This is a genomic window from Comamonas nitrativorans (assembly GCF_042654765.1).
GTDB lineage: Bacteria > Pseudomonadota > Gammaproteobacteria > Burkholderiales > Burkholderiaceae_C > Comamonas > Comamonas nitrativorans.
This window is the reverse complement of sequence record NZ_JBHSEW010000006.1, coordinates 53,227-109,759: the sequence shown is the minus strand read 5'-3', so window position 1 is coordinate 109,759 and position 56,533 is coordinate 53,227. Positions and strand designations below refer to the sequence as shown.

Annotated in this window: 51 protein-coding genes and 7 tRNA genes (2 of these 58 running past the window's edge); 4 read left to right on the top strand and 54 right to left on the bottom strand. The window is 62.7% G+C overall.

Annotated features, from left to right (window positions below; all coding sequences use genetic code 11):
• The 11 genes from ACFO3A_RS08285 to ACFO3A_RS08235 form a co-directional block, all read right to left on the bottom strand.
• Nucleotides 1-1,962 carry the 5' portion of an ABC transporter permease gene (locus ACFO3A_RS08285; protein ID WP_377725743.1) on the bottom strand. It extends 15 nt beyond the left edge of the window, so only the first 1,962 of its 1,977 coding nucleotides appear in the window; its start codon is at nt 1,960-1,962; the stop codon falls past the left edge of the window.
• Nucleotides 1,956-3,116, bottom strand: coding sequence for an efflux RND transporter periplasmic adaptor subunit (locus tag ACFO3A_RS08280; protein WP_377725742.1), 1,161 nt, complete (start codon nt 3,114-3,116; stop codon nt 1,956-1,958). Before ACFO3A_RS08280 ends, ACFO3A_RS08285 begins: the two co-directional genes overlap by 7 nt.
• 32 nt (nt 3,117-3,148) lie before the next feature.
• Complete coding sequence (locus ACFO3A_RS08275) at nt 3,149-3,460, bottom strand: DUF3325 domain-containing protein (RefSeq protein ID WP_377725552.1); 312 nt, start codon at nt 3,458-3,460, stop codon at nt 3,149-3,151.
• Nucleotides 3,453-5,135: a PepSY-associated TM helix domain-containing protein gene (locus ACFO3A_RS08270; RefSeq protein WP_377725550.1), complete on the bottom strand. Its 1,683-nt coding sequence runs from the start codon at nt 5,133-5,135 to the stop codon at nt 3,453-3,455. The genes ACFO3A_RS08275 and ACFO3A_RS08270 overlap by 8 nt, the downstream gene beginning before the upstream one ends.
• 45 nt (nt 5,136-5,180) lie before the next feature.
• Nucleotides 5,181-5,483, bottom strand: a complete 303-nt coding sequence (locus ACFO3A_RS08265; protein WP_377725548.1) for an iron uptake protein — start codon at nt 5,481-5,483, stop codon at nt 5,181-5,183.
• A 308-nt stretch (nt 5,484-5,791) separates the two neighbouring features.
• Nucleotides 5,792-8,188, bottom strand: a complete 2,397-nt coding sequence (locus tag ACFO3A_RS08260) for a TonB-dependent siderophore receptor (protein ID WP_377725547.1) — start codon at nt 8,186-8,188, stop codon at nt 5,792-5,794.
• 196 nt (nt 8,189-8,384) lie between these two features.
• Entirely contained in the window at nt 8,385-9,740 is a 1,356-nt protein-coding gene (locus ACFO3A_RS08255) for a sigma-70 family RNA polymerase sigma factor (protein WP_377725546.1), read from the bottom strand.
• A gap of 127 nt (nt 9,741-9,867) precedes the next feature.
• Nucleotides 9,868-12,402 carry a TonB-dependent siderophore receptor gene (locus ACFO3A_RS08250; RefSeq protein WP_377725544.1) on the bottom strand — a complete coding sequence of 845 codons (2,535 nt, stop codon included), beginning with the start codon at nt 12,400-12,402 and terminating at the stop codon, nt 9,868-9,870.
• A 243-nt stretch (nt 12,403-12,645) separates the two neighbouring features.
• Nucleotides 12,646-13,635, bottom strand: a complete 990-nt coding sequence (locus tag ACFO3A_RS08245; protein WP_377725542.1) for a FecR domain-containing protein — start codon at nt 13,633-13,635, stop codon at nt 12,646-12,648.
• Nucleotides 13,632-14,150 (bottom strand): sigma-70 family RNA polymerase sigma factor, encoded by a 519-nt coding sequence (locus tag ACFO3A_RS08240; protein ID WP_377725541.1) that lies wholly within the window; start codon nt 14,148-14,150, stop codon nt 13,632-13,634. Before ACFO3A_RS08240 ends, ACFO3A_RS08245 begins: the two co-directional genes overlap by 4 nt.
• A 109-nt stretch (nt 14,151-14,259) precedes the next feature.
• The gene (locus tag ACFO3A_RS08235; RefSeq protein WP_377725540.1) at nt 14,260-15,291 is read right to left on the bottom strand and encodes a YeiH family protein; all 1,032 of its coding nucleotides are present in this window, start codon (nt 15,289-15,291) and stop codon (nt 14,260-14,262) included.
• Between the two features lie 87 nt (nt 15,292-15,378).
• Here ACFO3A_RS08235 and ACFO3A_RS08230 point away from each other — a divergent pair, with 87 nt between their 5' ends.
• Nucleotides 15,379-16,281: a LysR substrate-binding domain-containing protein gene (locus ACFO3A_RS08230; RefSeq protein ID WP_377725539.1), complete on the top strand. Its 903-nt coding sequence runs from the start codon at nt 15,379-15,381 to the stop codon at nt 16,279-16,281.
• On the opposite strand, the gene ACFO3A_RS08225 is transcribed toward ACFO3A_RS08230, so the two are convergent.
• From ACFO3A_RS08225 to ACFO3A_RS08015, 43 genes are all read right to left on the bottom strand, one after another.
• A complete protein-coding gene (locus ACFO3A_RS08225) occupies nt 16,282-17,649 on the bottom strand; it encodes a sulfate adenylyltransferase subunit 1 (protein WP_377725538.1) in 1,368 nt (455 codons plus the stop codon).
• Nucleotides 17,650-18,582 carry a sulfate adenylyltransferase subunit CysD gene (gene cysD / locus ACFO3A_RS08220; RefSeq protein ID WP_377725536.1) on the bottom strand — a complete coding sequence of 311 codons (933 nt, stop codon included), beginning with the start codon at nt 18,580-18,582 and terminating at the stop codon, nt 17,650-17,652. It abuts the gene before it with no gap.
• 30 nt (nt 18,583-18,612) lie between these two features.
• The gene (locus tag ACFO3A_RS08215; RefSeq protein ID WP_377725535.1) at nt 18,613-19,245 is read right to left on the bottom strand and encodes a phosphoadenosine phosphosulfate reductase domain-containing protein; all 633 of its coding nucleotides are present in this window, start codon (nt 19,243-19,245) and stop codon (nt 18,613-18,615) included.
• Complete coding sequence (locus ACFO3A_RS08210) at nt 19,242-19,649, bottom strand: DUF934 domain-containing protein (RefSeq protein WP_377725534.1); 408 nt, start codon at nt 19,647-19,649, stop codon at nt 19,242-19,244. Before ACFO3A_RS08210 ends, ACFO3A_RS08215 begins: the two co-directional genes overlap by 4 nt.
• A gap of 18 nt (nt 19,650-19,667) precedes the next feature.
• The gene (locus tag ACFO3A_RS08205) at nt 19,668-21,452 is read right to left on the bottom strand and encodes a nitrite/sulfite reductase (protein ID WP_377725533.1); all 1,785 of its coding nucleotides are present in this window, start codon (nt 21,450-21,452) and stop codon (nt 19,668-19,670) included.
• A 249-nt stretch (nt 21,453-21,701) separates the two neighbouring features.
• Nucleotides 21,702-21,778, bottom strand: a tRNA-Met gene (locus ACFO3A_RS08200).
• A gap of 21 nt (nt 21,779-21,799) precedes the next feature.
• A complete protein-coding gene (rplQ, locus tag ACFO3A_RS08195) occupies nt 21,800-22,189 on the bottom strand; it encodes a 50S ribosomal protein L17 (RefSeq protein ID WP_377725532.1) in 390 nt (129 codons plus the stop codon).
• Nucleotides 22,190-22,316: 127 nt separating this feature from the next.
• Nucleotides 22,317-23,321 carry a DNA-directed RNA polymerase subunit alpha gene (locus ACFO3A_RS08190; protein ID WP_377725530.1) on the bottom strand — a complete coding sequence of 335 codons (1,005 nt, stop codon included), beginning with the start codon at nt 23,319-23,321 and terminating at the stop codon, nt 22,317-22,319.
• Between the two features lie 115 nt (nt 23,322-23,436).
• Nucleotides 23,437-24,060 carry a 30S ribosomal protein S4 gene (gene rpsD, locus ACFO3A_RS08185; protein ID WP_377725529.1) on the bottom strand — a complete coding sequence of 208 codons (624 nt, stop codon included), beginning with the start codon at nt 24,058-24,060 and terminating at the stop codon, nt 23,437-23,439.
• An 88-nt stretch (nt 24,061-24,148) separates the two neighbouring features.
• On the bottom strand, nt 24,149-24,550 hold the full coding sequence (gene rpsK / locus ACFO3A_RS08180) for a 30S ribosomal protein S11 (RefSeq protein WP_377725527.1): 402 nt from the start codon (nt 24,548-24,550) through the stop codon (nt 24,149-24,151).
• 18 nt (nt 24,551-24,568) lie between these two features.
• A complete protein-coding gene (rpsM, locus tag ACFO3A_RS08175) occupies nt 24,569-24,934 on the bottom strand; it encodes a 30S ribosomal protein S13 (RefSeq protein WP_377725525.1) in 366 nt (121 codons plus the stop codon).
• Nucleotides 24,935-24,956: 22 nt separating this feature from the next.
• On the bottom strand, nt 24,957-25,070 hold the full coding sequence (gene rpmJ / locus ACFO3A_RS08170; protein WP_207574359.1) for a 50S ribosomal protein L36: 114 nt from the start codon (nt 25,068-25,070) through the stop codon (nt 24,957-24,959).
• 134 nt (nt 25,071-25,204) lie between these two features.
• Nucleotides 25,205-26,524, bottom strand: a complete 1,320-nt coding sequence (gene secY, locus ACFO3A_RS08165) for a preprotein translocase subunit SecY (protein WP_377725524.1) — start codon at nt 26,522-26,524, stop codon at nt 25,205-25,207.
• Nucleotides 26,525-26,545: 21 nt separating this feature from the next.
• The gene (gene rplO, locus ACFO3A_RS08160) at nt 26,546-26,977 is read right to left on the bottom strand and encodes a 50S ribosomal protein L15 (protein WP_377725740.1); all 432 of its coding nucleotides are present in this window, start codon (nt 26,975-26,977) and stop codon (nt 26,546-26,548) included.
• A 10-nt stretch (nt 26,978-26,987) separates the two neighbouring features.
• Nucleotides 26,988-27,170: a 50S ribosomal protein L30 gene (gene rpmD / locus ACFO3A_RS08155; RefSeq protein WP_054065037.1), complete on the bottom strand. Its 183-nt coding sequence runs from the start codon at nt 27,168-27,170 to the stop codon at nt 26,988-26,990.
• Between the two features lie 13 nt (nt 27,171-27,183).
• Entirely contained in the window at nt 27,184-27,702 is a 519-nt protein-coding gene (rpsE, locus tag ACFO3A_RS08150; protein ID WP_377725522.1) for a 30S ribosomal protein S5, read from the bottom strand.
• 15 nt (nt 27,703-27,717) lie between these two features.
• Nucleotides 27,718-28,083, bottom strand: a complete 366-nt coding sequence (gene rplR, locus ACFO3A_RS08145; protein ID WP_377725739.1) for a 50S ribosomal protein L18 — start codon at nt 28,081-28,083, stop codon at nt 27,718-27,720.
• An 11-nt stretch (nt 28,084-28,094) separates the two neighbouring features.
• Nucleotides 28,095-28,628, bottom strand: a complete 534-nt coding sequence (gene rplF / locus ACFO3A_RS08140) for a 50S ribosomal protein L6 (protein WP_377725521.1) — start codon at nt 28,626-28,628, stop codon at nt 28,095-28,097.
• 25 nt (nt 28,629-28,653) lie between these two features.
• Entirely contained in the window at nt 28,654-29,049 is a 396-nt protein-coding gene (gene rpsH, locus ACFO3A_RS08135; RefSeq protein WP_377725519.1) for a 30S ribosomal protein S8, read from the bottom strand.
• Between the two features lie 18 nt (nt 29,050-29,067).
• On the bottom strand, nt 29,068-29,373 hold the full coding sequence (rpsN, locus tag ACFO3A_RS08130; RefSeq protein ID WP_377725517.1) for a 30S ribosomal protein S14: 306 nt from the start codon (nt 29,371-29,373) through the stop codon (nt 29,068-29,070).
• Between the two features lie 8 nt (nt 29,374-29,381).
• Entirely contained in the window at nt 29,382-29,921 is a 540-nt protein-coding gene (rplE, locus tag ACFO3A_RS08125; RefSeq protein WP_377725514.1) for a 50S ribosomal protein L5, read from the bottom strand.
• A 10-nt stretch (nt 29,922-29,931) separates the two neighbouring features.
• Nucleotides 29,932-30,252, bottom strand: coding sequence for a 50S ribosomal protein L24 (gene rplX, locus ACFO3A_RS08120; RefSeq protein WP_377725513.1), 321 nt, complete (start codon nt 30,250-30,252; stop codon nt 29,932-29,934).
• A 10-nt stretch (nt 30,253-30,262) separates the two neighbouring features.
• The gene (gene rplN / locus ACFO3A_RS08115) at nt 30,263-30,631 is read right to left on the bottom strand and encodes a 50S ribosomal protein L14 (RefSeq protein ID WP_207574351.1); all 369 of its coding nucleotides are present in this window, start codon (nt 30,629-30,631) and stop codon (nt 30,263-30,265) included.
• Between the two features lie 264 nt (nt 30,632-30,895).
• A tRNA-Phe gene (locus ACFO3A_RS08110) sits at nt 30,896-30,971 on the bottom strand.
• Nucleotides 30,972-31,048: 77 nt separating this feature from the next.
• On the bottom strand, nt 31,049-31,711 hold the full coding sequence (locus tag ACFO3A_RS08105) for a response regulator (protein ID WP_377725511.1): 663 nt from the start codon (nt 31,709-31,711) through the stop codon (nt 31,049-31,051).
• Between the two features lie 41 nt (nt 31,712-31,752).
• Nucleotides 31,753-34,068, bottom strand: a complete 2,316-nt coding sequence (locus tag ACFO3A_RS08100; RefSeq protein ID WP_377725509.1) for a sensor histidine kinase — start codon at nt 34,066-34,068, stop codon at nt 31,753-31,755.
• A complete protein-coding gene (locus tag ACFO3A_RS08095; protein WP_377725508.1) occupies nt 34,065-34,775 on the bottom strand; it encodes a DUF4390 domain-containing protein in 711 nt (236 codons plus the stop codon). Before ACFO3A_RS08095 ends, ACFO3A_RS08100 begins: the two co-directional genes overlap by 4 nt.
• Entirely contained in the window at nt 34,735-36,066 is a 1,332-nt protein-coding gene (gene rsmB, locus ACFO3A_RS08090; protein WP_377725507.1) for a 16S rRNA (cytosine(967)-C(5))-methyltransferase RsmB, read from the bottom strand. The genes ACFO3A_RS08095 and rsmB overlap by 41 nt, the downstream gene beginning before the upstream one ends.
• Before the next feature lie 194 nt (nt 36,067-36,260).
• Nucleotides 36,261-40,472 carry a DNA-directed RNA polymerase subunit beta' gene (rpoC, locus tag ACFO3A_RS08085; RefSeq protein ID WP_377725506.1) on the bottom strand — a complete coding sequence of 1,404 codons (4,212 nt, stop codon included), beginning with the start codon at nt 40,470-40,472 and terminating at the stop codon, nt 36,261-36,263.
• A gap of 122 nt (nt 40,473-40,594) precedes the next feature.
• Entirely contained in the window at nt 40,595-44,707 is a 4,113-nt protein-coding gene (gene rpoB, locus ACFO3A_RS08080) for a DNA-directed RNA polymerase subunit beta (RefSeq protein WP_377725504.1), read from the bottom strand.
• Between the two features lie 280 nt (nt 44,708-44,987).
• On the bottom strand, nt 44,988-45,365 hold the full coding sequence (gene rplL, locus ACFO3A_RS08075) for a 50S ribosomal protein L7/L12 (RefSeq protein ID WP_377725503.1): 378 nt from the start codon (nt 45,363-45,365) through the stop codon (nt 44,988-44,990).
• Between the two features lie 46 nt (nt 45,366-45,411).
• Nucleotides 45,412-45,918, bottom strand: a complete 507-nt coding sequence (rplJ, locus tag ACFO3A_RS08070) for a 50S ribosomal protein L10 (protein WP_377725502.1) — start codon at nt 45,916-45,918, stop codon at nt 45,412-45,414.
• Between the two features lie 243 nt (nt 45,919-46,161).
• Nucleotides 46,162-46,857: a 50S ribosomal protein L1 gene (gene rplA / locus ACFO3A_RS08065; protein WP_377725500.1), complete on the bottom strand. Its 696-nt coding sequence runs from the start codon at nt 46,855-46,857 to the stop codon at nt 46,162-46,164.
• 1 nt (nt 46,858) lies between these two features.
• Nucleotides 46,859-47,290, bottom strand: a complete 432-nt coding sequence (gene rplK / locus ACFO3A_RS08060) for a 50S ribosomal protein L11 (protein ID WP_377725498.1) — start codon at nt 47,288-47,290, stop codon at nt 46,859-46,861.
• A gap of 154 nt (nt 47,291-47,444) precedes the next feature.
• The gene (gene nusG / locus ACFO3A_RS08055) at nt 47,445-48,026 is read right to left on the bottom strand and encodes a transcription termination/antitermination protein NusG (protein WP_377725496.1); all 582 of its coding nucleotides are present in this window, start codon (nt 48,024-48,026) and stop codon (nt 47,445-47,447) included.
• Nucleotides 48,026-48,409: a preprotein translocase subunit SecE gene (secE, locus tag ACFO3A_RS08050; RefSeq protein ID WP_377725494.1), complete on the bottom strand. Its 384-nt coding sequence runs from the start codon at nt 48,407-48,409 to the stop codon at nt 48,026-48,028. The genes nusG and secE overlap by 1 nt, the downstream gene beginning before the upstream one ends.
• Before the next feature lie 88 nt (nt 48,410-48,497).
• Nucleotides 48,498-48,573 (bottom strand) — tRNA-Trp (locus ACFO3A_RS08045).
• An 11-nt stretch (nt 48,574-48,584) separates the two neighbouring features.
• Nucleotides 48,585-49,775, bottom strand: a complete 1,191-nt coding sequence (gene tuf, locus ACFO3A_RS08040) for an elongation factor Tu (protein ID WP_377725436.1) — start codon at nt 49,773-49,775, stop codon at nt 48,585-48,587.
• A 67-nt stretch (nt 49,776-49,842) separates the two neighbouring features.
• A tRNA-Thr gene (locus ACFO3A_RS08035) sits at nt 49,843-49,917 on the bottom strand.
• Nucleotides 49,918-49,943: 26 nt separating this feature from the next.
• Nucleotides 49,944-50,017: transfer RNA gene (locus ACFO3A_RS08030), tRNA-Gly, on the bottom strand.
• A gap of 34 nt (nt 50,018-50,051) precedes the next feature.
• Nucleotides 50,052-50,137, bottom strand: a tRNA-Tyr gene (locus ACFO3A_RS08025).
• Between the two features lie 44 nt (nt 50,138-50,181).
• Nucleotides 50,182-50,257, bottom strand: a tRNA-Arg gene (locus tag ACFO3A_RS08020).
• 85 nt (nt 50,258-50,342) lie between these two features.
• The gene (locus ACFO3A_RS08015; protein ID WP_377725492.1) at nt 50,343-50,978 is read right to left on the bottom strand and encodes a TetR family transcriptional regulator; all 636 of its coding nucleotides are present in this window, start codon (nt 50,976-50,978) and stop codon (nt 50,343-50,345) included.
• A 152-nt stretch (nt 50,979-51,130) separates the two neighbouring features.
• Here ACFO3A_RS08015 and ACFO3A_RS08010 point away from each other — a divergent pair, with 152 nt between their 5' ends.
• The 3 genes in view from ACFO3A_RS08010 to ACFO3A_RS08000 are tightly spaced (at most 12 nt apart) and all read left to right on the top strand, a layout consistent with a single transcriptional unit that may run on beyond the window.
• Nucleotides 51,131-52,360, top strand: a complete 1,230-nt coding sequence (locus ACFO3A_RS08010) for an efflux RND transporter periplasmic adaptor subunit (protein ID WP_377725491.1) — start codon at nt 51,131-51,133, stop codon at nt 52,358-52,360.
• Between the two features lie 12 nt (nt 52,361-52,372).
• Nucleotides 52,373-55,537: an efflux RND transporter permease subunit gene (locus tag ACFO3A_RS08005; protein ID WP_377725490.1), complete on the top strand. Its 3,165-nt coding sequence runs from the start codon at nt 52,373-52,375 to the stop codon at nt 55,535-55,537.
• On the top strand, nt 55,530-56,533 hold the 5' portion of the coding sequence (locus ACFO3A_RS08000; RefSeq protein WP_377725489.1) for an efflux transporter outer membrane subunit. 451 nt of this gene lie beyond the right edge of the window; only the first 1,004 of its 1,455 coding nucleotides appear in the window; the start codon lies at nt 55,530-55,532; the stop codon falls past the right edge of the window. The genes ACFO3A_RS08005 and ACFO3A_RS08000 overlap by 8 nt, the downstream gene beginning before the upstream one ends.

The following is a 56,533-nucleotide window of genomic DNA, read 5'->3' as shown; positions in this document are numbered from 1 at the left end:
CGCACGCACCGGGTCGAGCCGCGCCGCCGTCCTGGCCGGCATGTAGCCGAACACCAGCCCGGTGGCCACGGCGCAGGCAAACGCGCCCAGCATGGCCCGCACCGAAAACACCACGGGCACGCCGGCGGCCATCAGCACGGCGCCCACGGTCAGCCCCGCCGCCACCCCGAAGGAGCCGCCGACCAGGGTGACCAGACTGGCCTCGGTCAGGAACTGGCGCAGGATGTCGCTCTGGCGGGCGCCCACGGCCATGCGGATGCCGATCTCGCGCGTGCGCTCACGCACCGTCATCAGCATCACGTTCATCACGCCGATGCCGCCCACCACCAGCGAGACGGCGGCGATCAGGCCCAGCATCACCGCCATGCTCTGGCGCGTGGCCGCTTCGGCCTGGATGCGGGCCGCAGCGTTGCCGATGCCGAAGTCCTCGCGCCCGCCATGGCGGGCCAGCAGGGTGCGACGCATTGCCTGCTCGGCGTCATGCACCGCGTCGGACGAGGCCGCCTCGACGACCACATAGTCCGGCTGGGTCTGCGCCTGGTAGACGCGGGCACGCCCGGACCGGTAGGGGATGAACACCATGTCGTCGTAGTCCTGCGCCCCGGAATCGGCGCCGCGCTCGCTCATCACGCCGATGACCTCGAAGGCCGAGCTGCCGATGATGAGCTGCTGCCCCAGCGGCCGGGGCGCATCGGGAAAGAAGTGGCGCCGCGCCTTGGCGCCCAGCACCACCAGCGGCGCCAGATTGCGGTCTTCCGCTTCGGTGAAGTAACGGCCCAGGGCCAGCGGCCAGTGGTGTACCAGCGGCATCTCCTGGCTGGCGGCAAACACGTACACCTGCTTGTCGGCGCTGCCGTAGCGCACGGTGACGGGGTCGCCAATGACGGGCATGACGCGCCGGATTTCGGGCAGTTCGCGCAGCGCCGCCAGGTCTTCCTCGGTGATCTGGCCCGCCGGCCCGCCCGTGGCCGGTGGCTGGCTGCCCATATACAGGATGGCCGTGCCCATGGTGCCCATCTGCTCGACCACCTTGCGCCGCGCCCCTTCGCCGATGGCCAGCATGACGATGACCGACGCCACACCGATGACGATGCCCAGCAGCGTCAGGCTGGTGCGCACGCGGTTCATGCGCATTCCGCGCCAGGCGCTGCGGGCGGCCTCGGCCAGTTCGGCCAGCCAGGGCGTCGCCGCCGCCCGGCCCGATGCGGGCACCTGCACCGGCAGCACCGCATGGTCGGCCGCCGGCGGCACGGCCTGACGGGCGCTGTCGCTCAGGATGCGCCCGTCATGGATTTCAATCACCCGCTGCGCCTGGGCGGCCACGGCCCGGTCGTGGGTGATGAGGATGATGGTGTGCCCGGCCTGCGCCAGCTCGCGCAGCAGGGCCATGACCTCGGCGCCGCTGCGCGAATCCAGGGCGCCCGTGGGTTCATCGGCCAGGATGATGCGCCCGCCGTTCATCAGCGCCCGCGCAATCGAGACGCGCTGCTGCTGCCCGCCCGAGAGCTGGTGGGGCCGGTTGTCCAGGCGCTCGCCCAGGCCCAGGCGCTGCAACAGCGCCCAGGCGCGGTGCTGGCGCTCGTGCCGGGGCAGGCCGGCATAGATGGCGGGCATCTGCACGTTCTCGCTCGCGCTTTCGCTGGCAATCAGGTGGTAGCCCTGGAACACGAAGCCGAAAGCCTCGCGCCGCAGCCAGGCCAGCGCGTCGGCATCCATCTGCGCCACGTCCCGGCCCTGGAAACGGTAGCTGCCCGCGCCGGGCCGGTCCAGGCAGCCCAGGATGTTCATCAGCGTGGACTTGCCCGAGCCGGAACTGCCCACCACCGCCACGAATTCCCCGGCGCGGATGTCCAGGTCGATGCCATGCAGCACCGTCACCGCAGGCTGCCCGCTGGCATCGCCGCCGTAGTGCTTGCGAATGCCGCGCAGGGAGATCAGCACATCCGGCGCCGCACTCACCATTGCAGCCACCGCAGGCCACCGGCCTGCTCGGTTTCCCCGATCACCACGCGCTCGCCTTCGGCCAGACCGTCCAGCACCTGCACCTGGTGGCGGCTGCGCACGCCCAGCGCCACGCGGCGGGGCTGGGCCCGGCCCTGCGCATCCAGCACGCGCACCTGCGGGCCTGTGCCGACGTCCTCCTGCACCGCCGCCAGCGGCACGGCCAGCGCCTGCAGCGCCTGGGCCGTGACGAAGACCACCTGGGCGGTCATCTGCGGCATGAGTTCCTCATCGGCATTGCCCACATCGAACAGCACCGTGTAGACCACCGTCTTGGTGGCCGGGGCGGCGGCCTGGCTGACGACCGGCGCGGGCAGCACCTGGCGCACCGTACCGCTCCAGCGCCGGGGCCGGGCCTGGCCCGCGCCGCCCAGCGTGGTGAAGTAGACCGCCATGCCGGGCCGGACGCGGCGCACGTCGGCCTCGGACACCTCGGTCCAGACCGTCATGGCCGACAGGTCGGCAATGCGCAGGACGTTGGGCGTCTGGTAGGTGGCGTTCAGCGTCTGCCCCTCCCGTGCCTCCACCGCCACCACCGTGCCGGACATGGGCGCGTAAATGCGCGTATAGCCCAGGCGGGCCTCATCGGCCTGGAGCGTGGCCTGGGTCTGGTCGATCTGCGCCTTGAGGTGGGCCATGCGTGCCAGGGCCACGGCATGGTTGGCCTGCGCGGTCTGCACTGCCTCCTCGGGCGTGGCCCGGTGCAGGATCAATGCCTGCTGGCGTGCCAGCTGCTGTTCGGCCAGCCGGGCCTGGGCCTGCTGCTCGGCCAGCTGGGCACGCAGGCCCGCCAGCGACGCCCGCCCGGCATCCACCGCAGCGCGTTGCACGCTGGGGTCGATCTCGACCAGCAAGTCGCCCTTGGTCACCGGGTCGCCCGGCGCCACCGCCAGCCGCATGATCTGGCCCGAGACCTGGGCGCCCACGTCCACGTAACTGAGCGGCTGCAACGTGCCGATGGCGGTCACCGTGGCCTCGATATCGCTGCGGGCCACGACCTCACTCCGGTAGACCACGGCGGGCCGGGCCTGCTGCCACAGCGCCACCCCGGCCAGGACGGCCACGAGCACGATAACCACCACCGCCGCCCCGGCCCTGCGCACGCCACCCGGCATCGCCCGGCCTTCCCGTTCAGGCACGGCCTGCTTCATCCCGCCACCCAGGCCAGCGCCCGCAGCCAGCGGGGCCGCCAGCTCAGAACCTGGGCAACGGCCAGCGCGGCCGCCGCCAGCGCCATCACCCACACCAGCACCGCCATCGAGGCATGGTCCACCCGCAGGCACAGCGCCAGCCCGACCAGCAGCCCCGTTGCGCCCAGCACGCGCAGGCGCAGCGCCTGGGCACGGCTGGGCGCACTGGCCCGCACCTGCGCCCAATGGTCGTCCATGGCCAGCGCCAGCCAGCCCATGCCTGCCGTGCAGGCCAGCAGGGCCGCCGTCAGCAATACCGCATCACGCATGGGCCACCTCCCCCTGCCGCACGGGTGCGGTCGTATGCTGCCCCAGCCGCCGTGCGGCCCATGCGGCGGCGACGGCACTGGCCAGCAGGGCCAGATCGACCCCGGCCACCGGCCAGTAGGGCGCGGTGAACAGGGTCTTGAACAAATGGTCGCCCGTGGTCAGCCAGTTCAGGCCCACGGCCAGGACGGCCAGGACGGCAATCGCCGCGCACTGCTCGCGCCAGGCCGGGTTGCGCCCGCCCCGGGCCACCGGGGCGCTGCGCCAGAAGGCATGTACCAGCGCCAGCGCCCAGGCGGCCCAGAACAGGTACTGCTCCACATCGCCCCGGTGCTGCAAGGCCTGCGGCCAAGCGGCGGGCAATGTGTCAGGCAATAGCCGATTGGCAATCAGGATGGCCAGCGTGGCGATCACCATGCCGGTGACGGTGGTCACTGCCAGCGCATCCACCACCCGCGCCCCCTGGCTGCCCTGCCGGGCGTGCTGCTTCTTGCGCTTTTCGACGAAGAAGATGAAGCCCGTGGCAATGCACGCGCAGCCCATCAGCCCGCCCAGCACGTACAGCCAGCGCAGCAGCCAGTGGCGAAAGTGCTGCAGGTGCAGCCCGGTCAGGAAGGTGTTGATGCTGTCCACGGCGGTGCGCGGCGGGTCTTCGCGCAGCACCTCGCCGGTGCTGGCCTTGAAGTGGATGCCCTCGCCGGTGAGCGCGATGCGGTCGGTGCCCGCGCGGTAGATGCTGACGTAGCCGTTGGCATCGCCCACGTGCTGCAGCGCGAGAAAGCCCACCTCGCCTGCCATGTCCCTGGCGGCCCAGCGGCGCTGCGCCTCGGCCACCATGGCATCCACCGAGGCCAGCGGCGCGGCCACGCCGGCGCGGTCGTGCGGCAGGCCGGTTTCCTGTGCCTCCATCTGCTCGTGCAGTTCGTGCAGCGGCTCCAGCTGGGTGTGCGACACCGGGAAGTAGATGCCCGCAAAAATCACCAGCCCGGTAAAGGCGAAAAAGAAGTGAAACGGCAGCGCCAGCACGCCGGTCATGTTGTGCAGATCGAGCGTGCTGCGCTGCGTGGCCTTCTTCGGGCGGAAGGTGAAGAACTCGCGAAAAATCTTGCGGTGCATGACCACGCCGCTGACCAGCGCCGCCAGCATCATCAGCCCCGCAAAACCCACGATCCAATAGCCCAGGTCGGCCCAGTGCAGGTTCAGGCTGTAGTGCAGCGGGTAGAAGAACTGGCTGCCGATCTTCAGTTGGTCGTCCGGCAGGGCAGCGCCGCTGCGCGGGTCGATGGTGCGGTTGCCCCAGACGGCTTCCTCGGGGTCCTTGGCGTTGGGCACCTCGTAGCCAGCGAACAGGCCCAGCACCGGGTCGCGGTGCGTGGTGTAGGCGCCCCAGCGGCGCACGGTGTCGAACCGCTCGGGCAGCGCACCCTGCACGCGATCGCGCATGAAATCCAGGCTCTGCCGGCTGGGCTGCATGTCCTCGAACACCGGACGCAGCAGCGTGTCGAACGACGGCATGGGCTGCGGCGCAAAGCGCGACTGGGGGATCGCCCAGCGGTCGATCTCGCGGTCGAACACCGACAAGGCACCGAAGAAGAAGCAGGCCATCAGCACCAGACCCAGCGTCAGGCCGAACCAGGTGTGCAGCCAGGTCATGGCGTGGCGGAACGAGGGGAACATCCGTTTTTCTCCATCAAGGATTCTGAAAGCGACTGACCAAATGGTTCACACCAGCCCCCACTGCACCAGCGAGGCGGCCACGGCCATCAGCGCCCCGCCGCCCGCCAGCACGGCCCACACCCGGCGCAGGCTGCGGGCAGCAATGGCCCACAGGAACACCGCCAGGTACAGCAGCACGCCGAGCATGGCGCTCAGATGCTCGGCATCGTGAAACTCCAGCCCCAGGGCGAACAGGCCCGCCGTACCCAGGGCGATAAAGCCCCAGGTGCAGGCATAGCCGCCCAGCACTGCGGCCAGCACGCGGGACAACACGGAAAGCCCGGAACGGGCGGCGAGGGGACTGGACATGGGACACAAGGTGGAAAGAAAACGATCAGGAAGGTGCGGGACGAAGGACCGCCAGAAACGGCCCTCCTCCCTCTATGACAAACGAAAACCGAAAAAGGGCCACTTTTGTTTTTCCGCCATCGGCAGCAGCCCCGTTCATGGCACTTAGAACCTGTTCACGATCTCGGCGCGAAGGGGTGCGGGATGCGGATCGGGATGGGCTGCCAGGCGCAAACCGCAGCCATAGCGGTGCTATGGCGAGGATTTGCAACGCCGCAGAGCGCCCGATTGCGTGACTGCACACCCGCGCGGAGATCGTGAACAGGTTCTTAAAACTTGTAGGTCAGGCTCACATTGACGCTGCGCGGCTCCCCCCAGGTATAGGTGCTGTACCAGCTGAAGATGGAGTAATACTTCTTGTCCAGCACGTTGTTCACCACCAGCGAGGCCGACAGGTTCTTGTTGAACGCATAGCCCGCCATCAGGTCCATCAGCCAGTAGCTCTTGACCGTGTGCCTGACGGACTGGCCGGACGGCGTGGAGACATCCCCCCAGGTCTTGTCCTGCCAGCGCATGCCGCCGCCCAGCGTCAGCCCCGGCAGGCTGGCGCCGAACTTGTAGCTGGTATACAGGCTGAACTGGCTGACCGGCGTGAGCGTGGACACGCGCTCGCCCTGCTGGCGCGAGACGCTGTGCGAATAACCCGCCTGCAACTGCCAGGCCGGTGTGATCTGCCCGGCCACCTCGATCTCGTAGCCCTTGCTCTTGACGCCCTTGATCGCCCGGTAGGCCGTACCCCCGTTGGGCGTCACGCCCCCGGTTTCGACGCCGAAATTGTCCTGCTCCAGCTGGAACACGGCAGCCGACGCATTCAGGCGCCCGCCCATGAAGCTGGCCTTCATGCCCACCTCGTAGTTCTTGCCCTGCAGCGGGTCGAGCCGGCGGCCCTGCTCGTCCTGCAAGGACTGGGGCGTAAAAATCCCCGTGTAGCTGCCATAGAGGGAGTAGGCGTCGTTCAAGTCCACCACCGTGCCCAGGTAGGGCACGAATACGCCGGACTCGTCCTGCCCGGCCACGCGATTGCGGTAGCTGGACCAGCGCCCGCCGGTGATCAGCTTCCAGTCGTCGCGCAGATTCCAGCGGGCCGTCACGTACAGGCCCCGCTCGCGGGTGGTTTCGTCATTGGTGCCGTCCGGCGCCGGGTTCCAGTTCGGCCTGGGCACCTGGCCGTTCCACCGGTAATAGTCGGCAACGCTCTTGTCATAGCTGCCGGCATCCCACCAACTGCTGTTCTTCCAGCGTCGGTTGGCCATGCTGGCGCCCAGCACCAGCTCATGCTCGCGGCCTGCCAGGCGCAGCGGCCCGCTCAGGTAGACATCGCCGGCCTTGCTGGTGGTGCGCCCGACGTACTGGCCCGCCCACATCGACACGCCCGAGCCATCCACCGGATCGGGGTGGCCGCTGGCCGCAGACCCCAGGTTGGCGTCGTAGCCATTGACCTGGTGGTTGAACTGCGCCTTGACCAACCAGCCGTTGTCGAAGCTGTGTTCCAGCGTGGCAAAGCCGGTGCGCGTGTACTGGTCCCAATGGCTCCAGCTCGCGCCGTTGTTGAACGAGCGCGGCATGGCATTGAACTCCCCCTGCGCATTCAGCACCGGGATGCCGCCCCAGGTGGACGCACGCGGCTTGTTGTGCTGGGCATCCAGCCCCAGGGTCAGCAGGGTGCTGGACGTAAGGTCGGCCTCGACGATGCCGTAGAACACGTCCGTCTTGCGCCGATAGCCATCCTTGTGCGAATGCCGGTCGCTGTACGCAGCCACCCCACGGGCACGCACGCTGCCGCTGGCGTTCAGTGCCCCGCTCAGATCGACTTCGGTGCGGTAGCTGTCCCAGCGGCCCGCGCTGCCGGTGATGTGCCCCTGAAATTCACGCGTCGGCTTTTTGCGCACCAGGTTGATGGTCGCGCCCGGCGTACCCACGCCCGTGAGCAGCCCCGTGGCGCCCTTGAGCACCTCCACCCGGTCGTACATCACCATGTCGGACAGCGTGTTGCCCGCCGAGTAGGACGAGTCGCGCATCATCGGAATGCCGTCGTACTGGAAGTTCTGGATGGCAAACCCGCGTGCGAAGTATTCCGTGCGTTCGCTGTCGTAAGTGACGATGCTCACGCCCGGCGTGTGTTCCATCACCTGGTCGATGCTGGTGAGCTGGAAGTCGTCCATCTTCTGGCGCGTGACCACGCTCACGGACTGCGGCGTCTCGCGTGGCGTCAGCACCAGCCGCGTGGCCGTGGCGATGGTGCCGGGGGTGTAGCTGCCCGTGCCCTCGGTGATCTCGCCGAGCTGGTTCGACACCACCTTCACCTCGGGCAGGCTCTGCTCGCCGGACACGACGGGCTGCACGGTCAGCGTGCCGTCGCGCACCTGGCCATGCAGGCCGCTGCCCTGCAACAGGGCATCCAGCGCCTGGCGCAGCGGCAGCTCGCCGCGCACGGCCGGTGCCTGGCGCTGCGCCGCCAGCCCCGGCTGGAACACCAGTTGCAACCCGGCCTGGCGGGCAAACTGGTCCAGCGCACCGGCCAGCGGCTGCGCGGCGATGTCGAAGCGCACCACCGGCACCGGGGCGCCCGCCTGGGCCATGGCCGCCGGCAGCGGCAAGGCCAGCCCCAGGCACAACGCGGCCCGGGCCAATGGCGTACGGCGGAAGCGGAAAAGAAGCGAAAGCATGAAAGTCGTCCTTGAGTCAGTGATGAAGTCGATCCACAGGGGTCACTGCCTGGACGCTTGCCGGTTGCCAAACCCTGAAAAAAAGTTTGCAAGCTATTGATAAATGAGCTTCTTCCGCGCGAAATACTTTCATTTCAAGAATAAATCACCATGAAATCCAATTAAATATTGCGAAAACAGCTACTTATTTTGATATTCAAGGGGCCGCCGCCACCAGCAGGCCGCCGTCCGGCTGCGCACGCACCTGCACCGGCAAGGCCTGGGGCAGCGCCCTGACCCAGGCATGGGCCTGGGCAATGCGCACCCGCCCGCTGAGCGGCAGGCTGGCCGCCTGCGGCGTGCTGTCCAGCGCGAAAGCGGTGTAACGCGACAGCCGCTGCAAGGCCTCGCCCAACGTGGCATCGGCAAACACCAGCTCGCCATGGCGCCACGGGGCCGCCGTCTCCTGCGCCAGCCGTTGCGGCGCATCCTGGCCGCTGCGCCATTGCAGGCCCTGGCCTGCCGTCAGTTCGTGCGCCACGGCCCAGCCTGCGCCGTTCGCATCGCGCTCGACACGCACGCAGCCCGACTCCACCTGCACGCTGACCTGCGCCGCCCCGCCATCGGGCCGGGGCGTGATCTCCACCCCGAAGCGCGTGCCCAGCACCGTCACCCGCAGCCCGGCAGCCTGCACGGTGAAAGGCCGGGCCGCGTCCCGCGTCACCTCGAAAAACGCCGCCCCCTGCGCCAGTTGCACCGTGCGCCGCGTGGCGAAATATTGCAACCCGGCGCTGCTGAGGGCATCCAGCAACAGGCTGGAACCATCGGGCAGCGCATGGCGCACCTGGCGCCCGTGCGGGCTGCTCCAGCTCGCCTGCCACTGCACATGGTTGTGCCGGTACCACTGCCACTGCTGCCAGCCCACGCTGGCGCCCAGACCCATCCCGGCCACGCCCAGCAACGCCCCCAGGCTGCGGCGGCGGCCCATGCGCTGTCCGCTCGCCGGGCTGTTGCCGCGCCAGCGGTGCAGCGCATCCTCGATGCAGTCATTGGCCTGGAGCAGATCGCGCTCCACAGTGTTCAGCGACACGCCCAGGCGGGCGGCGATCTCGGTCTGCTTTTCGCCATGCACGCGGTGCGCCACAAAGACCGCATGGCAGCGCTCGGGCAGCGCGGCCAGGGCCGACTCCAGCACCGCCAGCGCCTGCCGGTACATGACGGCATCGGCCACGTCGGGCGCATGGCTGGGCGCCAGCTGCTCGCGCACGGCTTCGGCATCCAGGTAGCGCCCCTGGCGCTGGCGGCGGCGGTGCGCATCCAGCGCCAGGTTCTGCGCCATCACGGCCAGATAGGCGGTGGCGTCACGCGGTGCCGGACTGGCCGCGCCCGCGCCAGCGCCCTCGTCCCCCACGGCGGCCTGCGCATGTTCGGCCAGCCGCAGCCAGGTGTCATGCACCAGATCGCCCGCCTCGTCGCGGGAGCCGGTGCTGCGTGCCGCCACGCGCAGCAGATCGGCATAGGCGCGGTCGAACCCGGACAGCAGCGTGCGGGTAAAAGAGGCAGTCAGTTCCATGGGGCGGCATGATAACGATAAAAGAGAGAATCATTCTCAGTAACGTTTTTTGTATCCAACAGCCTTATGCCCTCCCAAAGCTAGGCGTCAAAAACAATATATGCGGGGCTCATCGGCGCCATCTTCCCTAGAACTCGTAGCGTAGATTGGCTCGAAAACTGCGGGGCGTCCCCCAATAAACAGTGTTGTAGTTGCCAATACCCGCGTAGTAATACTTATCGAACAGGTTGTCGATGTTGAACGAGGCGCTGAGATGACTGCTCAACTCGACATTCGCTACCAACCCTGCAACCGCATAACTGGCCTGACCGAACCGGCGATCGACCCCTCCGATGGCCTGGGTGAAATAAGTACCGCTTTGCCACTGCACACTGCCACCAAGGCTCACACGCCGATGCCAGCCTGGCACACGGTACATCGTGGCAAGCTTGAAAGTTTTTTCAGGCTGCGTGGTGCTGACTCGCACACCGTCCACATCCCGCGGCTGGATGTAGGTCATGCCAGCGGCCAGTTGCCAACCTGGCCGTAGTTCACCAAACAACTCCAACTCAAACCCTTTGGTAATAACACCTTGCAGAGCTACATAGGCCGCCCCGCCACCCGGACGCATCGCACCACTCGGGTCGAGGGCTGCGTAATTGTCTTGCTTGAGTTGGAATAACGCTGCGCTGGCATTTAGCTTCCCGCCCAGGTAGCGACCCTTGGCCCCTACTTCGTAACTCTTGCCCGTCAGCGGGGCCAGTTGCCGATCCTGAGCGTCATAGCTGTACGCCTGCGGCTTGAAAACGTCGGTAAAAGAAGCATAGACAGTATGTTGATCATCAACATCGAAGGTCATGCCTACATAAGGAATCACCTTGTGGCGAACCTTGGTAGTGAAATTGCTGCGCACATTGCTGGCAAAGACACCGTCAAGATCCCACGAATAGTTCGTGACGCGAGCGCCCAAGATCACGGACAGCGCATCTGTAGGCTGCAGCACCGTCGCGGCATAGCCCACGTCCTGACGAGCTTTCACATCAAATCGCAATCCCCATGTATAGGCCGTTGGCTGGGTAGCGTTGTTGTCCCAATTGAACGCGTCCGGAATAAGGACATCCGACTGACCAGACCATGAGTTCGAAACTGCCTCCGTGTGTGCGGCGCTCCACCCAAAGGCCAGTTTGTGTTCCTGCCCCAGAAGCGTGTATGTGCCGGACACATGCACATCCAGATTCTTTTCTCGCGTATCTGTATTGAATCGGTTCACGGGCGTGCCATGGGCAAGACTATGCGTGCCTGCATCAATGAGGGAATTACGCATACCCGCGATAAGTTCACGCGACTTGTACTTGCGCTGACCCAAGCTGACTTTCAGAGCCCAGCCACGACCTAAGTCGTGCCCCAGGGTTGCAAACAGATGCTGCGTGGTTTGGTCTCGGTACGCCCAAACGTCGGCAGCGTTGGTAGAACGATCAAAGCGTGCCACAGTACCGTCGGAGAAGAATGCAGGGAGGTGGCCGTTGGTCGTCGCGCGGCCCTTGTTGTCCTGCAGGTTGAGGCCCAACGACAGCGTCGTCGATGGGGCCAGGTCAGCCTCGACAATGCCGTACAAGAGTTGCTGGCGGGTTTTCAGATGATCAATAAAGCTATGACTATCCTGCGCAACGGCAACGAGCCGACCTCGGATTCGCCTATCAGTACTCAATGGGCTGGAAAGGTCGATTTCCGTGCGGTAATCGTCCCAGGAACCAAACCCAACAGATGCATGCCCCTGAAAATTTTCCGTAGGGCGCTTGCGTACCAGATTGATGACCCCCGATGGCTCTCCAACACCATTGACCAAACCTGTCGCCCCTTTGAGAATTTCCACGCGGTCATAGATGGCGGAATCGGTAAGACTGTAGTTGTCCCGCACATTTCCCCCCGCGCTGGACAGGCTAGGAATGCCATCGAACTGAAAATTCTCAACCCGGAAGCCACGAGCATAGAAGCTGTAACCTTCCGTGTTATCACGGTTCACGGCGATACCGGGCGCTTGGCGCAGCACTTCTGCAATCTCTTGCAGTCCCTGATCATCCATCTGCTGGCGCGTGATGATGGTCACGGACTGCGGTGTCTTCTGCAGTTCCAAATCCAGTCGGGTCGTTGAATTGCTGGAAGGTGTGGTGTAGCTGCCCGTACCCTCGGTAACCCCACTAGATTCAGCCAAGGCCGTCACACGCACCTCGGCCAGCGTGGCGCCCGCAGCCGCGTTGCCGACATGCACTTCGGGCACCGCACGCAAAACATATCCGCCCTGCCCCACGGCATCGGCTTGCAGATTCGAGTCTGCAAGCAGCCGCTCCAGCGCCTCGCGCACCGTATAGCGGCCCTGCAGCCCGGCCGTGTGTTTGCCTTGCACCAGTGCGGGCGGAGCGCTGACGCTCACGCCCGCATCGGCGGCAAAAGCGGTCAGCGCGGCCGCCAGCGGCCCGGCCGGTATTTGAAACGGGTGCTGCGCCTCTGCCCGGGCGGCTGGCTGTGCATGGGCGGTACGCGGCAGCGCTGCCGCCGTGGCCAGACTGGTGACCACCACGGCGGCCAGCACGGCCTGGGCAACGGCGTGCAAGGGCTGCAACCTGGGAAGATGTGAAAAGCCAAGCGGTGGCAGGGAGTGCGGGGACGAGGGCTGCAAGGCCATGGGCAGGGTTTCCTTCAGAAAGGTGGGGCGATGAAATGACTTGTCATCGAACAGGACACACACCCATGCCCAAAGGGGCCAACGCCTAAAAAAAATATGCACTTGTCCTTACCCGCCGTCACACCCGCGCAGGCGGGTGTCCAGCAGCAGCGCTGACGATGGACGAAGCAGTAATTCAGGCAAGGCCGCTACTGGATTCCCGCCTGCGCAGGAATGACGGTGGAAAAAAACTTTGAACACGCTCTAAGGCGGCACGGCTGCCGGGGCAATCGTGACCCAATACCGGGTGCGGTAATGCACCTGCACGGGCAGCAGGTGGGCCAGATTGCCCAGTACGGCGTCGGTATCCCCCAGCTGAAAAGCCCCGGTGATGCGCAATCCGGCCACAGCCGGGTCGCAATGCAGCCAGCCCGGCCGGTAGCGCGAGAGTTCCGCGACGAAGTCGCCCAGGGGCATGTCTTCCACAGCCAGCACGCCACGCGCCCACTGGCCCGCACCGGCAGGCGCTGCCTGGGCCGCCCCCGCTTCGTCCTGGCTGAACCAGGCTTGCTGGCCGGCCTCCAGGCGCCGCACGACCTGGCCAGCACGCGGCGTCAGCTCCACGGCCCCTTGCAATACGACCACATGGCTGCGCCCCGCCTCCAGCCGCACGGTAAAACGGGTGCCAATGGCCCGCACCCGTCCCTGCGGGGTTTCGACCAGGAAGGGCCGGGGCGGCGACTGCACATCCGCTGCGGTTTCAATAAAAATACCGCCTGAGCGCATATACAGCAATCGCTGATAGCTATCAAAATCAACATCCACGGCACTGGCCGTATCCAGCACGATGCGTCCACCATCGGCCAACTGCCATGTCCGCTGCTCTCCCGTGGCGGTGGCGTGCGTGGCCTGCCATTGCGGGGCCGCCTGCCAGGCCAGCCAGCCGGCCGGGGCGGCCACCATCAGCAGCGCCAGCGTGCGCACGGCCTCGCGGCGGCCTGCACGGCGCTGCCTGCGGCCCAGCGCGGGGGCCCCCAGGGCCGGCGGCACACTGGCCGCACGCTGGCTGACGGCCAGGGCGCGTTGCCAGGCCAATTCGTGGATACCGGCCCGCAGGCGCCAGGCCTCGAAGGCCTGGTGATCGGCCGCGCTGGCCTCGCCCGAATGCAGCAGCACAAACCATTCGGCCGCCTGCAGCGCCACGGCCCGCGGCAGCGCCCCGGTGGCCGGGGCGGTGGGAACGGCGGGATTCATACGGCCAGCAAAATGCACTCGGCCATAGCCTGGGCCATGTACCGCTTGACGGAACGCAGGCCGATGCCCAGTTCCTCGGCAATGGCGGCATAGGTCAGCCCCTCGATCTGGGACAGGATGAACACCGCCCGCACCTTGGGCGCCAGGGCATCGAGCATGGCATCGATCTCCTGCAGCGCCTGCAGGATCAGCAACTGCTGCTCGGGCGACGGCGCCTGGGGTTCAGGCAAGGCAGCCAGCGCCTGCAGATAGGCCTGCTCCAGCGACTGGCGGCGCAGGTGATTGACCAGCAGCCGCCGCGCCACCGTGGCCAGATAGGCACGCGGCTCGCGCAGCGGCCCACTCAGCGCTTCGTGGGCTGGCGACGTGAGCAGGCGCAAGAACGTATCCTGCGCCAGATCGGCAGCATCGCCTGCATGGCCCAGGCGGCGGCGCAGCCAGCCCTGCAGCCAGCCATGGTGGTCGATGTAGAGGGCAGCGACTTCGCGGTGGGTAACGGTTTCGGCAGCAGGCATGGTGCGCAAGGGCAAGGTGTCGGGGGATGAGAGTGTAATAAATGATAAACATTCGCATCTTTTTTGGCTAAACATCCCCCTCACCCCACCGCCAATGGCACCGCCCCACTTACGCAGGCCACCCCCAGCGGGTCAGCACGGCACCGGCGCCCAGCAACCACAGCCACAGCGCCCCCGCCAGCCACAAGGGCCTGGCCCCGGCACGGCGCAGCGCCTGCCACTGAATACCCATCCCCAGGGCCAGCATGGCCATGGTCAGTAGCCCCTGGTCCAGCACCACCCCCAGGCGCACCAGCGGCTCCGGCAGGCCGGGGTGCAGGAACACCACCGCGACAAACCCCAAAGCAAACCAGGGGATGGTGATGCGCCCGCGCCCACCGTCCGCCCGGGCACCGCGCCCCAGCCACCACGACAGGATGAGCAAAAACGGAGCCAGCAGCAGCACGCGCAGCATTTTGGTAATCACGGCGGTATGTGCCGCCTGCCCCCCGACGGCGCTGGCGGCCACCACCACCTGCGCCACTTCATGCACGGTAGCGCCGACGTACAAGCCATAGCCGGGGCCGGTGTGCGCCGTTCCGGGCCACAGCACCCCGGCCAGCCAGGGGTACAGAAACATGGCCAGCGTGCCGAAGACCACCACCGTGGCCACGGCCACGCCCACATCGCGCTCCCGCGCCTGGGCCACCGGGGCCGTGGCCAGCACGGCCGCCGCACCACAAATGGCACTGCCCGCACCGATGAGCAAAGCACTGCGCGGGTCCAGCTTGAACACATGGCGCCCCAGCCCCCAGGCCAGCGCCACGGTGCTGGTCAGGATGAAAACATCCAGCCCCACAGCGCCCCAGCCCAGGGCGGTGATGTCCTGCACACTCAGGCGCAGCCCGTACAGCACGATACCGGCCCGCAAAACCGGCCCCTTGGCCAGTTGTACCCCTGCCGTCCAGCGGGCCGCGCCTGCGCCTTGCAGCCACGGCACATGCCCCAGCACCATGCCCAGGCCGATCGCCAGGGTCAGCGCCCCCAGGCTCCAGGCCTGCAACAGCGGCAAACGCTCCAGAAACATGCACAGCAGGGCACCCGCCCCCGTCAATACCAGCCCCGGTACGGCCCGAGACCCCAACCCAGTCACAATTTGCATGGGCGCGACTGTAGGGATACGGCCCGCGCTTGCATAACGAATAATTTACGTTGCGCTTAACTAAAAAATCGATAGATAGGATGTGCGATGCTGCCGATGACGCTGCGCCAGATGGAAGTATTTACCGCCGTGGTGCGCCACGGCTCCACCGTTGCGGCAGCCGGGGCGCTGGGGCTGTCGCAATCGGCGACCAGTGCGGCGCTGCAGCAGCTCGAACGCGTGCTGGGCACCACGCTGTTCGAACGCCAGGGCCGCGCCCTGGTACTGAACGCCACGGGCCGCACCCTGCTGCCGCAAGCCCGCAGCCTGCTGGAACAGGCCCAGCACCTGGCACTCAGCGTCGGCGCAGCCGGTACCAGCACCCAGCCGGTGCGCCTGCACCTGGCCGCCAGCAGCACCATCGGCAACCACGTCCTGCCCCTGGTGCTGGCCCGCCTGACGGTCACACACCCGCATATCAGCGTCGATCTGCGCATTGGCAACAGCGAGCAGGTGGAACACGCAGTGCTGGCGCTGGAGGTCGATCTGGGCCTGACCGAAGGCCCCTGCCGCACCCCGGCGCTGCAGCGCCAGCCGTGGTACCGGGACGAGCTGCTGCTCGTCGCCCGCCCAGGCTCGCGCTGGACGCAAGCCCCTTGCGACATGGCCGCGCTGCGCCAGGCCCACTGGCTGCTGCGCGAACCGGGCTCGGGCACCCGCGAGGTGCTGGAACACAGCCTGCTGCCGCTGCTGCAGGAGTGGCCCGCCACCTGCTCGACCCTGGGCAGTTCGGAAGCCATTGCCCGCTGCGCCGCGCTGGGCCTGGGCATTGGCTGCCTGTCCCGTGTCCTGGTGCAACCCTGGCTGGACCGGGGCGAACTGGTCGCCCTGCCCAACCCCCTGCCGCCGTTGCAGCGGGACTTTTCTTTACTGCAACGCCCGGCCCACGCCCCGACGGCCGCGTTGGCGGCCTTTATCGCCGCCTGCCATGCCTATGGGGCGCAGGGTTAGTTACTGCACCAGCACCGCCCCGGCGGTCTTGTGGCTGGCGGTGTCCACCAAAATGAGCGAACCCAGCACCCGCGCCTGGGCGAAGGGGGCGGCGGGCACGGCTTCCTGCAGCAGCAGTTGCACCTGGCCGATGGCATTGGGGGCCAGTTGCGTGGTGTCCTGCTGCTCCAGGGTGTGTACGTCCAGGCTGAACAGCACTTGCTGCACCTTGGCCTTGACCCAGCGGTGGCCGTGCAGCGCCCAGTAGACGCGGCCAATGACCAGGGGTTCATCGTCCATCCAGGCAACGGTGGCGGTGAGCTGCTTGCTGCCGGGCCAGGGACTGATGGCCGCAGGGGCGTCGAAATCATCAAAATCGTCGGCGGCCACCGGGGCTGCCTCGGGGGCGGCCAGCAGCCAGTCGCCGCGCGAAACGTCCACCTCGCGGTCCAGCACCACGCCGGCGCTCAGGCCCGCCGCCACGGCCTGGGGCTGGCGGGTGTGGGTGAGTACCTGGGCCACGGTTGCCAGTTGCCCGCTGGGGAAGACCTGCACCTGCTGGCCCGGCTGCACCTGCCCGGCAGCGACACGCCCCCAGAAGATGCGCCGGCCCTGGCTGGTGTCGGCAGAGGCGGAAAACTTCTCCACCCACTGCACCGGAAAGGCCAGGGGCAGATCGCTGTCTGCCGGGGTCACGGGCAGGTTTTCCAGAATCTGCAACAGACTTGGCCCCTGGTAGTTGCACCAGCCTTCGTGCGGGGTGACGACGTTCCAGCCCAGCAGGGCCGAGATGGGCACGGTGGCGGCCACGGCAATGCCGGCATCCTGGGCGAACCGTTGCAGCGCCCCCTGGATGTGCGCAAAGGCCAGCGCCGGGTCGGCCACGGCGTCGAGCTTGTTCACGGCAAACACCAGCGCGGGCACGCGCAGCAGTTGCACCAGCAGGCTGTGGCGGCGCGTTTGCGCCAGCAGTGGCAGGCCGGGGTTGGCCCAGTCCAGCTTGGTGGCATCAACCAGCACGATGGCGGCATCGGCCTGCGAGGCGGCGGTGACCATGTTGCGCGTGTACTGCTCGTGGCCCGGTGCGTCGCCGATGATGAACTTGCGCTTGTCGGTGGCAAAGTAGCGCCAGGCCACGTCGATGGTGATGCCCTGCTCGCGCTCCGAGGCCAGGCCGTCGGTCAGCTGGGCCAGATCGACTTCGCCGCCTTTGGTCACGCCCGCCACCTGGTCTTGCAGCACGCTGCGGCTATCGACCAGCAGGCGCCCGATCAGGGTGCTTTTGCCGTCGTCCACGCTGCCGCAGGTGATAAAGCGCAGGGCAGAAAAGTTTTCGTCTTTTTGCACGTTCAGGCCCTCCTGTTCTGTGGTGTTAGCTATCGTTGTCATTTAAAAGTAGCCCTCTTTTTTGCGTTTTTCCATCGAGGCGTCGCTGGTCTTGTCGTCCATGCGCGTGGCGCCGCGCTCGCTGACCTGCACGCTCAAGGTCTCCAGCACGATGTCTGCCGGGGTCGCGGCGCTGCTCTCGACGGGGCAGGTGCAGGTGATGTCGCCCAGGGTACGGAAACGCACGGTGCGGGTCTGCACCTGTTCGCCATCCTTGGGCGGGGTCAGGGGCGAGACGGGCACCAGCAGGCCCCGGCGCTCGATCACCTCGCGCTGGTGCGCGTAATACAGCGATGGCAGGCCGACGTTTTCACGGGCGATGTATTGCCACACGTCCAGCTCCGTCCAGTTGCTGATGGGGAAGACGCGGAAATGCTCGCCCGGCGCAATGCGGGTGTTGAACAGCGTCCACAGCTCGGGGCGCTGGTCCTTGGGCTGCCACTGGCCGAAGCTGTCGCGGTGGCTGAAGATACGCTCTTTGGCGCGGGCTTTTTCCTCGTCGCGGCGGGCGCCGCCGATGAGGGCGTCGAAACGGAACTCCTCGATCGCCTCCAGCAGCGTCACCGCCTGGTGCGGGTTGCGCGGCTCGTCCGGGCGCGACAGGCGCACCGTGCCCCGGGCCATGCTGTCTTCCACGTTGCGCACGATCAGCTCGGCCCCCAGTTCCCGGGCACGCTGGTCGCGGTAGGCCAGCATTTCCGGGAAGTTGTGGCCGGTGTCGATCATCAGCAGCGGAAACGGCAGGCGGCCCGCGCCAAAGGCTTTCTCCGCGCACTTGAGCATGACCAGCGAATCCTTGCCGCCCGAGAACAGCAGGGCGGGCCGCTCAAACGCGGCGGCCACTTCGCGCAGGATGAAGATGGTTTCTTCTTCCAGGGCATCGAGGTGCTGGTTGCTCAGGTGCGCTAGCACGGAGGTATCAACGCGGGCGTTCATTGTTTTCTTCCAATTCAGTGATTCGGTGGGTCAGTGCGCCAAGTGCAAACCGCATTCGCGCTGGTCTTCGCCCTTGGTGGGGTCTACGTAGTCAAAGTTGTTGGGCAGGCCGTGCTGCTGGCAGTAGTCGTACAAGTCCTTGGACGACCAGTGCAGCAGCGGGGCCACTTTGATCAGGCCGTCCGGATTGATGCTGACCGGCTCCATCTGGGCACGCACGGCGCTGTCGGTGGCCCGCAGCGCGGTGAACCAGACCTGGGGCGCCGTCTCGCGCAGGGCGCGGGCGAAGGGTTCGAGCTTGACCTCCTGGGTGAAGGCAGCGTGGCCCGGATCGTCCAGCGCGGGGGTGGGGCCATCCACGGCTTCGCGGTGGGCGCGGGAGCGCAGCGGCAGGTAAATCTTCAGATTCAGCCCCAGTTGCCGGGTGACTTCGTCGGCAAAACGGTAGGTGGCTTCGGTGTTGTAGCCGTTGTCCATCCAGATCACCGGCACGTCGGGTTGCGCCTGCGTGACCATGTGCAGGATGACGGATTCAAACGGGCGGAAGTTGGTCGTCACGATCGAGCGCAGCCCCAGGCCAATGGCCCAGCGTACCAGGGCGGGCGCATCGTGCCCCATGTCGGCATTGACGCGGGCGAGGTCGGCAGTGTGCAAGGCGTTCATGCAACCTCCTGAGCAGCCAGACGGGCAAACAGGGGGCGCTGCTCCAGCACGTCGCCCTGGTAGAAGGCAGTGAAACGGTCGAACTGGCGCTGCGCGGCATCGGCATTCACCCCTTCGGCCAGCACGGCGTGGGTAAAGCCGCTGCGGTACATGTGCACCAGCTGGTCGATCAGCACGTCGCCCGTGGCGCAGATGCTGCCCTTGAAGCGGTAGCGCCGGTGCAGCAGCGTGGCCTGGGTGTAGGCGCGGCCATCGGTGAACTTGGGAAAGTTCAGCACCACCAGATCGACCCCCTCCAGAGCGCCGCTGGCTGCCAGGTCGGCCACTTCGACATCGTTGGAAACTTCCAGGACTTTTTGCGCGTTCAGGCTTTCCACGCCAGCGCCATGTGCAATGATTTTCATAGTGCAACGCTCCTACTCTTAAATTGCCGCCGCTTCCACACGGGGGTGGCGGACGGCATTGGCCGCCTGCTTGAACGGGTCGTGACCGATGCGACGCAGCGCGTCGATGAACAGCTCGCCGGGCTGGCGCAGTTCGCGGTAGGTGCGCAGCAGTGCCTCGATCACGTCGGGCACTTCGGCCGCACAGAACGAGGGGCCGACCACCTTGCCGCCAATGGCCGGGCCGGACAGGTCGCTGCCGTCGGCCCCGCCCAGGGTGATCTGGTACCACTCCTTGCCGTCCTTGTCCACGCCCAGGATGCCGATGTGGCCGCTGTGGTGGTGGCCGCAACTGTTGATGCAGCCGCTCATGTGCAGGTCGATGGGGCCGATGTCCAGCACCTCGTCCAGATCCTGGTAACGCTGGGTGATGTGCGCCGCAATGTGCAGCGAACGGGCGTTGGCCAGCGAGCAGAAATCGCCGCCGGGGCAGGCAATCATGTCGGTCAGCAGCCCGATGTTGGGCGTGGCCAGACCCAGCGCATCGGCCACCTGGTACAGGGCCGGCAGGTCGCTTTCGAACACCCAGGGCAGCAGCAGGTTCTGCTCGTGCGTCAGGCGGGCTTCACCGGCGCTGAACTGCTCGGCCACCTGGGCCAGGGCTTCCATGGTGGCGGCATCCGCATCCCCGGGCGCAAAACCGGGGCGCTTGAACGACAGGGTGACGGTTTTCATCCCCGGCAGCTTGTGGCCGCGCACGTTGTGCGTCAGCCAGCGCTGGTACCGCTCGCTGCCGGTATCCGTGGCAGAGGGCAGATTCGCCGGCGCCAGCGCAGGCACGACAAAGTGGCGGCTGACCCGGTCGAACTCGGCCTGGGTGATGGTGTGCGGTGCGCCATCCAGCTCGACGATGGCCTGGAACTCCTTCTCCACCGCATCGATGAAGGCCTGGCCTTCGGCCTTGACCAGCATCTTGATGCGGGCCTTCCACTTGTTGTCACGCCGCCCGTAGCTGTTGTAGACGCGCACGATGGCTTCGATGTAGTTGAGCAGCTGGTTCCACGGCAAGAATTCGCGCACCACGGTGCCGATGACCGGGGTGCGGCCCATGCCGCCGCCCACCTTGACGGTAAAGCCCACCTCGCCCTGCGCGTTTTTCACCCCCAGCAGCCCAATGTCGTACCAGCCCGTAGCCGCGCGGTCTTCCACCGCACCATTGAGGGAAATCTTGAACTTGCGCGGCAGGTAGGTGAACTCGGGGTGCAGCGAACTCCACTGGCGGGTAATTTCGGCAAACGGGCGGCAATCGACGATGCTGTCCTCGGCAATGCCCTCCCAGGCATCGCAGTTGATGTTGCGGATGTCGTTGCCACTGGTCTGGATGCCGTGCATCTGCACGCTGGCCAGCAGCTCCATCACGTCCGCCGCCTTGCTCAGGGGAATCCAGTTGAACTGGCAATTGGTGCGCGTGGTGAAGTGGCCATAGCCGTAGCGCAGCGGCGGCGCAGGCAGGGTAGCGCCGGGCTGCGAATCTTCCAGCGCCTGCTGGGTGGCCTGGGCATGGGCAAACAGCGCGGGATCGGGCTGGTCGTACTCGCGGGCGATGCGGGCCAGCATCCGCAACTGGGTGCTGCTGACCTCCCCGTACGGCACCGCAATACGCGCCATCGGGGCGTAGCGCTGGATGTACCAGCCGTTTTGCAGGCGCAGCGGCAGCAGCTGCTCATCCGTCATCTCGCCGCGCTCCCAGCGCTCTAACTGGTCACGAAACTGCTGGGCCCGCAGGCGGACGAACTGTTGGTCGAATTCTGTGTATTGGTACATGGTGATGCTCTGGCGGTCTAACGCAGGGCGCCACTGTAAGAGGCTTACTTATAAACACAAAATATTATTTAATGCTTCACATATAACTATAAAGTTATAAAGAATAAAAAAGAGAGCTTCTACCGCTTCCCACCATTGGATTTCAACAACAAAACAATCTACAAACAATACATAGCAAGTGGAGAGTGCTCCACTTTTAGAATAAACAAGCATGAAAAAAGGCCTGTGCATTGCACAGGCCTTTCTATCTGGTTGCGAGGGATGGATTTGAACCACCGACCTTTGGGTTATGAGCCCAACGAGCTACCAAGCTGCTCCACCTCGCGATAAGCATTTATTATAACCGATTATTCGGCTGCTTGCTCGGCAGCAGCTTCTTCAGCACGTTCAACCAGCTCCACATAGGCCATCGGGGCGTTGTCGCCCACGCGGAAGCCCATTTTCAGGATGCGGGTGTAGCCGCCGGGACGCTGGGCATTGCGCGGGCCCAGGACGTTGAACAGCTTGGTCACGCTGTCGCGGTCACGCAGGCGGTCGAAAGCCAGACGGCGGTTGGCAACAGTGTCCACCTTGGCCAGGGTGATCATGGGTTCGATCACGCGGCGCAGTTCCTTGGCCTTGGGGACGGTGGTCTTGATGGCCTCATGCTCGATGAGCGAGTTCATCATGTTTTGCAGCATCGCTTTGCGGTGTGCAGAAGTGCGGTTCAGTTTACGCAGGCCGTTGCCGTGACGCATGGTGCTTTCCTTTTCAGATTATTTAACTGGATAGCCGTATCAGGTACTGCCCAGTGCACAGGGTGAAAAACGGTTTCCTGCCCCCAAGGGGATGCAGGAAACCGCGCATTATAGTCAAAGAGGCGGATTAACGCTTTTCCAGACCGGCAGGAGGCCAGTTCTCCAGCTTCATGCCCAAAGTCAGGCCGCGCGAAGCCAGCACTTCCTTGATTTCGTTGAGCGACTTGCGCCCCAGGTTCGGGGTCTTGAGCAGCTCGTTTTCGGTACGCTGGATCAGGTCGCCGATGTAGTAGATGTTTTCCGCTTTCAGGCAGTTGGCCGAACGCACGGTCAATTCCAGCTCATCGACAGGACGCAGCAGGATCGGATCGAAGGTCTGGGCGCTGGCACGGCTGCTGCCGCCAGCCTGGAGCAACAAGCTGCCATCGGCAAACTCGCCATCCAGCTGCGCAAACACGGCCAGTTGTTCCACCAGGATCTTCGCCGAAGCACGCACGGCGTCTTCTGCGTTGATGGCACCGTTGGTTTCGATTTCCAGCACCAGCTTGTCCAGGTCCGTGCGTTGTTCGACGCGGGCATTTTCGACGGCGTAGCTGACACGGCGCACCGGCGAGAACGAGGCGTCCAGAACGATACGGCCAATGGATTTGTTCGGCTCGTCACCGAAGCGGCGCATGTTCCCGGGAACATAGCCCCGGCCTGTTTCCACTTTGATCTGCATGTCCAGCTTGGCACCTTGCGACAAGGTGGCAATCACATGATCGGGATTGATGATTTCCACGTCGTGCGGCGTCTGGATGTCACGTGCCGTAACAACCCCTTCACCGTCCTTGCGCAGACTCAACGTCACCTCGTCACGGCCCTGCAGCTTAAACACCACGCCCTTGAGGTTCAGAAGAATGTTCACCACATCCTCTTGTACCCCATCGATGGACGAGTATTCATGCAACACGCCTGCAATCGTCACTTCCGTTGCCGCATAACCCACCATGGACGACAGCAACACGCGGCGCAAGGCGTTGCCCAGGGTGTGACCATAGCCGCGCTCGAAAGGCTCCAGCGTGACTTTGGCTCGGTTTGCGCCCAGCTGCTCAACATTGATCGTCTTGGGTTTCAGCAGATTTGTTTGCATGCAAAACTTCCTCTCAATACCCCCGGCTCGTTACACCGGTAAGGCTGGTGAAGCACCCAAGCCGCCATGTCTTACGGCTTGGGAACAGGATTAGGCGAAGAATCAACCCGCGAAATTAACGCGAGTACAACTCGACAATCAGCGATTCGTTGATATCGGCACCAAACTGATCGCGATCGGGCACTTGTTTGAAAGTGCCTTCCACCTTGTCCTGGCTGACTTCGACCCATGCGGGGAAGCCCACTTGTGCGGCCAATTGCAGAGCTTCGACGATACGAGCCTGTTTCTTGGACTTTTCGCGCACAGCGACCACGTCGCCCGTCTTCACCAGGTAGGAAGGGATGTTCACGCACTGGCCATTCACGGTGATCGCCTTATGCGACACCAGCTGACGGGCTTCAGCGCGGGTGGAGCCGAACCCCATGCGGTACACCACGTTGTCCAGACGGGTTTCCAGCAGGCCCAGCAGGTTCGCACCGGTGTTGCCACGGCGGCGGTCTGCCTCTTCGAAGTAGCGGCGGAATTGCTTTTCCAGCACGCCGTACATGCGCTTGACCTTCTGCTTTTCGCGCAGTTGCAAACCGTAGTCGGAAGTGCGCTGACCGGAAGTGCGGCCATGCTGACCAGGCTTGGTGTCAAACTTGGCCTTGTCGGCGATCGAGCGACGAGCGCTCTTCAGAAACAGGTCGGTGCCTTCACGGCGGGAGAGTTTGGCCTTGGGGCCGATATAACGTGCCACTTGTGTTCCTTTGTTTAACTGCCGCGTCTGAAACGCGGGAGCCGCCCACGTTGCAAAGCAAACGGGGCGGCGGTGGGCTTACAAAATTTTAGATACGACGACGCTTTTGGGGGCGGCAGCCGTTGTGGGGAACCGGCGTCACGTCGGCGATCGACGTGATACGGATACCCAGAGCACCCAGAGCGCGAACCGAAGATTCACGGCCGGGGCCGGGACCTTTGATTTCCACTTCCAGATTCTTGATACCTTGCTCCATGGCAGCGCGGCCAGCCACTTCGGATGCTACCTGGGCAGCAAACGGGGTGGATTTACGCGAACCCTTGAAGCCCTGACCGCCCGAAGAGGCCCACGACAGAGCGTTGCCCTGGCGGTCAGTGATGGTGATGATGGTGTTGTTGAACGACGCATGCACGTGGGCGATACCGTCCGAAATGTTCTTGCGAACCTTCTTGCGTACGCGGGCTGCTGCGTTGTTGGGAGACTTAGCCATAGTCAGTAACTCTCAATCTTATTTCTTCAGGGTCACGGCGCCTTTGCGCGGACCTTTGCGGGTACGTGCATTGGTGCGAGTGCGCTGACCGCGCATGGGCAGACCACGACGATGACGGAAACCGCGGTAGCAACCAATGTCCATCAAACGCTTGATGTTCATGGTCGTTTCACGACGCAGGTCGCCTTCCAGAGTCATGCCATTGAGCTGGTCGCGGATCTTTTCCAGATCGGCGTCCGTCAAGTCCTTGACTTTCTTGGAGTATTCGATACCGCATGCTTCGCAGATTTTGCGAGCTGTGGGACGACCGATGCCATAAATAGCAGTCAGGCCGATCTCAGCGTGCTTGTGCGGCGGGATGTTAATGCCAGCTATACGAGCCATATATGTCCTCTGATACCTTTAATCAACCTTGGCGCTGCTTATGGCGCTGATCCGTGCAAATCACCCGTACCACACCGTGGCGGCGAATGATCTTGCAGTTACGGCAGATTTTTTTGACCGAAGCCGAAACTTTCATTTCTTTCTCCTAAAACTTTACATCCGGCACAACACTTCCATCGAGACCTACGTCTGCTCTTCAGGAAGCGGTGTCAGCGCTCATCTATCTGTTCATGGCCTCTTGCACCTGTCAACAAAGCAAGAGGGGCTCTCTCAAAGAGCCGTTTTAAAGTTGGCCTTCTTCAGCAAGGATTCGTACTGCTGGCTCATCATGTAGTTCTGCACCTGAGCCATGAAGTCCATCGTCACCACCACAATAATCAGCAGCGATGTCCCCCCGAAGTAGAACGGAACGTTGTACTTGAGGATCAGGAACTCCGGCAACAGACACACAAAGGTGATGTAAACCGCACCAGCCAGTGTCAAACGCACCAGAATCTTGTCAATGTAGCGGGCCGTATTGTCCCCAGGACGAATCCCGGGAATGAAAGCACCGCTCTTCTTCAGATTATCGGCGGTCTCGCGGCTGTTGAACACGAGTGCCGTATAGAAGAAGCAGAAAAAGACGATTGCGGCTGCGTAGAACATCACATAAATCGGCTGACCAGGGGTCAACGTGCTTGCAATGTCCTTCAACGTGCGCGACAACCAGCTTTCACCGGAACCACTGAACCAATTCACCGCTGTAGCAGGCAGCAGGATGATGGAGGAAGCGAAGATGGGAGGGATCACCCCGGCCATGTTCAGCTTCAGCGGCAGATGCGAAGACTGCCCACCATACACTTTGTTGCCGACTTGGCGGCGTGCGTAATTCACCAAAATCTTGCGCTGTCCTCGCTCGACAAACACGACGAAGTACGTCACTGCTGCCACAACAAGAACAATGAAGATGGCGACCGGAATGCCCATGGCGCCGGTACGAACCAGTTCCAGCAATCCACCAATCGAGCTGGGCAGGCCTGCGGCGATACCAGCAAAGATCAAGATGGAAATACCGTTACCCAGACCACGCTCGGTGATCTGCTCGCCCAGCCACATCAGGAACATGGTCCCTGCCGTCAGACTGACCACCGCTGTCATGCGAAAGCCGAATCCCGGAGCGAGTACCAATCCCTGCTGACTTTCCAAAGCAACCGCAATCCCCAACGATTGAAAGAGCGCCAGGCCCAAAGTGCCATAGCGGGTGTACTGGGTCACCTTACGGCGACCTGCCTCACCCTCTTTCTTGAGCTGCTCAAACATCGGTACCACATAGGTCATGAGCTGCATGATGATCGATGCCGAGATGTACGGCATGATCCCCAAAGCAAACACTGTGAAGCGCTCCAGCGCCCCACCCGAGAACATGTTGAACAGGTTGAGAATGCCCTGCTGGCCATTGAACAGCTGCTGCAATTGCGCTGGGTCGATGCCCGGCACGGGGATATGTGCCCCGATGCGGTACACGACCAGCGCAAGCAACAGAAAAACCAAACGACGACGCAAATCGCCAAATTTGTCGGTTTTTGCCATTTGAGCTGCGCTAGTAGCCACGGATGCCTTCTTTCAGTGATATCAGGCGACAGCGCCGCCTGCGGCTTCGATAGCAGCCTTGGCGCCGGCGGTTGCACCGATACCAGACAACTTCACAGCCTTGGTGATTTCGCCACACTTGATAACCTTGACCACCTGGGCCAAGGCCGGTACCAAGCCGGCTTGCTTCAGAGTCGCCACATCCACCTCAGCTGCGCCGAGCTGTTCAAGCGCACGCAGAGTCACCTCGGCATTGAACTTGAGGGAAGCAGACTTGAAGCCACGCTTGGGCAGGCGACGCTGCAAAGGCATTTGACCGCCTTCGAAACCCACCTTGTGGTAGCCACCCGAGCGCGACTTCTGGCCTTTATGGCCACGGCCAGCGGTTTTACCCAGGCCAGAACCGATGCCACGGCCAACGCGACGTTTAGCGTGTTTGGCGCCTTCTGCGGGTTTGATGCTATTGAGTTCCATCATCAATCCTTTACAGAACCTTCACCAAATAGGCGATTTTGTTGATCATGCCGCGCACTGCAGGCGTGTCCTGCAATTCGCTGACGCTATTGAGCTTGCGCAGACCCAGGCCACGAACAGTCGCACGGTGCGACTCTTTGGTACCAATGGGACTCCGAACCAGCTGCACCTTGATGGTTTGTTGTGTAGACATTACGCCACTCCAATCAAGCGAACAGGTCTTCGACCGACTTGCCACGCTTGGCAGCGATCTCAGCCGGTGTATTGCCGTTCTTCAGTGCGTCGAAAGTAGCACGCACCATGTTGTAGGGGTTCGAAGTGCCATGGCTCTTGGCCACGATGTCGGTAATACCAACCACTTCGAAAACGGCACGCATCGGGCCACCAGCGATGATGCCGGTACCCTTGGGAGCGGGGTGCAGTTCCACGCGGGCTGCACCGTGGTGGCCGGTCACGCTGTGGTGGATGGTGCCGTCTTTCAACGACACTTTCACCAGATTGCGACGCGACTCTTCCATGCCTTTTTGCACGGCAGCGGGCACTTCCTTGGATTTGCCTTTGCCCATGCCGACACGGCCATCACCATCGCCAACCACGGTCAACGCAGCAAAGCCGAGGATACGACCGCCTTTGACAACCTTGGTGACGCGATTTACCGCGATCATCTTTTCGCGCAAACCGTCGTCACGACCTTCGTCTTGCACTTTAGGGGAAAATTTTGCCATTTCTATCCGCTCCGCTTAGAACTGCAGACCCGCTTCACGAGCGGCTTCTGCCAGGGCCTTGACGCGGCCGTGGAATGCAAAACCAGCACGATCAAACGCCACCTTCTCGACGCCAGCAGCCTTAGCCTTTTCGGCAATGCGCTTGCCGATCAGGGTTGCAGCAGCCACGTTGCCGCCTTTGCCAGCCGCGCCCAGTTGGGCACGCACTTCGGCTTCGACGGTAGAGGCCGAAGCCAGCACCTTGGTGCCGCAGCCAGAAACAACGCAAGCGTAAATATGCGTATTGGTACGATTGACGCTCAAACGCGCAACCCCTTGCTGGGCAATACGGATGCGGGTTTGGCGAGCACGGCGCAGACGCTGTTCTTTTTTGTTCAACATCATGCAGCTCCTTACTTCTTCTTGGTCTCTTTGATCGTGACCTTCTCACCCGTATAACGGATGCCCTTGCCCTTGTAAGGCTCGGGAGGACGAACGGCACGGATATCAGCGGCCAGTTGACCAACCACCTGACGATCGGCACCCTTGATCACGATTTCAGTCGGCGAAGGGCAGGCCACGGTGACGCCAGCAGGCATCTCAAAATCCACGGGGTGCGAAAAACCCACGTTCAGATTGAGCTTGCTGCCAGAGGCTGCAGCCTTAAAGCCCACGCCAATCAGGGTCAGTTTCTTCTCGAAGCCTTCCGTGACGCCCTTGACCATGTTGTTGACCAACTGGCGGAAAGTACCGGCCAGTGCGTCCGCATCACGGGAATCGTTGGCGGGCACAAAGGACAGCTTGCCGTCGTTGTTGCTGATGTTCACCAAAGGATGCACGGCCAGGGTCAGATCACCGCCCTTGCCTTTGACCTTGATGGAGCCAGCGTTCAGAGCCACTTCCACACCAGCGGGAATGGCGATATTTGCTTTTGCTACGCGAGACATTTCAGTATTACTCCTTCAATGCTCGTTAGGCCACATAGCACAGCACTTCGCCACCGACGCCGGTAGCACGTGCTTTGCGATCAGTCATCACACCCTTGGGGGTGGTGACAATGGCCACGCCCAGGCCGTTCATGACCTGAGGGATTGCGTGACGGCCTTTGTACACGCGCAGGCCAGGACGGCTAACGCGCTCGATACGCTCGATCACAGGGCGACCGGCGTAGTACTTCAGGCTAATCACCAGTTCAGACTTGCCTTCGTCGGTCTTGACTTCAAAACCGTCGATATAGCCTTCATCCTTCAGCACCTGGGCAATGGCCACCTTCACTTTGGAGGCGGGGGCTGCCACAGTGGCTTTCGACACCATTTGGGCGTTGCGGATGCGGGTCAGCAAGTCGGCGATAGGATCACTCATGCTCATCTTATTTCTCCTACTTGCTTACCAGCTGGCTTTGGTAACACCGGGGATGTCACCAGCAAAGGCCAGTTCACGAATCTTGATGCGACCCAGACCGAATTGACGGAAAGTGCCACGAGGACGACCCGTGATTTCGCAACGTGCACGCTGACGCGTCGGATTGGCGTTGCGGGGCAGTTTTTGCAGAGCCAGGCGGGCAGCATCGCGCTCTTCGTCGCTACGCTTGGCATCGCCAGCAGTTGCCTTCAGTTCTGCGTATTTGGCAGCGTATTTGGCAGCCAGTTTTTCGCGCTTGAGTTCGCGCTCGATCAGTGCTTTCTTAGCCATGCGCCACCTCAGTTCTTGAAGGGGAATTTGAATGCGGAGAGCAGTGCCTTGCACTCATCGTCCGTCTTCGCCGTCGTCGTGATGCTGATGTTCAGACCACGCAGAGCATCCACTTTGTCGTATTCGATTTCAGGGAAGATGATCTGTTCTTTGACGCCAACGTTGTAGTTGCCGCGCCCATCGAACGAGCGGCCAGAAATACCACGGAAGTCACGCACGCGGGGCAGGGCCACGGTGACGAAACGATCCAGGAATTCATACATCTGAACACCGCGCAGGGTCACCATGCAGCCAATAGCCTGGCCTTCACGGATTTTGAAACCAGCGATAGCTTTCTTGGCCTTGGTCACCACGGGCTTTTGACCAGCAATTTTGGTCAGGTCAGCCACGGCGTGGTCCAGCACCTTCTTGTCGGCCACGGCTTCGCCCACACCCATGTTCAGGGTGATTTTGCTCAGACGGGGCACTTCCATAGCGGAGGTGTAGCCAAACTTTTCTTTCAGTTCAGCCGCGATTTTTTCGCGATAGAGTTTTTGCAGTCGTGCCATGTGTTGCTCCTTAGGCAGCCTTGATTTCAGCGCCATTGGACTTGAACACGCGAACACGTGTGCCGTCGGCGTTCACCTTGATGCCCACGCGGTCAGCCTTGCCCGTAGCGGCATTGAAGATCGCCACGTTGGATTGGTGGATAGGCATGGCCTTTTCCACGATACCGCCGTTGGTGCCCTTCATGGGGTTGGGCTTGACGTGTTTCTTCACCAGGTTGATGCCTTCCACGACGACGCGGGACTCATCCTTGCGCAGGCTCACAACGCCACGCTTACCTTTGTCACGACCGGTCAACACGATGACTTCGTCGCCTTTGCGAATCTTGTTCATGGTGTTTCCTTTAGAGAACTTCAGGTGCCAGAGACACGATCTTCATGAACTTTTCGGTACGCAGTTCACGTGTCACGGGGCCAAAAATACGGGTACCGATGGGTTCCAGTTTGGCGTTCAACAGCACGGCGGCATTAGAGTCGAACTTGACCAGGGAGCCGTCTGCACGACGGATACCCTTGGCAGTACGAACCACTACAGCGCTGTACACGTCACCTTTTTTGACGCGACCACGCGGAGCGGCTTCCTTGATGCTCACCTTGATGATGTCACCAACACTGGCATAGCGACGATGAGAACCACCCAGCACCTTGATGCACTGGACAGACTTCGCGCCGGTGTTATCGGCAACCTCTAACCGAGATTCTGTTTGGATCATTTCAATATTCCCAACTTGCTCCAGCAGTTACGGACAGCCCCAGAGTCTTCTCAAGGGCTGAACTTGCAGCCGGTCAGTCTTGGGCCCGTCGTCCATCTCCCGGACCATTCCGAAAGACTTCCCGCTGGGCAGATACTTCTTCGCACTTTAGATGCGAAGCCCGTCATTGTGACAACAAGCATTTCACTTGTCAAGTCAATGACCCCATCCTGCATACCAAAGTAAAAAACCCCGCTGCATTTACATGCAACAGGGTTTTGAATCTGGTGGCCTGGGACGGGATCGAACCGCCGACACGCGGATTTTCAATCCGCTGCTCTACCAACTGAGCTACCGGGCCAATACAAGCTTGCACTTGCGTTGAAGCTGGTATTGTAGATCAGATTTTTCACTTTTTTCTCAAAAAGCAGAGTTTTCTTAATTTTTACGCCCTCGTCCCAGATCGACCCCCAGTTGCCGCAGTTTTCGATACAGGTGGGTTCGCTCCAGGCCGGTCTTTTCTGCCACCCGGGTCATGGACCCGCCCTCGCGGGCCAGGTGAAACTCGAAATAAGCCCGTTCAAATCCATCGCGGGCCTCGCGCAGGGGGCGATCCAGATCAAATCCCTGGTGCGCATGGAGCTGGACTTCAGTGAAACTGCCCGAGAACTCTTCGCCGACACCCTTGACGAGAGCCTGAGGAGCATTTCCGCCCGCAGCGCGGGGAGCAGCCTGGGGGCGGCTGGCAAGCCCCTGCTCAACGGCCTTGAGCAGTTTTTGCAGGGTAATGGGCTTTTCCAGAAAGGAGTGAGCGCCAATGCGGGTGGCCTCGACGGCGGTTTCAATGGTGGCATGGCCACTCATCATGATGACGGGCATGGTCAGCAACCCGGACGAGGCCCATTCTTTCAGGAGGGATACGCCATCGGTATCCGGCATCCAGATATCCAGCAACACCAGGTCATACAAATGGGAGGCCCGCGCAGCACGTGCCTGTGTTGCGTTCTCGGCCACGTCTACGCTGTGGCCTTCGTCGTTCAGTATTTCCAGTAACAAGTCTCGGATGCCGAGCTCATCGTCTACCACCAGTATGTTTGCCATGTCTCTAAGAAAATAGTTGTCGCACGCGGTCAGCCGCCCTCTCACGGCTGCCCTGGGCCCTGATCAAGGGCAAATGATAGCGACACTTGCGCCCCTTGCACGACACCGTTTTCGATGCGGTTGGATAAATCGATGCGGGCACCGTGTTCATCGGCGATTTTTTTCACGACGGCCAGCCCCAGCCCGGTTCCTTTGGGTTTGGTCGTGACGTAGGGCTCGAAGGCGCGTTGCAGCAGTGCCTCGGGGAAGCCACAGCCGCCATCGGCAACGGTGATGCGCACCCTGCGCGTGGCAGCGTTCCAATGGGTGCTGAGGATGACAGGCGTGGGGACCAGCCCCTCCATTTGCGCACGCTGCAAGCTGGCGTCCTGGGCGTTTTGCACCAGGTTGTGCAGCACCTGGCGCAGTTGCTGGGCATCGGCGGCGATCAACGGGCATTGCGCATCCAGCTCCTGCTGCACCGGCACCAGCACGCCCTCCTCCTTATAGAGCTGCAAGACATCCTGCACCAGGGCATTGACATCCACCGGCTGCAGCTGGGCCGGCGGCAGGCGGGCGTAATCGCGAAACTCATTGACCAGCCGCAGCATGGCGGCGACCTGATCGACGATGGTCTTGACCGATTTGTGCAGGAGCGCCTCTTCGGTCGGCGGAAGCTTGCCCGCCAGTTTCAGGGCCAGCCGCTCTGCGGAGAGTTGAATCGGAGTCAGGGGATTTTTGATTTCGTGAGCCACGCGCCGGGCCACCTCGGCCCAGGCCTTGGAGCGCTGGGCCGAGACGATTTCCGAAATATCGTCAAACACCACCAGCCGCTGATCGTGGGGCAGCAGCGCCCCGCGCACGACCAGGGTGATTTTGTCCTGCGGCACCTCGCCTGCCGCCTCGGCTGCCAGCGGCTGGGCCAGAAATTCGAATACCTGCTGCCAGCGTGGATGGGCGACGCCCGCCTGGCGGGCTTCCAGAAACTGCGCAAACTGCTCCTCGACCATGGCGGCAAAACCGGCCAGGGCAGGCATCTGCCCCAGCTCCTGGCCGCAATGGGCCGACAGGTTGCAACGCAGGATATGGGCTGCGCCCGGGTTGCCGATGACGATCCGCCACCGGGTGTCCAGCACCAGCACCCCGGCCGTCAGGTTGTCCAGAATGGTCTGCAAATTGGTACGGGCCGCCTGGATTTCCTCCACCCCGCGATCGACGGCGGTACGCGCCTCCAGGAGCTGCTGGGTCATGAGCGCAAAAGAGCGGGTCAGCCCGCCGACCTCGTCCCGCGCCAGGGAGACGGCCTTGGGCGTCAGATCGCCCCGGGCCACGTCCCGCACGCCCTGGGCCAGCAGCAGCAAGGGCTGGGCCAGATGGTTGCCGAACAATACCGCCAGCAGCACGGCGCCAAATACGGCGAGGAAAAGGCTCAGCGTCAGGGTGCCGATGTACATGCGCCGCAGGCCCTGGCGGGCCAGCGAGCGCTCCTGGTATTCGCGGTGGGCTTCCTGCACGGCCAAGGCATTGCTGACCAGAGGGGCGGGCAAGGCAATGGTGGCTTGCAGGAAGCGGTTGTCCGCCAGCAGGCCCAAGCGGGCATTCGGCACGGTGACCAGGACGCGCACCCGCACCTGACTGAGATCGACGGTGCCCCCGACCCCGAAGTCGTCATCCAGGCCTTCGATGGTGGTCACCGGGCGCTGACTGGCCCGCAGGGTGCGCAGCACCTGGGCGCTGGGGCGCTCCGGGGCCAGCTCCAGCAACGACGCACCCGCTGCGGCAACGACCACCCCGGCACTGTTCCAGAGCACCAGATCGGAGGCACCAAGCTGGTCACGCATCCGCTCCAGCACCAGTCCCGCACCGGCGTCCGAGACATCGGCCAGCTGGGCGCTGGCGTTGCGGGTGTTGTTGGCCATGTCGTTGGCCATGGCATCCAGGGTGACGCTGGCCAGATTCACCCCGGCCGTAAGCGCCCCTTCGACCTTGATATCGAACCAGCTTTCGATGGAGCGGGAAACGAACTGGTAGGACACCACGTAAATCAGTGCCCCCGGCAGCACCCCCACCAGAGCAAAGATCGTGGCCAGCTTCAGCAACAGGCGGCTGCCGAACTTGCGCTGGCGCCAGCGCAGCAGCAGCCGCATCGCCATCCACAGCAGCACGGCAAACAGCAAGCCGGCCACCAGCACGTTCAGCCCGAAGAGCCAGACGTAGTAGTCCTCGTAAAGCTGCCGATTATTGGTCGCCAGCGTCAGCAAAAAGAGCAGCACCAGCCCCAGGGCCGCCATCACGGCAGAGCCTATGCCCAGAATCCAGCGGGCGGACTTGCGCAGCCGCTGGGCCCGCCGTTCATCATGCTCCTGCGCTTCGGTCACAACTGCTCCAGGGCAAAGGGCTGCTCCTGCTGCACCAGCAAATTCCAGTCCGAACGGCCAAAAACTCCAATTTGCAGGGGCTTGGGCAGTTGCGACAGGTCGATGCGAAAGCGCAACTGCAAGACCACCGGCCCCTGCGCCGGCAGCGCCTGCCGCGCCCCGATGCGCCAGCGCACCCAGTGCTGCAACGCCTGCACGGCATCTTCCAGACTGGCATACGAACTGCCCAGGGCCTCGGCCCGCAGCCCCAGGCCATTGAACGGATGGCTGCCCTGGTGCAGGCGCCAGCGGTGGGTCAGAACCTGGTAGCTCAGGCGGTAATAGCGGGTGGCGGACAGCAAGAGCTGGTCGCTCCAGTACCAGCGCTTGCGCAGCAGGCGCACATCGGCGATGAAATGCACCGCCACCCCTTTGCGCAGAGCCTGCTCGACGGCCACGGGCAGTTGCCACTGCACGTCGGTACTGAGCAGCAAGTCGCCCGACTCCTGTTGCAGAAGCACGCCGCCGTCCAGGCGCAAGGCTGTTTCAGCCTCCAGCGCGGTGACAGGGATATCGACAGCTTCCTCGGCCTGCGCCATAGGCATCCAGGCCGCCAGGGCGCCCACGCTGCAACACCCCAGCGCCACCAGCAAGCGGCGGCGATGGGGTTGGTGGACGGCGCTGGCGCTAGGCTTTTTTGAGCAGCAGGGCGTAGAAGAATCCATCATGGTCACCGGCCGGATTGTCCGCCACCGTACCGGCGCCGGGCAGCAAATGTCCGGGAGAAGGCTGCCAATCCACCGTTTTGTTGCGTGCAACAAACGCCTCGATTTGTCCCAGCCCTTCTTCATGGAACACCGAGCAGGTGCAATACACCATCCGGCCACCGGGCTTGAGCTGCGCCCACAACACATCCAGCAGCCGCGCCTGCAGGGCCGCCAGTTGCGCAATGTCGCTGTGGCGGCGCAGCCAGCGCACGTCCGGGTGGCGGCGCACGATGCCCGAGGCCGAGCAAGGCGCATCCAGCAGGATGGCATCGAACTGCATCCCCGGGCGGGGCAGCCACCGGGCCGGCTCGGCGGCATCGGCCACGATCACCTGGGCGGACAGGTTCAGCCGCTCCAGCGTCTGGTGGATACGCTGGCTGCGCCGGGCGTCCACCTCCAGCGCCAGCACCTGGGCCTGTCCGGGCGGGAGCAGCTCCAGCAGATGCGCCGTTTTACCGCCCGGGGCGGCGCAGGCATCCAGGATGTTGGCGCCGGGGGGAATCTGCCAGTCCCGCAACAGCAGGGGCGCAGCGAGTTGGGCCGCGCCATCCTGCACCGAGACCAGCCCCTGGGCGAAGCCCGGCAACGCCTGCACCGGCTGCGGCTGGCCCAGTTCGATCCCTTGCGGGCCAAACGGGCGGGCGGCTATCCCGGCCTGCGCCAGCAGGGCCAGATAGTCCGACTGGCTTATCTTTTGTAGCTGCACCCGCAGGGCCATCGGCGCATGGCGGTTGTTTTCATCCAGGATGCGTTCCCAATCGTTCGGGTACTGCTCCTGTAATTTCTTGATCCACCAATGGGGATGGTTGTAGCGGGCCTGCGCATCGGCATCGGTGGCGGCAATCAGGGCGTCCTGCTCGCGCAGAAAGCGGCGCAGGCAGGCGTTGATGAATCCGGCCTGGCGTTCCATCCCGCCCACGCGGGCGGCCTGCACGGTCTGATTGACCAGGGTGAAGGCGGTGTACGGCGCCTGCGCCGCATCCCACAACAGCGCCAGGGCCGTACACAGCAACGCATCGGCCTTGCCCGCTGGCGCCTTGGGCGCCAGTTGCACCCGCAGCGCCTGGGCCCGCCCCAGGGAGCGCAGCACCTGGAACAGCAGCGCCTGCACCCCGGCCCGGGCGGCCGGGGCGGTGTGTTCCAGCACCGTGGTGGTCGATTGCCCGGCCTGCACCTGTTGCAGCGCCTGGGCCACCAGCAGCAGTTGCTGGTGCAAGGCCGGGCCTTTGGCGGGGGGAGAAGAAGGATTCATGAATAAAAATAGCTGCTACCGACGATAAAAAAAGGATTTCAGAATGATTTCTATCTAAAACCTTTTGAATATCAGCGGTACAAGCACCTTATTTGATAGCTTGAAAGCGAACGGCAAAGAAAAAACAAACACCCCCGGCAAGCGCAAACCTACCGGGGGTGCCAAAAGCTGCAATGTAAGCAGCTCAAGCGGGCTTATTCAGCCGCGTCCTGCACATCGTCTGCCGACACGGCAGCAGCCAGTTCGGCCTCCTCGGCTTCGGCGATGGCGCGGCGCTCGGCCTCGTCCATCTGGTCCTTGGCCTTGCGGGCCTGGTGGTAGGCCAGACCCGTACCGGCGGGGATCAGGCGGCCGACGATGACGTTCTCCTTCAGGCCACGCAGCTCGTCGCGCTTGCCCATGATGGCCGCCTCGGTCAGCACGCGGGTGGTTTCCTGGAAGGAAGCGGCCGAGATGAAGCTGTCGGTGGACAGCGACGCCTTGGTAATCCCCAGCAGGATGTTGGAGTAGGTCGCCGGGAGCTTGCCCTCGCGCTGCGCGGCCTCGTTGGTGTTGAGGATTTCCGAACGCTCGACCTGCTCGCCCTGGATGTAGCCGGTTTCGCCCGGGTTCTCCACGATCACGCGGCGCAGCATCTGGCGCACGATCACCTCGATGTGCTTGTCGTTGATCTTCACGCCTTGCAAGCGGTACACGTCCTGCACTTCGTCGACGATGTAGCGGGCCAGTTCCTCGATGCCCAGCAGGCGCAGGATGTCCTGCGGGTCGGCCGGGCCGTCCACCACCAGTTCGCCCTTGTTCACCACCTGGCCTTCGTGCACCAGGATGTTCTTTTCCTTGGGGATCAGCTCTTCCCAGACGTGGCCGTCCGGGTCGGTGATCTGCAGGCGCACCTTGCCCTTGGTTTCCTTGCCGAAGGACACCGTGCCGGTCTGCTCGGCCAGCGTGCCCTTGTCCTTGGGCGTACGGGCTTCGAACAGTTCGGCCACGCGGGGCAGACCGCCGGTAATGTCGCGGGTCTTCTGGCCTTCCACGGGGATACGGGCCAGCACTTCGCCGGGGCCGACTTCCTGGCCGTCGCGCACCTGGATCAGGGCGCCGACCTGAAAGCCGATAGCCACGGGCAGCTCGGTGCCGGGAATCTTCACTTCCTGGCCGTCGGCGTCGATCAGGCGCACCAGCGGACGCACCACCTTGGCCGAGCCACGGCGTTTCGGGTCGATCACCACCAGGGTGGAGAGGCCGGTCACATCGTCCACCTGCTTGGCAACCGTGAGGCCTTCTTCGATGTTCTCGAACTTGGCCGTACCGGCGTACTCGGTGATGATGGGGCGGGTCAGCGGATCCCACTGGGCCAGGATGGTGCCGGCCTTGATGGCCTCGTCGGGCTTGACCGTCAGCACGGCGCCGTAAGGCACCTTGTGGCGTTCGCGCTCGCGGCCATTGTCGGAAATGACGATCTCGCCGGAGCGCGAAATCACCACCAGCTCGCCCTTGGTGTTGGTCACATAGCGCATGGTGGCGTTGAAGCCGATCACGCCGTTGGACTTGGCTTCCACGCTGGAGGCCACGGCCGCACGCGAAGCCGCACCGCCGATGTGGAACGTCCGCATGGTCAGCTGCGTGCCGGGTTCGCCGATGGACTGCGCGGCGATCACGCCCACGGCTTCGCCCAGGTTCACCAGACCGCCACGGCCCAGGTCGCGGCCATAGCACTTGGCGCACAGGCCATAGCGGGTTTCGCAGGTCAGCGCGGTGCGCACCTTGATTTCGTCCACACCCTTGGCTTCCAGCTCGTCGAGGATGAACTCGCTCAGCAGGGTGCCGGCAGGCAGCAGCAGCTCCTGGTTTTCCGGGTGCAGCAGGTCTTCGGCGGTGGTGCGGCCCAGCACGCGGTCGCGCAGGGATTCGATCACCTCGCCGCCCTCGACGATGGCCCGCATCACGGTGCCGTTGGAGGTGCCGCAGTCGTTTTCGGTCACGACCAGATCCTGCGTCACGTCCACCAGACGGCGCGTCAGGTAACCCGAGTTGGCGGTTTTCAACGCCGTGTCGGCCAGACCCTTACGCGCACCGTGGGTGGAGATGAAGTACTGCAACACGTTCAGCCCCTCGCGGAAGTTCGCGGTGATGGGCGTCTCGATGATCGAGCCGTCGGGCTTGGCCATCAGGCCCCGCATACCGGCCAGCTGGCGAATCTGCGCAGCGGAACCCCGGGCGCCCGAGTCGGCCATCATGTAGATGGCGTTGAACGACTCCTGATCGACTTCCTTGCCGTGGCGGTCGGTGGTTTTCTGCACCTTGAGCTGGTCCATCATCACCTTGGACACGTCGTCGCCGGCCTTGCCCCAGATGTCCACCACCTTGTTGTAGCGCTCGCCCGCCGTCACCAGACCCGAGACGTACTGCTGCTCGATCTCTTTGACCTCGGCTTCGGCGCGGGCCAGGATGTCGGTCTTCTGCGGCGGCACCAGCATGTCGTCGATGGCCACGGAGAAACCGGCGCGGGTCGCCAGACGGAAGCCGTTTTGCAGCAGCTTGTCGGCAAACACCACGGTGTCCTTCAGACCGCACTGGCGGAACGAGGCGTTGATGAGCTTGGAGATTTCCTTCTTCTTCAGCGCCTTGTTCAGGTTGCTGAACGCCAGGCCCCTGGGCAGGATTTCCGACAGCAGCGCACGGCCCACGGTGGTCTCGACCAGAGCGGTCTGCGCCACGAACTCGCGCGTGACCTTGTCCTTGACCCACTCGGTCAGGCGCACGCTGATCCGGGTGTGCAGCTCCACCTCGCCCGCATCCAGGGCGCGTTGCACTTCGGCCACGTCGGTGAAGACCATGCCTTCGCCCTTGCCGTTGATCTTGTCGCGGGTGGCGTGGTACAGGCCCAGCACCACGTCCTGCGAGGGCACGATGGAGGGTTCGCCCGAAGCCGGGAACAGCACGTTGTTCGAGGCCAGCATCAGCGCCCGCGCTTCCATCTGCGCTTCCACCGACAGGGGGACGTGGACGGCCATCTGGTCACCGTCGAAGTCGGCGTTGAACGCCGCGCAGACCAGCGGGTGCAGCTGGATGGCCTTGCCTTCGATCAGGATCGGCTCGAACGCCTGGATGCCCAAGCGGTGCAGCGTCGGCGCACGGTTGAGCATGATGGGGTGTTCTTTGATGACCTCTTCCAGGATGTCCCAGACCACCGGCGTGCCGGTTTCCACTTCTTTCTTGGCCGCCTTGATGGTGGTGGCAATGCCGCGCTGCTCCAGCTGGGCGAAGATGAAGGGCTTGAACAGTTCCAGCGCCATCAGCTTGGGCAGGCCGCACTGGTGCAGTTTCAGGTACGGGCCCACGGTAATCACCGAACGGCCCGAGTAGTCCACGCGCTTGCCCAGCAGGTTCTGGCGGAAGCGGCCACCCTTGCCCTTGATCATGTCGGCCAGGGACTTCAGGGCACGCTTGTTCGCGCCCGTCATGGCCTTGCCACGGCGGCCGTTGTCCAGCAGCGAATCGACGGCTTCCTGCAACATGCGCTTTTCGTTGCGGGCGATGATTTCCGGCGCTTTCAGCTCCAGCAGGCGGCGCAGGCGGCTGTTGCGGTTGATGACGCGGCGGTACAGATCGTTCAGGTCGGACGTGGCGAAACGGCCGCCGTCCAGCGGCACCAGCGGGCGCAGGTCGGGCGGCAGCACGGGTAGCACGTCCAGCACCATCCATTCGGGCTTGATGCCGGATTTCTTGAACGCTTCCAGCACTTTCAGGCGCTTGGCGTTTTTCTTGACCTTGGCTTCCGAGCCGGTCAGGTCGCCGCGCAGGCGCTCGATTTCGGAATCCAGGTCGATGCCTTCCAGCAGCTCCTTGATGCCTTCGGCGCCCATCTTGGCGGTGAACTCGTCGTAGCCGAATTCCTCGCACTTGGCGTCGTAGTCGTCCTCGCTCATGATGCTGAATTTTTTCAGCGGGGTCATGCCGGGGTCGGTCACCACGTAGGCTTCAAAGTACAGCACGCGCTCGATGTCGCGCAGCGTCATGTCCAGCACCAGGCCCAGGCGCGAAGGCAGGGATTTCAGGAACCAGATGTGGGCGCAGGGCGCGGCCAGGTCGATGTGGCCCATGCGGTCGCGGCGCACCTTGGTCTGCGTCACTTCCACGCCGCACTTCTCGCAGATCACGCCACGGTGCTTCAGGCGCTTGTACTTGCCGCACAGGCACTCGTAATCCTTGATCGGGCCAAAAATCTTGGCGCAGAACAGGCCGTCGCGTTCGGGCTTGAAGGTGCGGTAGTTGATCGTCTCGGGCTTTTTCACTTCACCGAAAGACCAGGAACGGATTTTCTCGGGCGAAGCCAGGCCGATCTTGATGGCATCGAAATGCTCATCCGGCGTGAATTGCTTGAACAGGTCGAGTAGCGATTTCATAGAACTCTTTCCCTCTTTCAAAAACTATAGTTGCTACCGCTTGATTCATAACGATTTGCGATAGTTTTGTATCGCAAATCGTTTGTTCATCAGCGGAAAACGCTCATCTTTTCAAATAAAACTCAGGAGCGTTCCAGCTCGATGTCCAGGCCCAGGGAACGGATTTCCTTGACCAGCACGTTGAACGACTCCGGCATCCCGGCCTCGATCGAGTGTTCGCCCTTGACGATGGACTCGTACACCTTGGTACGGCCCTGCACGTCGTCGGACTTGACGGTGAGCATTTCCTGCAACACGTAGGCGGCGCCGTAGGCTTCCAGCGCCCACACTTCCATCTCCCCGAAACGCTGGCCGCCGAACTGGGCCTTGCCGCCCAGCGGCTGCTGCGTGACCAGCGAGTACGGGCCGGTAGAGCGGGCGTGCATCTTGTCGTCGACCAGGTGGTGCAGCTTCAGGTAGTGCATGTAGCCGATGGTGGTCGGGCGCTCGAAGCGCTCGCCCGTGCGGCCGTCGAACAGGTAAGCCTGGGTGCGCGAATCGGTCAGGCCCTTGCGCTCTTTCAGGTCGTCCGGGTAGGCAAGTTTCAGCATGTCCTTGATCTCGGCTTCCGAAGCGCCGTCGAACACGGGCGAGGCAAAGGGCACGCCCTCTTTCAGGTTCTGCGCCATGGCCAGCACTTCGCTGTCCGTCATGTCGGCAAAGTCCTGGGCACGGCCCCGGGCGCTGTAGATCTCTTCCATGAACTTGCGCACTTCGGCCGCCTTGGCTTCCTGCTGCAACATGTCGCCGATGCGCTGACCCAGGCCCTTGCCGGCCCAGCCCAGGTGGACTTCCAGCACCTGCCCGATGTTCATCCGCGAGGGCACGCCCAGCGGGTTCAGCACGATGTCGGCCGTGGTGCCGTCGGCCAGGTAAGGCATGTCTTCCACCGGCACGATCTTGGACACCACGCCCTTGTTACCGTGGCGGCCGGCCATCTTGTCGCCGGGCTGCAGGTGGCGCTTGACGGCCAGGTAGACCTTGACCATCTTCAGCACGCCTGCGGGCAGCTCGTCGCCTTGCGTGAGCTTCTTGCGTTTTTCCTCGAAAGCCAGGTCGAAGCTATGGCGCGTCTGCTCCATCGCGTTCTTCATGGATTCGAGTTGCGCGGCCACCACCTCGTCGGCAGGGCGGATGTCGAACCAGTGGAATTTCTCCACACCGGCCAGGTAATCCTTGTCGATGGTCGCACCCTTGGCCAGCTTTTGCGGGCCGCCGTTGGCTTTCTTGCCGGTGAGCAGCTTCTCGATCCGGTCGAAGGCGTCGGCCTCGACGATGCGCAGCTGGTCGTTCAGGTCGAGGCGGAAGCGCTTGAGTTCATCGTCGATGATCTGCTGGGCACGCTTGTCGCGCTGGATGCCTTCGCGGGTGAACACCTGCACGTCGATGACGGTGCCGGACGAACCCTGATCGACACGCAGCGAGGTGTCCTTCACGTCCGAAGCCTTCTCGCCGAAGATGGCACGCAGCAGCTTCTCTTCGGGCGTCAGCGTGGTTTCGCCCTTGGGCGTGACCTTGCCGACCAGCACGTCGCCGGGCTGCACTTCGGCGCCGACGTAGATGATGCCGGACTCGTCCAGGCGGTTGAGCTGGGTTTCGCTCAGGTTCGGGATGTCGCGGGTGATTTCCTCGGCGCCCAGCTTGGTGTCGCGGGCCATCACCACCAGTTCCTCGATGTGGATCGAGGTGTAGCGGTCTTCGGCCACGACCTTCTCGGAGATCAGGATCGAGTCCTCGAAGTTGTAGCCGTTCCAGGGCATGAAGGCGATCAGCATGTTCTGGCCGATGGCGATCTCGCCCAGGTCGGTCGAAGCGCCGTCGGCAATCACGTCCCCCTTGGCCAGCACGTCGCCCTTCTTGACGATGGGACGCTGGTGGATGTTGGTGTTCTGGTTGGAACGCTGGTACTTGATGAGGTTGTAGATGTCCACGCCCACTTCGCCGGCCACGGCTTCGTCGTCATGCACGCGCACCACGATGCGGGTGGCGTCCACATAATCCACCACGCCGCCGCGATTGGCCGTGACCACGGTGCCCGAGTCGATCGCGGCCACGCGCTCGATGCCGGTGCCGACCATCGGTTTTTCCGGACGCAGCACAGGCACGGCCTGGCGCGACATGTTGGCGCCCATCAATGCGCGGTTGGCGTCGTCGTGCTCCAGGAAGGGAATCAGCGAAGCGGCCACCGACACGATCTGCGCCGGCGACACGTCCATGTACTGCACGCGCTCGGGCGACAGCAGGGTGGATTCGCCTTCTTCACGGGCCGACACCAGATCGCCCACCAGACGGCCTTCGGCGTCCAGTTCGGCGTTGGCCTGGGCGATGATGTACTTGCCTTCCTCGATGGCCGACAGGTAATCGATCTCCATCGTCACCTTGCCGTCCACCACGCGGCGGTACGGGGTTTCGATGAAGCCGTACTCGTTCAGGCGGGCGTACAGCGACAGCGAGTTGATCAGGCCGATGTTCGGGCCTTCCGGCGTTTCGATCGGGCAGACGCGGCCATAGTGGGTGACGTGCACGTCACGCACCTCGAAGCCGGCACGCTCGCGCGTCAAACCGCCCGGGCCCAGGGCCGAAACGCGGCGCTTGTGGGTGATTTCGGCCAGCGGGTTGGTCTGGTCCATGAACTGCGACAGCTGCGAAGCGCCGAAGAACTCTTTCAGCGCCGCCGAGATCGGCTTGCTGTTGATGAGGTCGTGCGGCATCAAAGGCTCTTGCTCGGCCTGGCCCAGACGCTCCTTCACGGCCTTCTCGATACGTGCCAGGCCGGTGCGGTACTGGTTCTCGGCCAGTTCGCCCACGCAGCGCACGCGGCGGTTGCCCAGGTGATCGATGTCGTCCACCTGGCCCTTGCCGTTGCGCAGGTCGACCAGAATTTTCACCACGGCCAGGATGTCCTCGTTGGACAGCACCATGGCGCCGGTGGATTCATCGCGGCCCACGCGGGCGTTGAACTTCATGCGGCCCACGCGCGACAGGTCGTAGGTATCCGGGTTGTAGAACAGGCGCTGGAACAGGGCCTGCACGGCGTCCTCGGTGGGCGGCTCGCCGGGGCGCATCATGCGATAGATGGCCACGCGGGCAGCCGTCTCGTCCACGGTTTCGTCGGTGCGCAGAGTCTGCGAGATGTAAGCGCCCTGGTCCAGCTCGTTGGTATGGATGCACTGCACGTCCACGATGTGGGCCGAGCGCATTTTCTTGAGCAGGGTTTCGGTCAGCTCTTCGTTGGCCTTGGCCAGGATTTCGCCGGTATCGGCATCGACCACGTTCTTGGCCAGCACACGGCCCAGCAGGAAGTCCTCCGGCACGCTGATGAACTTGGTGCCGGACTGCTCCAGCTCGCGCGTATGGCGGGCCGTAATGCGCTTGTCCTTGGCAACGACGACCTTGCCGGCCTTGTCGGCGATGTCGAAGCGGGCCACTTCGCCTTTCAGGCGATCGGCGACAAACTCCATTTGGGCGCCCGAATCCATCAGGCGGAAGTTGTCATTGACGAAGAAGTGCGCCAGGATTTGCTCGGGATTCATGCCAATGGCCTTGAGCAAAATCGACACCGGCATCTTGCGGCGACGGTCGACGCGGAAGTAGAGCAGGTCCTTGGGGTCGAACTCGAAGTCCAGCCAGGAGCCGCGGTAGGGAATGATGCGGGCGCTGAACAGCAGCTTGCCCGAGCTGTGGGTCTTGCCCTTGTCATGCTCGAAGAACACGCCGGGCGAACGGTGTAGCTGCGAGACGATCACGCGCTCGGTGCCGTTCACGATGAAAGAACCCTTGTCGGTCATCAGGGGCACTTCGCCCATGTAGACCTCTTGCTCCTTGACCTCTTTGACCACCTTGTTCTGGCTGGTCGACGATTCACGGTCGTAAATGATCAGTTGTACCTTGGCACGCACGGCCGACGAGAAGGTCAAACCACGGGTCTGGCACTCGCGCACGTCAAAAGCGGGTTTGGCGAGGTTGTACTCGACAAACTTCATCTCGACGAAACCATTGTGCGAAACAATGGGGAAAGCCGCATTGAAGGCGGCTTGCAGGCCCTCATCAGCACGTTTTTTGGGGGCTACGTCTTTTTGCAAAAAGGCGGTGTACGCATCTTTTTGCATCTGTAGCAGGTAAGGCACTGCGAGCACGCTATCGCGGCTGCCGAAGCTTTTGCGAATCCGCTTGCGTTCGGTGTAAGAATAGGCCATGAGATCTCCGGGCAAAGACATGAGTCCTGGGTCTAGGGCGACACTGCCCGGCAAAAGTGGACGCTACTTTTGCCGGCTTGGCGGTTGGCCACTACCAACCAATGGCGGACGGCGATGCATTGCACATCGCCCGAGCCAAGGTATCTTCTGCTGTCGGGTTGTCAGAAGACACGAGAAAACCCAGCACGCTGGTTTTTCTGGTGTGCTCTAACGCATATTGCACAGGCACCAAAGGCTGGAGGCCCTTGCGGGCACTCCAGCCTCAGGAGAAAGACCTCAATTACTTGAGTTCAGCCTTGGCACCGGCTTCCACCAGCTTCTTCACAGCGGCTTCGGCGTCAGCCTTGGGAGCGGCTTCCTTCACGGTCTTGGGAGCGCCATCGACCAGATCCTTGGCTTCCTTCAGGCCCAGGCCGGTGATTTCGCGCACGGCCTTAATCACGGCCACCTTGTTGGCGCCGGCTTCTTGCAGCACAACGTCGAACTCGGTCTTCTCTTCAGCGGCAGCAGCGCCAGCACCAGCGCCGGCAGCAGCAGGAGCGGCCATGGCAGCAGCGCTCACGCCGAATTTCTCTTCAATTGCCTTGACCAGGTCGTTCAGTTCCAGAACGGTCATGCCGTCCAGGGCGGTCAAGAATGCGTCTTTATCGAATGCCATTTTGATTTCCTAACAAATAGTGTCGGTATAAGTTGCGCTGCGCCTTTTAAGCAGCAGCCGTTTCGCCTTCGCCCTTTTTGGCCGCCAAAGCGCCCAGCACCACAGCGGTGCGGGAGATGGGGGACATGAGCAGGCCGCACAATTGCGCCAGCAGCACGTCTTTGGAGGGGATGTTTGCCAGCTCTTTCACGCCATTGACGTCCAGGGCCTTGCCTGCAAACGCACCACCGCGAATCACCAGCTTGTCGTTGGTTTTCGCGAAATCGGCCACCACCTTGGCGGCAGCCACTGCGTCTTCAGAGAAGCCATAGACCAGCGGACCGGTCATCTGCTCGGCCACCACGTCAAACTGGCTGCCAGCCACAGCACGGCGGGCCAGGGTGTTTTTCAACACGCTCAGGCTCACACCCTTGCTGCGGGCATCGGCACGCAGTTTGGTCATATCGGCGACCGTGATGCCGCGGTATTCCGCGATCACAAGCGTTTGAGCTTTAGCGGCGAGGCTGGTCACTTCATTGATGACCGCTTCTTTCTCACTGCGATTCAGACTCAAGGTCTACTCCTTCGTATGCGTATTTCCGAAAAATCGTCCATACGCGCTCTTGGGTTTGCAGCGACCAACTGTGGAAGGAAAATTCCATCTGCAGCGGGTTCGCCATCTACGCTGGCGCAAACATTAAGTGCCGGATTGCCCCGGCACACCAGCGGTCTTGGATGGCCTGCGCACCGACTAAAAAGTCAATGCACAGCCCACCACACTCAGCCCTCTTTTCAGAGAACCGAGGATTCTAGCAAATTACGCTGCGATGGTCTGGGCATCCACGCGAACACCCACCCCCATGGTGGAGGAAAGGGCCACCTTGCGCAGGTACAAACCTTTGCTGGTTGCAGGTTTTGCCTTGTTCAGCGCTTCAATCAACGCCACCAAGTTGCCCTGCAGCTTGGCATCGTCGAACGAACGACGGCCAATGGTGCTATGCACAATACCGGCCTTGTCCACGCGGAACTGCACCTGACCCGCCTTGGCGTTCTTCACGGCAGTTGCCACATCGGGCGTCACCGTACCCACCTTGGGGTTGGGCATCAGGCCACGGGGGCCGAGGATCTGGCCCAGGGTACCGACCACGCGCATTGCATCGGGGGCAGCGATCACCACGTCGAAAGGCATGTCGCCTGCCTTGACCATGGCTGCCAGCTCATCCATGCCAACGATGTCGGCACCAGCGGCCTTGGCTTCTTCGGCCTTGGCTCCCTGTGCGAACACGGCAACACGGGTAGTTTTGCCCGTGCCGTTGGGCAGCACCACAGCGCCGCGCACGACCTGATCAGACTTGCGCGAATCCACGCCCAGTTGCACAGCCACGTCGATGGACTCATCGAACTTGGCGGTAGCAGCCTCTTTCACCAAAGCCACGGCTTCGGCGAAGGGGTACAGGCGGGTTGCATCCACTTTACCCTGGAGGGCTTTTTGCTTTTTGGTCAATTTGGCCATGTCACACACCCTCCACAATCACACCCATCGAACGGGCCGAACCTGCCAGCGTACGCACGGCGGCGTCCATGTCGGCAGCGGTCATGTCCTTGAGCTTGGTCTTGGCAATTTCTTCCAACTGCTCGCGGGTCACCTTGCCAACCTTGACCTTCAAGGGATTGGCCGAACCCTTGTCCAGCTTGGCAGCCTTCTTGATCAGCACAGCCGCCGGGGGCGACTTGATGACGAAAGTAAAGCTTTTATCTGCAAAGGCAGTGATCACCACGGGCAGCGGCAGACCGGGTTCGACACCCTGCGTCTGAGCGTTGAACGCCTTGCAGAATTCCATGATGTTCAGACCGCGCTGACCCAGCGCAGGACCGATCGGAGGGGAAGGATTGGCCTTACCAGCTGGCACTTGCAGCTTGATGAAGCCGACGATTTTTTTCGCCATATTAAAGCTCCTTACGGGTTAACGCCCTGGCACACTGTGTGCCAGAAGCTCCCCGGGGTGGGGACTTTTTTTTCAACACGCAAGTCCGAAATACGTGCAAACCAACAGCGCCAAACCGCCCAGCCGGGCAGTCTGGCGCTGAAAGATTCCAGAATCAGGTTTTTTCCACTTGGGCAAATTCCAGCTCAACGGGAGTGGAACGGCCGAAGATCGCCACCGAAACACGCAAGCGGCTTTTCTCGTAATTGACTTCTTCGACAGTGCCATTGAAGTCGGTGAACGGACCTTCCTTGACACGCACCAGCTCCCCGACCATGAATTCGATTTTGTGGCGAGGTTTTTCGGAGCCTTCCTGAACCTGATCAACGATTTTTTGAATCTCTGCTTCCGAGATCGGTGCCGGACGATTCTTGGCACCACCGACAAAACCGGTCACCTTGCTGGTGTGCTTGACCAGGTGCCAGGTATCGTCCTCCATGACCATTTCAACAAAAACATAGCCCGGGAACAAACGGCGCTCTGTCGTTTTGCGCTTGCCGTTGCGCATCTCGACCACTTCTTCGGTAGGCACCAGAATACGGCCAAATTTGCCTTGCATACCGGCCCGCGCAATCCGTTCGGTGATATTGCGCTCGACGGCCTTTTCCATTCCAGAGTAGGCGTGGACGATGTACCAGCGCATATCTGGATTTGCCGGGGTGCCCACCTCTTGGGGCTTTTGAATTACATCCGACATTAGCCTCTCCATCCCAGGATCAGGCCGTACAAGACCCATTCCAACGTTTGATCTGTCAGCCACAGAAACAGCGCCATGACCACGGCAAACGCAAAAACGTAGAGCGTCATCTGCACACTCTCTTTGCGTGTCGGCCAAACAACCTTTTTGACTTCTTTTACCGAATCCTTGGAAAAACCAACCAGCTGCCTGCCAGGCTCGGAAATCAAAAACACTGCAACCGCAGCGGCCACCCCAATCAAAAGCACACCCCACTGCACCAAGGCACCTTGCTTGGAAAGGGTATAGAAACCAGCAATAGCCGCAACCACCAAAAGAATGGCTGCGGCCAGCTTTGCCTTATCTGCGCCGGAGCTTACTGTTTCAACTTGCGATGTAGCCATATTTAACTTTTGCTGCCGCATTCATGCAGCCTATAGACACCGAAGCCCGCCGATTGGGGCGGGCTTGGAGTGCTTACCACTTAAGTGGTGGCAGGGGCAGTAGGAATCGAACCTACAACCTTCGGTTTTGGAGACCGACGCTCTGCCAATTGAGCTATACCCCTAAACCCTGAAATCAAGCAATAACCTTGGCAACCACGCCAGCGCCCACAGTGCGGCCACCCTCGCGGATAGCAAAGCGCAGACCTTCTTCCATAGCGATCGGTGCGATCAGCTTCACGGTGATCGACACGTTGTCGCCAGGCATGACCATTTCCTTGTCAGCAGGCAGTTCGATCGAGCCGGTCACGTCCGTGGTACGGAAGTAGAACTGGGGACGGTAGTTGTTGAAGAACGGAGTGTGACGACCACCTTCGTCCTTGGACAGCACGTACACCTCGGCGGTGAATTCGGTGTGGGGCTTGATGGAGCCGGGTTTGCACAGCACTTGGCCGCGTTCCACGTCTTCACGCTTGGTGCCGCGCAGCAGCAGACCGACGTTGTCGCCAGCCTGGCCTTGATCCAGCAGCTTGCGGAACATTTCCACGCCGGTGACGGTGGTCTTCTGGGTGTCCTTGATACCGACGATTTCGATTTCTTCGCCGACCTTGATGATGCCGCGCTCGACACGACCGGTCACCACGGTGCCACGGCCAGAGATGGAGAACACGTCTTCCACGGGCATGGCGAAAGCACCGTCCACAGCACGCTCGGGCGTGGGGATGTAGGTATCCAGGGCTTCGGCCAGTTTCAGGATGGCGGGCTCGCCCTTGTCGGACTGGTCACCTTCCAGGGCCAGCTTGGCCGAACCACGGATGATGGGGGTGTCGTCACCGGGGAATTCGTATTTGTCCAGCAGTTCGCGGACTTCCATTTCCACCAGTTCCAGCAGCTCTTCGTCGTCCACCATGTCGCACTTGTTCAGGAACACGATGATGTAGGGCACACCCACCTGACGGGCCAGCAGGATGTGCTCGCGGGTCTGGGGCATGGGGCCGTCAGCGGCCGAGCACACCAGGATGGCGCCGTCCATCTGGGCAGCACCGGTAATCATGTTCTTCACATAGTCGGCGTGGCCGGGGCAGTCCACGTGGGCGTAGTGGCGGCCTTCGGTTTCGTACTCGACGTGCGAGGTGTTGATGGTGATGCCACGGGCTTTTTCTTCGGGGGCATTGTCGATTTGCGAGTAGTCTTTCGCTTCGCCGCCGAATTTCTTGGACAGCACCGTTGCCAGAGCAGCCGTCAGCGTGGTCTTGCCGTGGTCCACGTGGCCGATCGTGCCCACGTTGACGTGGGGCTTGGAACGTTCGAACTTCTCTTTTGCCATTTTTTCGACTCCGAAAAAAACTAAATGCCAACCCTAAAGGCGCAGTCTAATACCAGCACCACACTTTTGGTGCCCATGGGCAGGATCGAACTGCCGACCTCTCCCTTACCAAGGGAGTGCTCTACCACTGAGCCACATGGGCGCAACGCTTCAACAGCAGATTGCCACTGGAGCGGGAGACGGGAATCGAACCCGCGTCATCAGCTTGGAAGGCTGGGGTTCTACCATTGAACTACTCCCGCAAAACAAACGCCACATCGTGGCGCTTGTCAAAATTGGTGGAGGAGGCTGGATTCGAACCAGCGTAGGCGTAAGCCAACAGATTTACAGTCTGCCCCCTTTAGCCACTCGGGCACTCCTCCGGAAAGCTTTTCATTGTAGCAGATTTTTCGATAAACCATCTGCTTGGCGCGGCTGGCGGGGATCGAACCCACGACCCTTGGCTTCGGAGGCCAATACTCTATCCACTGAGCTACAGCCGCTTTGACGCCGTTTACGCAAACAAGCAAAAATCTGCAAGCTGGCATTCTAGCGTGAATTTTGTTCTTTTGAAAATTTTTATCTATTTCACGACCACACATCCGCGGCAAGCCCCAACCCTCTGAGATAGAACTGCACCAGTTGCCGCCCTTCATCCTCCAGCGAAAAGCTTCCCTGGCGCAACAGCCAAGCATGCAGCAAACCATCGAACAGCACCTGCAATCCCTTTGCCGCCAATCCGGCCGACAGCGCCGGGACGGCATCCAGCTCCTCATACGCCATGGCCAGATCCTGCTCCAGCAAGGAGATAAACCGATCGACACCCAGCACCCAGCGCTGCTGCACCGCCACCATTTCCCCGACATGCTCGATCTTGAACATCACAATTTCAAAAACACGGCGCACGCGCTCATCGGTGCTGACCGCATGGGCGATGAACGCCAGGCGCCGCACGATCCGCCCCACTGGTGACTGACTTTCAGACCCTTGCTGCCCACCTTCCAGCACCTGTTCGATAGGTAAAGTGGCACGCTGCATCATGGCGTCGAAAAGATCAAGCTTGTCCTTGAAGTGCCAATACACCGCACCTCGCGTCAAGCCAGCCCGATTAGCCACATCGGCCAGCGACGCCCCTGATACGCCACGGACATAAAACACCTGCTCCGCCGCATCCAGCAACCGTTCCCGTGTTGCCCCCGCATCTTCCTTTGTGCGCCGCGCCACCCCAACCCCCCTTAAATTTCCCCTTTATATACAGGGTTATCTATCTACCGACTTAGAATAGCTCAATTATACATTCATGAATGTATGTTTTACATTTAGAACAATCCCTCATACTCTCCCGCCTCTGCGGCTTCTCTCTGTTAACAATCACTATGCGCCACATTCATCGTCGCACAGCGGGTTTTGCCCCGCACCTGCTTTTGCTCCCCCTGGCCCTGACCAGCATGCTTCTGCTCTCAGCCTGCGGACCAAAGGAATCTGCCACCAACGCTCAGGCAGCGGGCAAGGCCCCGCAAGTGCCCGTCGGCGTAGTAGTTGCCACGCCCTCTCAGGTGGGCATCGTGAATGAACTTCCTGGCCGGATTGAAGCCTCGCGTGTTGCGCAGATACGCGCCCGCAGCGCAGGCATTCTGCAAAAGCGCCTGTTCCAGGAAGGTGCGGACGTCAAAGCGGGGCAAGTGCTCTTCCAGATTGACCCCGCGCCTTACGAAGCCGCAGCCCAAAGCGCCAACGCTGCCCTGGCCCAGGCACAGGCCAACGCCTTGCAAGCTGCCACGCAGTTTGAACGCTTTTCTGCCTTGATCGAGGCCAACGCTGTCAGCAAGCAAGACTTCGACAATGCCCAGGCCAGCCACCTCCAGGCGCAGGCTCAGGTAAAAGCCGCACAGGCCAACGTGCGGACCGCCCAGATCAACCTGGGCTATACCAAGGTCACCGCCCCCATTTCCGGGCGCATCGGCCAGGCACTGGTTACGGAAGGCGCACTGGTGGGCCAGGGAGAAGCCACCGCCTTGGCCGTGGTGCAGCAGATCAATCCGGTGTATGTGAACTTCACCCAATCGGCCACCGATGCGTTTGCCCTGCGCAAGGCCATCCAGGAAGGGCTGCTCACTACCCCAAATGGCAAGGAAACCGCCGTGCATGTCGTACTGGAAGATGGTTCGATTTACGAGCATCCCGGCAAATTGCTGTTTACCGACCTGAGCGTCGATGCCAGCACCGGCCAAGTCACCTTGCGAGCTGAAGTCCCCAATCCGGATGGTCTGCTGCTGCCCGGCCTGTACGCCCGGATCCGCCTGGAGCAGGCCCAGGTTGCCAACGCCATTGCTCTGCCCCAACAAGCCGTGACCCGCACCGAACAGGGCGATACCGTGACCGTAATCAGCCCGGAAGGAAAAGCCGAGCAGCGCAAGGTACAGATCCGCCACGCCGAGGGCAACCGCTGGCTGGTTGACAGCGGCCTGCAAGCGGGCGAACAAGTCATGGTCGATGGCTTCCAGAAGCTCCAGATGCTCCCCCCCGGCACACCTGTCAAAGCCGTTCCCTGGCAAGCCCCCGGTACATCTGAGGCAGCCGCCGCGCCCGCCGCTGCGCAGCAATAAACCGAGGTTCCCATGGCACGATTTTTCATTGACCGTCCTATTTTCGCGTGGGTGATTGCGCTGTTCATCAGTGTGCTGGGCCTGGTGGCCATCCAGCAGTTGCCCATCGCCCAATATCCGCCGGTAGCACCGCCGAGCATCGTCATCAACGCCACCTACCCCGGTGCCTCGGCGCAGACGCTGGAAGACAGCGTTCTGGCCGTGATCGAGCGCGAAATGAACGGCTCCCCGGGCATGATTTACATGGAGTCGGTGGCCCAGGCCAACGGCACCGGCAGCGTGACCATCAGCTTTGAACCGGGCACCGACCCGGAGATGGCCCAGGTGGACGTGCAGAACCGCCTGTCCCGCGCCACTCCGCGCCTGCCGGCCGTAGTGACCCAGCAGGGGGTGCGGGTGGACAAATCCCGCGCCAACTTCCTGTTGTTCACGATGCTGTCCTCCACCAATCCAGACATCGATACGGCAGCCCTGAGCGACTACGCCGCCCGCAACATCCAGCCTGAATTGCAACGCATCAACGGCATCGGGCAAGTGCAGTTGTTCGGCGCCGAGCGGGCCATGCGCATCTGGATCGACCCGGTAAAACTTACGGGGTTTGCGCTCACACCGGCCGATGTCCGCGCTGCCATCAGCGCCCAGAACGCGCAGGTTGCCAGCGGCTCCATCGGCGATTTGCCAAACATCACCGGACAAAGCATTTCGGCAACGGTGGTCGTCAACGGGCAGCTCAGTACCACGGAGCAGTTCGGCAACATCATCCTGCGTGCCAATCCGGACGGCTCCAGCGTGCGCCTGAAGGATGTCGCCCGGATTGAACTGGGCAGCCAGGCCTACGCCACCTCCGCACGCCTCAATGGCAAGACCGGGGTGGGCATGGGCGTGCAGCTCTCCCCGTCAGGCAATGCGCTGCAAGCCGCCAGGGACATTCAAGCCAAACTGGACGAGTTGAAAAAATTCTTTCCCGAAGGCGTGGAAGCCACCATCCCCTACGACAGTTCGACGTTCGTGGACATTTCCATCACACAGGTGGTGCACACGCTGATCGAAGCCGTGGCATTGGTGTTCCTGGTGATGTTCCTGTTTCTGCAAAACTGGCGCTACACCGTCATCCCGACGATTGTGGTGCCCATCGCCCTGCTGGGCACCTTTGCCGTGCTGCTCACCCTGGGCTTTTCCATCAACGTACTGACCATGTTCGGCATGGTGCTGGTGATCGGCATCGTGGTGGATGACGCCATCATCGTGGTGGAAAACGTCGAGCGCATCATGAGCGAGGAAGGCCTCTCGCCCCTGGAGGCCGCACGCAAGGCGATGCGCCAGATCTCTGGTGCCATCATTGGCGTGACGGTGGTGCTGATCTCGGTCTTCGTGCCCCTGGCCTTCTTTGCCGGGGCCACGGGCAATATCTACCGCCAGTTCTCGGCGGTGATGGTGGCCTCGATCTCGTTTTCCGCCTTCCTGGCGCTGACGCTGACCCCCGCCCTGTGCGCGACCTTGCTCAAGCCCGTGGAAGCCGGCCATCACCACGATGCGAAAAAAGGCTTCTTCAGCTGGTTCAACCGCAGCTTCCACCGCACCTCCAAAAGCTACCAGAGCCTTGTTGCACGCGTGCTGCGCGGCGCCGGGCGTTATCTGGTGATCTATGGCGCCATCACTGCCGCAGTGGTGGTGATCTACCAGCGCCTGCCCACGTCCTTCCTCCCATCGGAAGACCAGGGCTACATCATCGTCAACGTGCAGTTGCCGCCCGGTGCCACGCAGGAACGCACCCTGGCCGTCATGCAGGAGCTGGAAGGTTTCGTCCTGAAACAGGAAGAAGTGGCCAACATGGTCAGCGTGCTGGGCTTCAGCTTCTCCGGCCAGGGGCAGAACATGGGGCTGGCCTTCGTCCCCCTGAAACCCTGGGGCGAACGTGCCGGCGCGGAACATTCCGCCGATGCCCTGGCCGGACGCATCATGGGCGCCATGGGCGGTGTGCGGGATGCCTTCATCTTCGCGCTCAACCCGCCGCCCATTCCTGAACTGGGCAACGCCACGGGCTTTACCTTCCGCCTGCAAGACCGCAACGATGCCGGCCATCAGGCGCTGATCAATGCCCGCAATCAACTGCTGGGCATGGCCATGCAAAGCAAGATGCTGACTCAGGTGCGCCCGGACGGGTTGGAAGACGCCCCGCAGTTACAAATCGATATCGATCGCGACAAGGCCAGCGCCCTGGGCGTGAGCTTTGACGCCATTAACGGCGTACTCTCCACCGCCCTGGGGTCCAGCTACGTCAACGACTTCCCCAACCAGGGCCGCATGCAGCGCGTGGTGGTGCAAGCCGATGCCACAGGCCGCATGCAGGCAAGCGATCTGCTGGCCCTGAGCGTGCGCAACACCCAGGGGCAGGTGATGCCGCTCTCGACCTTTGCCAGCACCCGCTGGGTCAACGGTGCCCAGCAGACCGTGCGCTACAACGGCTACCCGGCAGTGCGCATTGTCGGCAATGCGGCCCCCGGTTTCAGCACGGGCGATGCCATGGCTGAAATGGAACGCCTGGCCGCGCAACTGCCCCCGGGGTTCGGCTACGAATGGACGGGCCAGTCCCGCGAAGAAAAACTCGCCGGCTCGCAGGCCATCCTCCTGTACGGCTTTGCCGTGCTGGCGGTATTCCTGTGCCTTGCTGCCCTGTACGAGAGCTGGTCGATCCCCCTGGCGGTGATTCTGGTCGTGCCTCTGGGCGTGCTGGGCGTGCTGCTGGGCATTTTGCTGCGCGGCTACGCCAATGACGTGTACTTCCAGGTGGGGTTGATTACGGTGATTGGCCTGTCGGCGAAAAACGCCATTCTGATCATCGAGTTCGCCAAAGACCTGCAAGCCCAGGGCAAGGGCATTGCGGCAGCGGCACTCAGCGCTGCGCACCTGCGCTTCCGCCCCATCATCATGACCTCGATGGCCTTTGGCCTGGGGGTGCTGCCCCTGGTGCTGGCCAACGGTGCCAGCTCGGCCAGCCAGCGTGCCATTGGTACGGGCGTACTCGGCGGCATACTCGGCGGCACCATCCTGGCCGTGATTTTTGTGCCCGTCTTCTTCGTGGTGGTGCGCTCCCTGTTCAAGGGCAGCGCCCGCCAGCAAGAGATCAACCGCCGCCATGCGCAAGAAGCTGGCATTGAATTGCAAGACCATGACTAAACACTTCGTCCTCTCCGCAGTGGCCGCAGCCAGCACATTGCTAGGCGGCTGCTCCCTCATCCCGGCCTATGAACGCCCTGCCACCCCGGTGCCTGCGCACTACGCGCAAACCGCACCGACGGCGCAGCCGGCACAGGAAAGCACAGCCGCCCAGCCTGCACCGGCCTGGCAAAGCTACTTCACCGATACCCAGTTGCAGGCGCTCATCACCCTGGCCCTGGCGAACAACCGCGACCTGCGCGTGGCCACGCTGAACCTGGAAAAAGCCAGGGCGCAATTCCAGATCCAGCGCTCCGCCCTGCTGCCGCAGTTGTCCGCCCAGGGCAACGCTACGCGTGGCAATAGCGAAACCACCGGGGAACTGGGCAATACCTTTGTGGCCGGCCTGGCGATTCCCTCCTGGGAACTGGACTTCTTTGGCCGCATCCGCAGCCTGAAGTCGGCCGCCCTGGCGCAATACTTCGCCACCGACGAAGCCCGCCAGGCGTACGAATTGGCCCTGGTCGCCAGCGTGGCCCAGGGCTGGCTCACCCTGCTGGCCGATGAAGAACTGCTGGACCTGTCCAGCCGCACCCTGGCAACACGGCAAGAGTCGATGCGACTGACCCAACTGCGTTTTGACAGCGGCGTCAGCTCCGAACTGGATCTGCGCCAAGCCGAATCCCTGGTAGAGGCCGCCCGTGCCACCACCGCCCAGCAACAGCGCCAGCGGGCCCAGGATGAAAACGCCCTGGTGCTGCTGCTGGGGCAGGAGTTGCCCGAAAGCGCCCGCGCAGCCCTCGCCCACACACGGCTGGCCAGCACGCCCCCCATGGCCGATGTTCCAGCCGGGCTGCCCTCCGACCTCCTGACCCACCGCCCTGACATCCGTCAGGCCGAGCAGCAATTGCTGGCCGCCAATGCCAACATCGGTGCAGCACGCGCGGCATTCTTCCCCAGCATTTCGCTCACCGGGCAATACGGCAGCGTCAGCCGCGAACTCTCCGACCTATTCCA

What these genes read in the sequence shown, in the direction of transcription:
- ACFO3A_RS08280 (WP_377725742.1), bottom strand. Translation starts at nt 3,116, where the DNA reads ATGCCGGGTGGCGTGCGCAGGGCCGGGGCGGCGGTGGTGGTTATCGTG.
- ACFO3A_RS08275 (WP_377725552.1), bottom strand. Translation starts at nt 3,460, where the DNA reads ATGCGTGATGCGGTATTGCTGACGGCGGCCCTGCTGGCCTGCACGGCA.
- ACFO3A_RS08270 (WP_377725550.1), bottom strand. Translation starts at nt 5,135, where the DNA reads ATGTTCCCCTCGTTCCGCCACGCCATGACCTGGCTGCACACCTGGTTC.
- ACFO3A_RS08265 (WP_377725548.1), bottom strand. Translation starts at nt 5,483, where the DNA reads ATGTCCAGTCCCCTCGCCGCCCGTTCCGGGCTTTCCGTGTTGTCCCGC.
- ACFO3A_RS08260 (WP_377725547.1), bottom strand. Translation starts at nt 8,188, where the DNA reads ATGCTTTCGCTTCTTTTCCGCTTCCGCCGTACGCCATTGGCCCGGGCC.
- ACFO3A_RS08255 (WP_377725546.1), bottom strand. Translation starts at nt 9,740, where the DNA reads ATGGAACTGACTGCCTCTTTTACCCGCACGCTGCTGTCCGGGTTCGAC.
- ACFO3A_RS08250 (WP_377725544.1), bottom strand. Translation starts at nt 12,402, where the DNA reads ATGGCCTTGCAGCCCTCGTCCCCGCACTCCCTGCCACCGCTTGGCTTT.
- ACFO3A_RS08245 (WP_377725542.1), bottom strand. Translation starts at nt 13,635, where the DNA reads ATGAATCCCGCCGTTCCCACCGCCCCGGCCACCGGGGCGCTGCCGCGG.
- ACFO3A_RS08240 (WP_377725541.1), bottom strand. Translation starts at nt 14,150, where the DNA reads ATGCCTGCTGCCGAAACCGTTACCCACCGCGAAGTCGCTGCCCTCTAC.
- ACFO3A_RS08235 (WP_377725540.1), bottom strand. Translation starts at nt 15,291, where the DNA reads ATGCAAATTGTGACTGGGTTGGGGTCTCGGGCCGTACCGGGGCTGGTA.
- ACFO3A_RS08230 (WP_377725539.1), top strand. Translation starts at nt 15,379, where the DNA reads ATGCTGCCGATGACGCTGCGCCAGATGGAAGTATTTACCGCCGTGGTG.
- ACFO3A_RS08225 (WP_377725538.1), bottom strand. Translation starts at nt 17,649, where the DNA reads ATGACAACGATAGCTAACACCACAGAACAGGAGGGCCTGAACGTGCAA.
- cysD (WP_377725536.1), bottom strand. Translation starts at nt 18,582, where the DNA reads ATGAACGCCCGCGTTGATACCTCCGTGCTAGCGCACCTGAGCAACCAG.
- ACFO3A_RS08215 (WP_377725535.1), bottom strand. Translation starts at nt 19,245, where the DNA reads ATGAACGCCTTGCACACTGCCGACCTCGCCCGCGTCAATGCCGACATG.
- ACFO3A_RS08210 (WP_377725534.1), bottom strand. Translation starts at nt 19,649, where the DNA reads ATGAAAATCATTGCACATGGCGCTGGCGTGGAAAGCCTGAACGCGCAA.
- ACFO3A_RS08205 (WP_377725533.1), bottom strand. Translation starts at nt 21,452, where the DNA reads ATGTACCAATACACAGAATTCGACCAACAGTTCGTCCGCCTGCGGGCC.
- rplQ (WP_377725532.1), bottom strand. Translation starts at nt 22,189, where the DNA reads ATGCGTCACGGCAACGGCCTGCGTAAACTGAACCGCACTTCTGCACAC.
- ACFO3A_RS08190 (WP_377725530.1), bottom strand. Translation starts at nt 23,321, where the DNA reads ATGCAAACAAATCTGCTGAAACCCAAGACGATCAATGTTGAGCAGCTG.
- rpsK (WP_377725527.1), bottom strand. Translation starts at nt 24,550, where the DNA reads ATGGCTAAGTCTCCCAACAACGCAGCAGCCCGCGTACGCAAGAAGGTT.
- rpsM (WP_377725525.1), bottom strand. Translation starts at nt 24,934, where the DNA reads ATGGCTCGTATAGCTGGCATTAACATCCCGCCGCACAAGCACGCTGAG.
- rpmJ (WP_207574359.1), bottom strand. Translation starts at nt 25,070, where the DNA reads ATGAAAGTTTCGGCTTCGGTCAAAAAAATCTGCCGTAACTGCAAGATC.
- rplO (WP_377725740.1), bottom strand. Translation starts at nt 26,977, where the DNA reads ATGGAACTCAATAGCATCAAACCCGCAGAAGGCGCCAAACACGCTAAA.
- rpmD (WP_054065037.1), bottom strand. Translation starts at nt 27,170, where the DNA reads ATGTCTACACAACAAACCATCAAGGTGCAGCTGGTTCGGAGTCCCATT.
- rpsE (WP_377725522.1), bottom strand. Translation starts at nt 27,702, where the DNA reads ATGGCAAAATTTTCCCCTAAAGTGCAAGACGAAGGTCGTGACGACGGT.
- rplR (WP_377725739.1), bottom strand. Translation starts at nt 28,083, where the DNA reads ATGTTGAACAAAAAAGAACAGCGTCTGCGCCGTGCTCGCCAAACCCGC.
- rplF (WP_377725521.1), bottom strand. Translation starts at nt 28,628, where the DNA reads ATGTCTCGCGTAGCAAAAGCAAATATCGCCATTCCCGCTGGTGTGGAA.
- rpsH (WP_377725519.1), bottom strand. Translation starts at nt 29,049, where the DNA reads ATGAGCATGAGTGATCCTATCGCCGACTTGCTGACCCGCATCCGCAAC.
- rpsN (WP_377725517.1), bottom strand. Translation starts at nt 29,373, where the DNA reads ATGGCTAAGAAAGCACTGATCGAGCGCGAACTCAAGCGCGAAAAACTG.
- rplE (WP_377725514.1), bottom strand. Translation starts at nt 29,921, where the DNA reads ATGGCACGACTGCAAAAACTCTATCGCGAAAAAATCGCGGCTGAACTG.
- rplX (WP_377725513.1), bottom strand. Translation starts at nt 30,252, where the DNA reads ATGAACAAGATTCGCAAAGGCGACGAAGTCATCGTGTTGACCGGTCGT.
- rplN (WP_207574351.1), bottom strand. Translation starts at nt 30,631, where the DNA reads ATGATCCAAACAGAATCTCGGTTAGAGGTTGCCGATAACACCGGCGCG.
- ACFO3A_RS08105 (WP_377725511.1), bottom strand. Translation starts at nt 31,711, where the DNA reads ATGGCAAACATACTGGTGGTAGACGATGAGCTCGGCATCCGAGACTTG.
- ACFO3A_RS08095 (WP_377725508.1), bottom strand. Translation starts at nt 34,775, where the DNA reads ATGATGGATTCTTCTACGCCCTGCTGCTCAAAAAAGCCTAGCGCCAGC.
- rsmB (WP_377725507.1), bottom strand. Translation starts at nt 36,066, where the DNA reads ATGAATCCTTCTTCTCCCCCCGCCAAAGGCCCGGCCTTGCACCAGCAA.
- rpoC (WP_377725506.1), bottom strand. Translation starts at nt 40,472, where the DNA reads ATGAAATCGCTACTCGACCTGTTCAAGCAATTCACGCCGGATGAGCAT.
- rpoB (WP_377725504.1), bottom strand. Translation starts at nt 44,707, where the DNA reads ATGGCCTATTCTTACACCGAACGCAAGCGGATTCGCAAAAGCTTCGGC.
- rplL (WP_377725503.1), bottom strand. Translation starts at nt 45,365, where the DNA reads ATGGCATTCGATAAAGACGCATTCTTGACCGCCCTGGACGGCATGACC.
- rplA (WP_377725500.1), bottom strand. Translation starts at nt 46,857, where the DNA reads ATGGCCAAATTGACCAAAAAGCAAAAAGCCCTCCAGGGTAAAGTGGAT.
- rplK (WP_377725498.1), bottom strand. Translation starts at nt 47,290, where the DNA reads ATGGCGAAAAAAATCGTCGGCTTCATCAAGCTGCAAGTGCCAGCTGGT.
- nusG (WP_377725496.1), bottom strand. Translation starts at nt 48,026, where the DNA reads ATGTCGGATGTAATTCAAAAGCCCCAAGAGGTGGGCACCCCGGCAAAT.
- secE (WP_377725494.1), bottom strand. Translation starts at nt 48,409, where the DNA reads ATGGCTACATCGCAAGTTGAAACAGTAAGCTCCGGCGCAGATAAGGCA.
- tuf (WP_377725436.1), bottom strand. Translation starts at nt 49,775, where the DNA reads ATGGCAAAAGAGAAGTTCGAACGTTCCAAGCCCCACGTCAACGTGGGC.
- ACFO3A_RS08010 (WP_377725491.1), top strand. Translation starts at nt 51,131, where the DNA reads ATGCGCCACATTCATCGTCGCACAGCGGGTTTTGCCCCGCACCTGCTT.
- ACFO3A_RS08005 (WP_377725490.1), top strand. Translation starts at nt 52,373, where the DNA reads ATGGCACGATTTTTCATTGACCGTCCTATTTTCGCGTGGGTGATTGCG.